General features: G+C 74.2%; 48 protein-coding genes, 1 tRNA gene and 1 pseudogene (1 of these 50 running past the window's edge). 15 read left to right on the forward strand and 35 right to left on the reverse strand.

The annotated features are described in order from the left end of the window. Positions 1–732, forward strand: partial view of an SDR family NAD(P)-dependent oxidoreductase gene (locus ACZ4MO_RS08570; RefSeq protein ID WP_175008503.1) — the 3' portion only. Its footprint begins 33 nt before the window's first position; 732 of the gene's 765 nt are visible here — the last part of the coding sequence; its start codon lies beyond the left edge, outside the window; its stop codon occupies positions 730–732. A 52-nt stretch (positions 733–784) separates the two neighbouring features. Here the strand turns inward: ACZ4MO_RS08570 and glsA are convergent, their stop codons facing one another. The 10 genes from glsA to ACZ4MO_RS08620 all read right to left on the reverse strand — a co-directional run bounded on the left by glsA (position 785) and on the right by ACZ4MO_RS08620 (position 8,253). Further along, a complete protein-coding gene (gene glsA / locus ACZ4MO_RS08575) occupies positions 785–1,777 on the reverse strand; it encodes a glutaminase A (RefSeq protein WP_175008502.1) in 993 nt (330 codons plus the stop codon). A gap of 43 nt (positions 1,778–1,820) precedes the next feature. Then, complete coding sequence (locus tag ACZ4MO_RS08580; protein WP_499278737.1) at positions 1,821–2,645, reverse strand: SCO1664 family protein; 825 nt, start codon at positions 2,643–2,645, stop codon at positions 1,821–1,823. Beyond that, positions 2,642–3,190: a DUF3090 family protein gene (locus ACZ4MO_RS08585; protein WP_175008501.1), complete on the reverse strand. Its 549-nt coding sequence runs from the start codon at positions 3,188–3,190 to the stop codon at positions 2,642–2,644. The genes ACZ4MO_RS08580 and ACZ4MO_RS08585 overlap by 4 nt, the downstream gene beginning before the upstream one ends. Before the next feature lie 68 nt (positions 3,191–3,258). Then, entirely contained in the window at positions 3,259–3,963 is a 705-nt protein-coding gene (locus ACZ4MO_RS08590; RefSeq protein ID WP_175008500.1) for an MSMEG_4193 family putative phosphomutase, read from the reverse strand. A 27-nt stretch (positions 3,964–3,990) separates the two neighbouring features. Next, positions 3,991–4,410: a hypothetical protein gene (locus tag ACZ4MO_RS08595; protein ID WP_175008499.1), complete on the reverse strand. Its 420-nt coding sequence runs from the start codon at positions 4,408–4,410 to the stop codon at positions 3,991–3,993. Between the two features lie 296 nt (positions 4,411–4,706). Beyond that, on the reverse strand, positions 4,707–5,333 hold the full coding sequence (locus ACZ4MO_RS08600) for a DUF305 domain-containing protein (protein ID WP_175008498.1): 627 nt from the start codon (positions 5,331–5,333) through the stop codon (positions 4,707–4,709). Positions 5,334–5,427: 94 nt separating this feature from the next. Continuing rightward, the gene (locus ACZ4MO_RS08605; protein ID WP_175008497.1) at positions 5,428–5,841 is read right to left on the reverse strand and encodes a hypothetical protein; all 414 of its coding nucleotides are present in this window, start codon (positions 5,839–5,841) and stop codon (positions 5,428–5,430) included. 287 nt (positions 5,842–6,128) lie between these two features. Next, positions 6,129–6,202: transfer RNA gene (locus tag ACZ4MO_RS08610), tRNA-Pro, on the reverse strand. Positions 6,203–6,259: 57 nt separating this feature from the next. Next, positions 6,260–7,612, reverse strand: a complete 1,353-nt coding sequence (locus tag ACZ4MO_RS08615) for an MFS transporter (RefSeq protein ID WP_255437112.1) — start codon at positions 7,610–7,612, stop codon at positions 6,260–6,262. Continuing rightward, on the reverse strand, positions 7,609–8,253 hold the full coding sequence (locus ACZ4MO_RS08620; RefSeq protein WP_163187550.1) for a GntR family transcriptional regulator: 645 nt from the start codon (positions 8,251–8,253) through the stop codon (positions 7,609–7,611). Before ACZ4MO_RS08620 ends, ACZ4MO_RS08615 begins: the two co-directional genes overlap by 4 nt. Before the next feature lie 244 nt (positions 8,254–8,497). On the opposite strand from ACZ4MO_RS08620, the gene ACZ4MO_RS08625 reads away from it, so the two are divergent. Next, positions 8,498–9,625 (forward strand): Fic family protein, encoded by a 1,128-nt coding sequence (locus ACZ4MO_RS08625; RefSeq protein ID WP_255437111.1) that lies wholly within the window; start codon positions 8,498–8,500, stop codon positions 9,623–9,625. A 29-nt stretch (positions 9,626–9,654) separates the two neighbouring features. Here ACZ4MO_RS08625 and ACZ4MO_RS08630 read toward each other — a convergent pair whose 3' ends face one another. After that, positions 9,655–10,239 carry a putative immunity protein gene (locus ACZ4MO_RS08630; RefSeq protein WP_175008495.1) on the reverse strand — a complete coding sequence of 195 codons (585 nt, stop codon included), beginning with the start codon at positions 10,237–10,239 and terminating at the stop codon, positions 9,655–9,657. A 124-nt stretch (positions 10,240–10,363) separates the two neighbouring features. Beyond that, entirely contained in the window at positions 10,364–11,200 is an 837-nt protein-coding gene (locus ACZ4MO_RS08635) for an alpha/beta fold hydrolase (protein WP_051028337.1), read from the reverse strand. A 118-nt stretch (positions 11,201–11,318) separates the two neighbouring features. Between ACZ4MO_RS08635 and ACZ4MO_RS08640 the strand changes: the two genes are divergently transcribed. From ACZ4MO_RS08640 to ACZ4MO_RS08650, 3 genes are all read left to right on the forward strand, one after another. After that, positions 11,319–12,914, forward strand: a complete 1,596-nt coding sequence (locus tag ACZ4MO_RS08640) for an MFS transporter (protein ID WP_499278739.1) — start codon at positions 11,319–11,321, stop codon at positions 12,912–12,914. A gap of 172 nt (positions 12,915–13,086) precedes the next feature. Continuing rightward, positions 13,087–13,836: a cohesin domain-containing protein gene (locus ACZ4MO_RS08645; RefSeq protein WP_175008494.1), complete on the forward strand. Its 750-nt coding sequence runs from the start codon at positions 13,087–13,089 to the stop codon at positions 13,834–13,836. A 68-nt stretch (positions 13,837–13,904) separates the two neighbouring features. Continuing rightward, positions 13,905–15,761, forward strand: coding sequence for an amidase family protein (locus tag ACZ4MO_RS08650; protein WP_255437110.1), 1,857 nt, complete (start codon positions 13,905–13,907; stop codon positions 15,759–15,761). Between the two features lie 92 nt (positions 15,762–15,853). Here the strand turns inward: ACZ4MO_RS08650 and ACZ4MO_RS08655 are convergent, their stop codons facing one another. The 13 genes and pseudogenes from ACZ4MO_RS08655 to ACZ4MO_RS08715 all read right to left on the reverse strand — a co-directional run bounded on the left by ACZ4MO_RS08655 (position 15,854) and on the right by ACZ4MO_RS08715 (position 27,647). Continuing rightward, entirely contained in the window at positions 15,854–16,921 is a 1,068-nt protein-coding gene (locus ACZ4MO_RS08655) for a hypothetical protein (RefSeq protein ID WP_175008492.1), read from the reverse strand. Next, positions 16,918–18,444 (reverse strand): ribosome biogenesis GTPase Der, encoded by a 1,527-nt coding sequence (gene der, locus ACZ4MO_RS08660; RefSeq protein ID WP_186810401.1) that lies wholly within the window; start codon positions 18,442–18,444, stop codon positions 16,918–16,920. Before der ends, ACZ4MO_RS08655 begins: the two co-directional genes overlap by 4 nt. Positions 18,445–18,528: 84 nt before the next feature. After that, a complete protein-coding gene (locus ACZ4MO_RS08665; RefSeq protein WP_175008490.1) occupies positions 18,529–18,900 on the reverse strand; it encodes a DUF1801 domain-containing protein in 372 nt (123 codons plus the stop codon). 69 nt (positions 18,901–18,969) lie between these two features. Next, the gene (locus tag ACZ4MO_RS08670) at positions 18,970–19,908 is read right to left on the reverse strand and encodes an EamA family transporter (protein WP_175008489.1); all 939 of its coding nucleotides are present in this window, start codon (positions 19,906–19,908) and stop codon (positions 18,970–18,972) included. Beyond that, positions 19,905–20,579, reverse strand: a complete 675-nt coding sequence (locus tag ACZ4MO_RS08675; RefSeq protein ID WP_255437109.1) for a lysophospholipid acyltransferase family protein — start codon at positions 20,577–20,579, stop codon at positions 19,905–19,907. The genes ACZ4MO_RS08670 and ACZ4MO_RS08675 overlap by 4 nt, the downstream gene beginning before the upstream one ends. Before the next feature lie 26 nt (positions 20,580–20,605). Next, a complete protein-coding gene (gene cmk, locus ACZ4MO_RS08680) occupies positions 20,606–21,352 on the reverse strand; it encodes a (d)CMP kinase (RefSeq protein ID WP_175008488.1) in 747 nt (248 codons plus the stop codon). Beyond that, positions 21,349–21,711: a chorismate mutase gene (gene aroH, locus ACZ4MO_RS08685; protein WP_175008487.1), complete on the reverse strand. Its 363-nt coding sequence runs from the start codon at positions 21,709–21,711 to the stop codon at positions 21,349–21,351. The genes cmk and aroH overlap by 4 nt, the downstream gene beginning before the upstream one ends. 78 nt (positions 21,712–21,789) lie before the next feature. Then, complete coding sequence (locus ACZ4MO_RS08690) at positions 21,790–22,557, reverse strand: pseudouridine synthase (RefSeq protein WP_074807264.1); 768 nt, start codon at positions 22,555–22,557, stop codon at positions 21,790–21,792. 446 nt (positions 22,558–23,003) lie between these two features. Next, positions 23,004–23,561 (reverse strand): annotated as a pseudogene (scpB, locus tag ACZ4MO_RS08695) (SMC-Scp complex subunit ScpB); the annotation flags it as partial. Between the two features lie 47 nt (positions 23,562–23,608). Continuing rightward, positions 23,609–24,538 carry a segregation/condensation protein A gene (locus ACZ4MO_RS08700; protein ID WP_175008485.1) on the reverse strand — a complete coding sequence of 310 codons (930 nt, stop codon included), beginning with the start codon at positions 24,536–24,538 and terminating at the stop codon, positions 23,609–23,611. After that, on the reverse strand, positions 24,522–25,514 hold the full coding sequence (locus ACZ4MO_RS08705) for an AAA family ATPase (protein ID WP_175008484.1): 993 nt from the start codon (positions 25,512–25,514) through the stop codon (positions 24,522–24,524). Before ACZ4MO_RS08705 ends, ACZ4MO_RS08700 begins: the two co-directional genes overlap by 17 nt. 120 nt (positions 25,515–25,634) lie before the next feature. After that, positions 25,635–26,588 (reverse strand): site-specific tyrosine recombinase XerD, encoded by a 954-nt coding sequence (gene xerD / locus ACZ4MO_RS08710; protein ID WP_175008483.1) that lies wholly within the window; start codon positions 26,586–26,588, stop codon positions 25,635–25,637. Positions 26,589–26,618: 30 nt separating this feature from the next. After that, positions 26,619–27,647: a heme o synthase gene (locus ACZ4MO_RS08715; RefSeq protein ID WP_255437107.1), complete on the reverse strand. Its 1,029-nt coding sequence runs from the start codon at positions 27,645–27,647 to the stop codon at positions 26,619–26,621. A 362-nt stretch (positions 27,648–28,009) separates the two neighbouring features. Between ACZ4MO_RS08715 and tkt the strand changes: the two genes are divergently transcribed. The 6 genes from tkt (at position 28,010) to ACZ4MO_RS08745 (ending at position 35,612) form a co-directional block, all read left to right on the forward strand. Then, on the forward strand, positions 28,010–30,163 hold the full coding sequence (gene tkt, locus ACZ4MO_RS08720) for a transketolase (RefSeq protein ID WP_499278745.1): 2,154 nt from the start codon (positions 28,010–28,012) through the stop codon (positions 30,161–30,163). 122 nt (positions 30,164–30,285) lie between these two features. Then, complete coding sequence (tal, locus tag ACZ4MO_RS08725; protein ID WP_209829217.1) at positions 30,286–31,425, forward strand: transaldolase; 1,140 nt, start codon at positions 30,286–30,288, stop codon at positions 31,423–31,425. Positions 31,426–31,569: 144 nt separating this feature from the next. Beyond that, complete coding sequence (gene zwf, locus ACZ4MO_RS08730; protein WP_175008480.1) at positions 31,570–33,111, forward strand: glucose-6-phosphate dehydrogenase; 1,542 nt, start codon at positions 31,570–31,572, stop codon at positions 33,109–33,111. 103 nt (positions 33,112–33,214) lie between these two features. Further along, positions 33,215–34,132, forward strand: coding sequence for a glucose-6-phosphate dehydrogenase assembly protein OpcA (opcA, locus tag ACZ4MO_RS08735; protein ID WP_175008479.1), 918 nt, complete (start codon positions 33,215–33,217; stop codon positions 34,130–34,132). Then, complete coding sequence (pgl, locus tag ACZ4MO_RS08740) at positions 34,129–34,923, forward strand: 6-phosphogluconolactonase (RefSeq protein WP_175008478.1); 795 nt, start codon at positions 34,129–34,131, stop codon at positions 34,921–34,923. Before opcA ends, pgl begins: the two co-directional genes overlap by 4 nt. Further along, positions 34,920–35,612: a class I SAM-dependent methyltransferase gene (locus ACZ4MO_RS08745; RefSeq protein ID WP_175008673.1), complete on the forward strand. Its 693-nt coding sequence runs from the start codon at positions 34,920–34,922 to the stop codon at positions 35,610–35,612. The genes pgl and ACZ4MO_RS08745 overlap by 4 nt, the downstream gene beginning before the upstream one ends. Positions 35,613–35,640: 28 nt before the next feature. On the opposite strand, the gene ACZ4MO_RS08750 is transcribed toward ACZ4MO_RS08745, so the two are convergent. The 9 genes from ACZ4MO_RS08750 to uvrC all read right to left on the reverse strand — a co-directional run bounded on the left by ACZ4MO_RS08750 (position 35,641) and on the right by uvrC (position 45,435). After that, positions 35,641–35,988: an RNA polymerase-binding protein RbpA gene (locus tag ACZ4MO_RS08750; RefSeq protein WP_021481809.1), complete on the reverse strand. Its 348-nt coding sequence runs from the start codon at positions 35,986–35,988 to the stop codon at positions 35,641–35,643. A 130-nt stretch (positions 35,989–36,118) separates the two neighbouring features. Continuing rightward, entirely contained in the window at positions 36,119–36,352 is a 234-nt protein-coding gene (secG, locus tag ACZ4MO_RS08755; protein WP_228074342.1) for a preprotein translocase subunit SecG, read from the reverse strand. 217 nt (positions 36,353–36,569) lie between these two features. Beyond that, positions 36,570–37,343 carry a triose-phosphate isomerase gene (gene tpiA / locus ACZ4MO_RS08760; protein WP_206154120.1) on the reverse strand — a complete coding sequence of 258 codons (774 nt, stop codon included), beginning with the start codon at positions 37,341–37,343 and terminating at the stop codon, positions 36,570–36,572. A 96-nt stretch (positions 37,344–37,439) separates the two neighbouring features. Then, the gene (locus ACZ4MO_RS08765) at positions 37,440–38,639 is read right to left on the reverse strand and encodes a phosphoglycerate kinase (protein WP_175008477.1); all 1,200 of its coding nucleotides are present in this window, start codon (positions 38,637–38,639) and stop codon (positions 37,440–37,442) included. Between the two features lie 157 nt (positions 38,640–38,796). Further along, positions 38,797–39,801 carry a type I glyceraldehyde-3-phosphate dehydrogenase gene (gene gap, locus ACZ4MO_RS08770; protein ID WP_061267764.1) on the reverse strand — a complete coding sequence of 335 codons (1,005 nt, stop codon included), beginning with the start codon at positions 39,799–39,801 and terminating at the stop codon, positions 38,797–38,799. A 363-nt stretch (positions 39,802–40,164) separates the two neighbouring features. Next, positions 40,165–41,145: a DNA-binding protein WhiA gene (gene whiA / locus ACZ4MO_RS08775; protein ID WP_034655142.1), complete on the reverse strand. Its 981-nt coding sequence runs from the start codon at positions 41,143–41,145 to the stop codon at positions 40,165–40,167. Between the two features lie 138 nt (positions 41,146–41,283). Further along, positions 41,284–42,249 carry a gluconeogenesis factor YvcK family protein gene (locus ACZ4MO_RS08780; RefSeq protein WP_209829219.1) on the reverse strand — a complete coding sequence of 322 codons (966 nt, stop codon included), beginning with the start codon at positions 42,247–42,249 and terminating at the stop codon, positions 41,284–41,286. Between the two features lie 8 nt (positions 42,250–42,257). After that, a complete protein-coding gene (gene rapZ, locus ACZ4MO_RS08785; RefSeq protein ID WP_175008475.1) occupies positions 42,258–43,244 on the reverse strand; it encodes an RNase adapter RapZ in 987 nt (328 codons plus the stop codon). Positions 43,245–43,263: 19 nt separating this feature from the next. Continuing rightward, positions 43,264–45,435 carry an excinuclease ABC subunit UvrC gene (gene uvrC / locus ACZ4MO_RS08790; protein ID WP_175008474.1) on the reverse strand — a complete coding sequence of 724 codons (2,172 nt, stop codon included), beginning with the start codon at positions 45,433–45,435 and terminating at the stop codon, positions 43,264–43,266. Between the two features lie 119 nt (positions 45,436–45,554). On the opposite strand from uvrC, the gene ACZ4MO_RS08795 reads away from it, so the two are divergent. Continuing rightward, positions 45,555–46,040: an OsmC family protein gene (locus tag ACZ4MO_RS08795; protein WP_175008473.1), complete on the forward strand. Its 486-nt coding sequence runs from the start codon at positions 45,555–45,557 to the stop codon at positions 46,038–46,040. 115 nt (positions 46,041–46,155) lie between these two features. On the opposite strand, the gene uvrA is transcribed toward ACZ4MO_RS08795, so the two are convergent. Next, on the reverse strand, positions 46,156–49,149 hold the full coding sequence (uvrA, locus tag ACZ4MO_RS08800) for an excinuclease ABC subunit UvrA (protein ID WP_175008472.1): 2,994 nt from the start codon (positions 49,147–49,149) through the stop codon (positions 46,156–46,158). Between the two features lie 37 nt (positions 49,150–49,186). Here uvrA and ACZ4MO_RS08805 point away from each other — a divergent pair, with 37 nt between their 5' ends. The 3 genes from ACZ4MO_RS08805 (at position 49,187) to ACZ4MO_RS08815 (ending at position 50,421) form a co-directional block, all read left to right on the forward strand. Beyond that, a complete protein-coding gene (locus ACZ4MO_RS08805) occupies positions 49,187–49,327 on the forward strand; it encodes a hypothetical protein (protein WP_186810400.1) in 141 nt (46 codons plus the stop codon). After that, positions 49,324–50,031, forward strand: coding sequence for an MBL fold metallo-hydrolase (locus ACZ4MO_RS08810; protein ID WP_175008471.1), 708 nt, complete (start codon positions 49,324–49,326; stop codon positions 50,029–50,031). Before ACZ4MO_RS08805 ends, ACZ4MO_RS08810 begins: the two co-directional genes overlap by 4 nt. 90 nt (positions 50,032–50,121) lie before the next feature. Further along, complete coding sequence (locus ACZ4MO_RS08815; RefSeq protein WP_175008470.1) at positions 50,122–50,421, forward strand: YciI family protein; 300 nt, start codon at positions 50,122–50,124, stop codon at positions 50,419–50,421. The last annotated feature ends 146 nt before the right edge of the window (positions 50,422–50,567 follow it).

Raw genomic sequence — 50,567 nt, forward strand, 5'->3', positions numbered from 1 at the left:
GGCGCGACGAGCGGCATCGGGCTCGCGCTCGCCGTCGCGCTCCACGAGCAGGGCAGCACCGTCGTCGTCGGCGGGCGCCGCGCCGAGCTCCTGGAGCGGATCGCCGCCGAGCACCCCGGCCTCGACACCGTGCGCATCGACACCACCGACCCCGAGAGCATCGCCACCGCGGCGAAGGAGGTGCTCGACCGTCACCCCGAGCTCGACACCCTCGTCACCATGGCCGGCATCATGCGCACCGAGGACTGGCACCACCCCGAGGGCTTCCTCGACACCGCCGAGGAGACGATCACGACCAACGTGCTCGGGCCGATCCGGCTCGTCGGCGCGTTCGTCGAGCACCTGCAGACCCGGCCGCGCGCGACGATCGTCACCGTGTCGTCCGGGCTGGCGTTCGCGCCGCTCGCGGCCACGCCGACGTACGACGCGTCGAAGGCCGCGATCCACATGCTCAGCGAGGCGCTGCGGCTCCAGCTCGCCGACACGAGCGTCGACGTCGTCGAGCTCGTCCCGCCGTCGGTGGCGACCGACCTCATGCCGCGTCAGCGCGAGAGCGCGATCGCCATGCCGCTCGACGAGTTCGTCACCGAGGTCGTCGACCTGCTGCGCACGCAGCCCGACGCGCACGAGATCCTCGTCGAGCGCGTGAAGCTCCTCCGGTTCGGCGAGGCGCGCGGCGACTACGACGACGTCGTGCGGACCCTCAACGCGTCTGACCCGCACGGTCGCTGAGCGGGCTCGTCCGTGGCGGCGCAGGACGGAGAGGACGGCGCGGGAGCCCGGCTCAGGGGGTTGTGCCTGCGGGTCGGGACGCGAAGAGGTCGAGCCCGAGAGCGCGCGACAGGAGCGCGCCCGCGCGGCGACCGCGCACCGAGTTCCCCGCGTCGTCGAGCCGCGGGGAGAACGCCGCCACCGCGCCCTTTCCCGGCGACATCATGACGATGCCTCCGGAGATGCCGCTCTTGGCCGGCACCCCGACCTCGAAGAGCCACTCGCCCGACCTCTCGTACATCCCCGTCGAAGCCACCACGCTGAGCGCGTCCCGAGCCATGCCCGCCTCGACCACGCGCTCGCCGGTCGACGGGTTGACACCGCCGTTGGTGAGCGTGGCGCCCATCATGGCGAGGTCGTGGGCGTCGACGCGCAGCGCGCACTGCCGGGTGTAGAGGTCGACGACGGCCGCCGCGTCACCGTGCAGGCGCCCGTGGCTCGCGAGCAGCGAGGCGAGCCCTTCGTTGTGCTGGCTCGTCCGGGACTCGGACCGGTAGACCTCCTCGTCGACGTCGAGGGCGCGCCCGGCGAACCGCGACAGACCGTGCACGAGGAAGTCCCACCGGGCGTCGTCCGTGTCACCGGGAACCAGACCCGTCGTCGCGAGCGCGCCCGCGTTGACCATCGGGTTCATCGGGTGCCCCTCGCCGTGCTCGATGGCCAGGACCGAGTCGAACGGCACGCCCGTGTTGTCGACGCCCACGCGCTCCAGGACGGCGTCGTGCCCGATCTCCTGGCAGACGAGCGCGTACACGAACGCCTTCGAGATCGACTGGATCGAGAACCGGTGGCGCACGTCGCCGCGCGCGTGCTCCGTCCCCGCCGTGTCGGTGAAGACCACAGCGAACAGGTCCGGCTCCGCGCCCGCGAGCGCGGGCACGTCCTCGATGACCGCCCCCTCGTCGAGGTCGCGGAAGCGTTCGTACGCGTCGTCGAGCGCGGCCTCGACGACGTCGTGCCCGGGCAGAGAACCGGTGGAGATCCACGGGTCGGGGTGATGGCTCATCCCTCGTGACGCTACCCGCGGCCTGCGCGGCTCGCCCAGGAGGTCAGAACAGCGGCCACGGCACGGCGGGCATGTCGCCCTCCGGTGCGGGGAACCGTGCCGTGCGCAGCAACCGGTCGCAGCGCTCCGCGAGGGCGGCCACCTCGTCGGGCGCGAGGAGCTCGCGCAGGCGGTGGGCGAGGTCACCGTCGAGGCCCGCACGCACGCGCTCGACCCCGGCGAGCTCGTCGTCGGCGAGCGGCTCGCCGAGCCAGCCCCAGAGCACCGTGCGGAGCTTGGGCTCGACGTGGAACGTGACGCCGTGGTCGACGCCGGCGCGCCGCCCGTCCGCCAGCGGCAGCACGTGCCCGCCCTTGCGGTCGGCGTTGTTCACGACGGCGTCGAGCACGGCCATGCGTCGCAGCGTCGGCGAGTCCTCGTGCACGACGCTGACCGGGCGGTCCTCCTCGTCGACGCCCTCCAGCACCGTCCGGACCCCGTCGCGCGGGACCTCGTCGGTGGGCACGACGTCGACGGGCGACTGCGTCGAGTCCACGTCCTGCCAGAGCTGCACCATGCCCGGACCGAGCGGCCCGTCGCGCAGCCACGTGCGCGGCACGACCCCCCAGCCGAACGCCTCCGACACGAGGTACGCGGCGACCTCGCGACCCGCGAGCGTGCCGTCCGGGAAGTCCCACAGCGGCTTCTCCCCTGCCACCGGCTTGTACACGACCGAGAGGTCGCCCAGGCGGGCGAGGAACGTCGCGTTCGACGCGGTCCGGATACGCCCGACGACGTCGAGCGGCATCTCGGTCAGGGCGGCGTCGGGCGGGGTGCCGGCAGGGTCGAGACCGGACGGCGCGGCGGCGTCGTCGCGCGGGGTCGTCACGCCTCGTCGGGCAGCGCGCACACGTGCCCGTCGGGGTCGACCGGCCGGCCGCACCGCGGGCACAGGGGGCGCCCCGCGCTCACGACGGCACGGGTGCGCTGCGCGAACGCACGTGCCGTCCCCACGGGCATCTTGACGAGGAGCGACTCCGCGGGCTCCGGCTCGTCCGCCTCGGGGTCGAGGTCGTCGTCGTCCACGAGCGGGAACGCCTCGACGATGACCTGCGCCGTCCGAGGGTCCCACGCGAGGCGCATCGCGCCCGTGCGGAACTCCTCCTCGACCGGGAGGTCCAGGGGGTCGTCGTCGACGAGCTCGGCCGGGACGTCGGCGGGGACGCTGTACCGGTTGTCGGGCTCCTCCATGAGCTCGTCCAGCAGGCGCTGGATCGTGTCCGCCAGGACGGCGGACTGCTCCTTCTCGAGCGCGACGCTCGTCGTCCGGGTGCCTTCGCGCGCCTGCAGGTAGAACGTGCGGGAGCCGGGCAACCCGACGGTCCCCACGACGACGCGGTCCGGCCAGTCGTACTCGTGGACGAGAGTGGGCATGCCCTCACTCTACGAGCGCACGGCCCGTCCGCACGGGACGGCCACGGGTCGGACGCCGGACGCTCCGGCTACCGCGCGCCGTCGGCCTGGCCCGGCCCGGCCCCACCGCCGACGGGCGCGTCCCCCGCGGGCGCCGCGCCGCGCAGCCAGGAGAGGTCGCCCGCGTCGGTGTTCACCGCCACGACCTCCGGGCGGCGCGGCCCGTACCGGACGACGGAGATCGACGCCGGGCCGACGACGATGCGCTGGAAGAGGTCCAGGTGCACCCCCAGCGCGTCGGCGAGCACGGACTTGATGACGTCGCCGTGCGAGACCGCCGCCCACACCGCGTCCGCACCGTGACGGGCGGCGACCTGCGCGTCGTGGCGACGGACCGCCTCGACGCACCGGGCCTGCATCGCGGCCAGCGACTCGCCGCCCGGGAAGACGGCCGCCGACGGCTGCGTCTGCACGACCGACCACAGCGGCTCCTGGGCGAGGTCCTTGAGCGCACGACCCTGCCACTGCCCGTAGTCGCACTCGGTGATCCCGTGCTCGGTCACCGTCTCCAGGTCGTCCGCCTGGTGGTCGAGCACGGCTTGCGCGGTCTGCCGGCACCGCTCCAGCGGGCTGGTGACGACCCGCGCGAGCGGGACGCCCGCGACGCGCTCGGCCGCCCGGGCCGCCTGGTCGCGCCCGACCGCGTCGAGCGCGACGCCGTCGGCGCGCCCGGCGAGGATGCCGCTCGCGTTCGCGGTGGTGCGGCCATGACGGACGAGCAGGACGGTCGGCATGCCCCGAGCGTAGGTGACCGCCGGCTCTCAGCTCGCGGCGGTGGCGTCCGCTGACGCCGTGTCCTGGGTCTGGATGACCCGCGGGACGAGCCGGTCGGGCAGGGGCGCCATGCCCGGTCCGCCCGCGCGGATCCAGCAGTGCAGGGCGTCGGTGAGCTCGTCGCCCGCGAGCTGCTCGAACCAGGTAGGACCGGCGGCACGGGCGGCGGGCACCGGCCTGACCACGACGACGTCCCCGCGCTCGCACTCGTCGAGGCAGTCCACGACGGTCAGGCGCGCGTCCCCGGTCTCGGCGATCCGGCGCAGCCGGTCGAGCTGCCCACCCGGACGGGTGTCGGTCGCGACCAGCGTCTCCCCCGCGCAGAGCCCGCACGCGGTGATGCCGGGGACCGTGCGCGCGGGGCGCGGACGCCGTTCCCGGTCGTCGGTGGGGGTCGTCGCCGTCACGCGTCGACGCCCTGCTGACGAACGTGGCGACGAGCCTGGTGCCGAGCCGTCGTCGGCCCGCGCTCGCCGCACTGCCCCGGGGAGGTCATGCGTGCCCTTCTTCCTCTCGTGACGTGGCGAGCCGGTCGCTCGCAAGCGATACCCCGCAAGGGTATATCGGCCCTCCACGGTCAGCCCACCCGGTGACCCGCCTCGTGAGAGCAGGGGTGAGCACGGTGTCGGGTCCTTCGGCCTGGGCCCGCGGGGCGCGCGCACGTCAGACGCGTGCGACAGCGCGCACGCCCCGCGGGGCGGGATCAGCTCGAGGCGAGCAGGTCTTCCATGGTGGAGATCTCGGCCTGCTGGGTCTCGACGATCTCCTGCGCCATCGCGACCGCGTCCGCGTTCTCGCCCTCGTCGACCTGGGTCTGCGCCATCTCGACGGCACCCTCGTGGTGGACGATCATCTGCTCGAGGAACAGCTGCCCCGCCTCCGCGCCCTGCGCGGCGTCCAGGGCCTGCATGTCCTCCTCGCTCATCATCCCGTCCATGGACCCGTGGCCCATGGCCTCGTGGTCCATGCCGCCGGGCTCCTCCATCGGAGAGCCCCACTCCTCCAGCCACGTGGTCAGCTGCTCGATCTCGGGCCCCTGGGCGTCCTTGATCTGGTTCGCCAGGTCCGTGATCTCCGGCTCGACACCGTCCTTGGTCAGGATGACGTCGGACATCTCGATCGCCTGCTCGTGGTGGGGAATCATCATCTGGGCGAACATCACGTCCTGGTCGTTGAACGTGGCGCCCTCCGCCGCGCCGTCCTGCTCCTCGGCACCGGTCGTGGCGGACGGGGCCGCCCCGCTCCCGGGCTCGTCGTCGTTCGAGCACGCCGCGAGGCTCGCGACGGTCGCCAGCACGATCGCCGGAACCAGCACTCTCGTGAACTTCATGGGGACAGACCTCTCGTCTCGGTACTCAGGAACCACACGCGCCCCGGTGCGGGGCGTATCGGTCGACGCAGGGCGCGTCGACGGCGTGCGGTTCCTACGTCCGAGAGATGCCGAGAAGGTGCAGCGACGGCGCGAGGCCGACGAAGGGCCGAGCGCGCCCTCGTTCGACGAGGCGCAACCAGACGGGGGTGAGGCGTGCCAGGAGGCCGCGCCCGGGGCGCACGAGGGCGAGCAGCACGACCAGCACCATGAGGCACATGGCCGACGCCATCTCGTGCCCGCCGCAGTCGAGGCAGCCACCCTGCTCGTGGTGCCCGGGGCCGTCGTCGGCCGCCGGTGCACCCGCGGGGTGGCTCGTCTCGGCGATGACCGCCGCAGGTCCGACGTGGGCCGTCGACGAACCACTCATCGCGTGCAGCGTCACGACGCCGAGAAGCAGCGCAGCGATCAGCAGAGCACCCGAAAGCCCTCGCCGGCGCCCGGCGAGCAGCGAACGGAGTGCGGCCATGAGGTGCATGTCGCCGCCACCCTAGCAAGCGACCATCGGGTCGGGACTGCCCCAAGATCGGTTGACTCCTGATCGGCGGGGACTGTGCTCTTCACCGGAAGGATGTCGCTCGTGCCAGCCCCATCCCGCTGAATTCCGCCGAGACGTGGTCGTCGCAGCCAGTCAGTGCGGCTCGATTGCGTAGATCGACAAGGGTGAGGCCGCCTGGTTGCTAGACGACAAAGCAGAAGCAGTCGCCGAAAGCAAAAAACAGGCCAGAGGAGTATTCCTCTGGCCTGTTTCTCTTGTCGGGCTGACAGGATTTGAACCTGCGACCCCCTGACCCCCAGTCAGGTGCGCTACCAAGCTGCGCCACAGCCCGTGGCTGGATCACCGAGCCAGATCCGACCGGATCGGACCCCGTGAAGCCTCGGATACTCTACCCCATCCGTGACGCCTCCAGAGCACCGTTTGCCCCGGTCGGGGCTGTGCGGTCGGTCTCGCCGGAGGTCGCCGCGGCGTCCCGCTCCCCCGTCGGCAGGTGCGCGCGCCACGCGGTCGCGACGATCACCAGGCAGACCGCGGCGATGACCAGACCACCGAGGAACATCTGCGCGTACGTCCACCGCACGGACAGCGCGGCGAGCGCCACGGGCACGCAGAACCCGATGTAGGTGAGCGAGTAGTAGACGGCCGTCAGACCGGCGAGATCGTCGGGCGTCGCGATGCGCTGGACCTCGCTGAGCCCCGCGACGAGCGCGAGCCCGTAGCCGGCCCCGAGCACCATCGCGGCGACGAGCGCCGTCGGGAGGTCGAGCCGCGCCGAGGCGTAGGCGCCGGAGCCCATGCCGACGACGACGATGGACATGGCGACGACGGACGCCCGCGCGCTGTGCCGGGTGTCGATGAGGCGGCCGAGCACCTGGATGCCCACCCCGCAGCCGAGGCCGAGCACGGTCATGAGCCCGGAGAACGCGATGGGCGCGCTGCCCGCGCTGGCGGACACCAGGCCCGGCAGGACGGCGTAGGCGCTGCCGGCGCACCCGAACACCCAGGGCGCCACGGGCACGACGACGCGCAGGAACCGCCGGTGCGCGACCGCCGGCACGCGCAGGTCGTCGCGCAGCCGGCCCTGGGCCCCGCCGTCGGGCACGACGCGCGTCTCCGGGACGCCGAGCAGCCAGACGCCGGTCGCGACCGCGAGCGCCGCGTGCAGCAGGTAGGCGGTGTGCGTGGGCCAGGGCGCCCACTGGGCGAGCACCGCCGCGACGCCGGCGCCGACGAGAAATCCCAGCGTGAGGGCGAGGCCCGCGCGTCGGGCGCCGGAGCCGCCGTCGGGCACGCCGGACGCGCGGGCGGCCGCGTCGCTGAGCTCCTTGACCCAGGTGGTGCCGACGGCCATGACGAGGCCCAGCGCGACGCCGCACAGGACGCGGCCCGTCGCGAGCAGCGCGGCGGAGGACTCCCCCGCCGCGAGCACGAGCGACCCGGCCAGCGCGATCGGCGGGGCGGGCAGGAGCAGCGGGCGGCGCCCGTACCGGTCGGAGAGCGGTCCGCCGAGCAGGAGCGCGGGGACGATCCCGAGCACGTAGGCGGCGAGCAGCGCGTCGACGGTCACCGCGGAGAAGTGCCCGACCTCCCGGTACATGACCAGCAGGGGCGTGAACTCGTTGCCGCCCCACGCGACGGCGAGCATCACCGCCGCGACGGCGAGCCACGCCCGCGGCCCGACGGCGGCGCTCGCCCCCGGCGCGGAGGCCTCGCTCGTGGGGCTCGAGGCAGCCGCGCTCACAGGCCGGCCCTCGCGTCCTCGAGGTGGCGCTGGACGCGGCGCTTGTAGGTGCGGGTGTCGCGCACCTCGAGCGCGTCGACGAGCGCACGGTGCCCGGCGACGAACGTCGTCGCACGGCCCGGGTCCCACCGGACGCTGTGCGCGACCATCCGCTGCTGGCGCTCGCGCAGGCTGACGAAGAACGTGGTGAGCAGCGCGTTGCCCCCGGCCGCGACGATCTCCTGGTGGAACCGCGCGTCGAGCGTCGCGTACTCCGCGACGTCCCCGTCGGCGACGGCGGCCTCCTGGGCCGTGACGAGGTCGCGCAGGAGCGCGACGAGGGTGGCGAGCTCGGTGTCGGGCAGGCGGACGACGGACTGGGCGGCGTGCGTCTCGACGAGCAGGCGCGCGTCGAGGACGTCGTCGGCCTCGCCGGGCGCGACCGGCACGACGAGCGCGCCGCGCTTCGGGTAGAGCCGCAGCAGGCCCTCGGCCTCCAGGCGCAGGAACGCCTCCCGGACCGGCGTGCGGCTCACGCCGAGCTGTTCGGCGATCTCGCCCTCGCTCGTCATGGACCCGCCGGGCAGGCTCCCGTCGAGGACGCGGGACTTCACGTGCCGGTACGCCTGCTCCGTGGCAGAAGCGCTGGTGGTGCGTGGCATAGATACATGATGCATCTATCGTGTGCACGACATCGACCGCAACCGCTCTCCGGGGCCGTGCGGTTCGACACACCGAGCGCGGAACCCTCAAGTGATAGTTGACGCCGCCCGTTACTTACAGTTTCGCCGAAACTGTAAGTAAGGTGACGTCATGGAAGCAGTTCAGGTGCTCGCTGTCCCAGCGGTAGCTCACGTGAGCCACTACTGGACAGCAGAGAACGACGGCCTTTCGACGCGTGCGCAGGTGGCGGCTGGCTCGGGACCCTACGAGTCCACCATCCCGACCGCCATCGCCGACTACTCCCCCGTACTGACGCCGCAGCAGTCCGCCGACGCCGAGGAAGCAGCCGCCGCTCTCGCACGCTTCGACTCGTACGCCAGCGCAACGCTCGGGCCGGACAACCCCACCCTGGGTCCGATGTCCTCGATCCTGCTGCGCACCGAGTCCGCTTCCTCGTCGCAGATCGAGAACCTCACGGTCGGCGCCAAGCAGCTCGCGCTCGCCGAGATCGACCAGACGACGAGCACCAACGCACGCACCGTCGTCGCGAACGTCCGGGCCATGCAAGCCGCCATCGACCTCGCCGACCGGCTCGACGAGGCCTCGATCCTCACGATGCACCGCGAGCTCCTCGGCGGGCAGCCCGGATGGGAGGAGCACGCGGGGCGCTACCGAGGCACTCTGGTCTGGGTCGGCTCGTCGAGCATCAGCCCGAGAGGCGCGACCCACGTCGGGCCCCAGCCAGAGCTCGTCCCTGGAGCGATGGCGGACCTCATGGCCTTCGTCCGCCGGGAGGACCTTCCCGTCCTCGTCCAGACCGCCGTCGCGCACGCGCAGCTCGAGACGATCCACCCGTTCACGGACGGCAACGGCCGCACCGGCCGGGCCCTCGTGCACGCCATGCTGCGCTCGAAGGGCCTCACGCGGAACACCATCGCCCCGGTCTCCGCGGGCCTCCTCATCGACACCGAGGCCTACTTCGACGCGCTCACCGCGTTCCGCGCCGGTGACGCCTGGCCGATCGTCGAGCAGCTCTCCCGCGCGAGCCGGTTCGCCGCGACGGCCGGAGCGCGGCTCGTCGACGACCTCGCGGGCCAGGTCGCCACAGCGCGGGAACAGCTTTCCGGGCTGCGGCCCCAGGCCTCCGCCTGGAGCGTCGTGCCGCACCTCGTGGCCCATCCGGTGATCAACGCGGCGTTCCTCCGCGACCACCTCGGGTTCAGTGACGTCACCGCCCAGCGAGCGCTGAGCCAGCTCGCCGATGCGGGTGTCCTCCGCGAGCGCAGCGGCCTCCGGCGCAACCGGGTCTGGCAGCACGAGGGGATCCTCGCCGTCCTGGACCTGTTCGCCCAGCGGATCCGGCGCAGCTGACGACGCCTGGAGGTCCCGGCGGGTGCCGACTACGTCCACTCGTCCGGTACGACGCCCTCCGACGGCCCCGTGCCGTCCCGCAGCGCCGCGTCGAGCCGTCGGACCAGCTCGCCGACGCGACCGCCGCCGCCCGGCGCGGGCGGGTAGCGACGCAGCACGGCGACGACCTCGGGCGTCGCGAGCGCCCGCGCGGTGTCGAGCCACCCGCTCGCGACGCTCTCGCCGGACCCGTCCACGCCCGCGGCGAGCGCGGCGGCGTGCGCCGCGTGGGCGGCGGAGCCGAGGACGTGCTTGACCTGGTGGGCGTCGGCGATCGGGTGCAGGTACGCGGCGCCGGCCGCCGCCATCGCGGCCCGGGCGGCCTCGGCGGCGGCGGGGTCGCCCGCCTCCTTCGCCGCGCGCAGGGCCGCCCAGGCGGTGTCGCGCAGCGCCTTGCCGCGCGCGCCACCGAAGGCGAACGCGCGGGCCGCGTCGACCGCCTCGCGGGGGCGTGCGTCGTCGGGCCGGACCGCCTCGACGAGCTCCAGGGCCGGCTCCGCGCACCGGGCCGCGTACCCCGTGACCGCCCGCAGATCCTCGATGCTCACCTCGACCGCAGCCGCCGTCGTCGTCACCGCTCGCTCCTCGCTCTCGCGCGCTCCCGTCCGCGCCAGGACGCGGAACGCCCTACGAGCACCGTACCGAGCCGGGCACCCTCACGTCCCGACCCACGACCCGGCCCGCGGCGCACACGACGGCTCACACGACCGGCCCGGCGCCCCGCGCGACCTGGAGCACCCGCGCGACGCCGGGCTCGTCGGGGTCGTCGGTGATGTCGCGCCCGTCGAGCCAGCACCCGACGACGTGCGCGAGCTCGCCGGGGTGGCTGAAGTTCATGGCGTGCGGGGCGCCCTCGATCGCGGCGACGGTCACGTGCGGGGGCGCGAGCGCACCGACCTCGCGCACGCGCCACGGCGGCGGCATGAGCGGGTCGCGCGTGCCGAGGACGGCGAGCGTCGGCACGGGGACGCGCAGCACGCGTTCGAGCGAGGGGAACCGGGCGAGCTCGGCGAAGAGCTGGAGCGCGTTGACCGGCCCGAAGCGCACGTAGTCGGGCACCGCGACGCGCGCCATGCGCGGGCTCTCGCGCACGGCGTCGCGCGCGAGCTGGGTGAGCGCGCGCCCGAACGGCTGGTTGTGCACGCCGCCCGCGGGCGACGCGAGCACGACGCCGGCGACGCGGTCGGGGGCGGCGTGCGCGACCTCGAGGCTGACGGGGCCGCCCATGGAGTTGCCCAGCAGGACCACACGGTCGAGCCCGAGCGCGTCGAGCGTCGACAGGAGCGCCCACGCGAGGGCGGGGATGCCGAGCGGGTGGCCCCACTCTTCGCTGCGCCCGTACCCGGGCAGGTCCGGCACGACGGCGGTCGCGCGGTGGGCGAGACGCTCGGCCGTCGGGAGGAGGTAGGTGCCGGAGATGGCGAAGCCGTGCACGTGCACGATCGGCACGGCGCCCGCGACCTCGGGGCCGGAGCGCACGAAGACCTCGCGGCCCTCGACGGTGACGTGGCGCGACGTCCACCCCTCTGCGGCCATGCCGCGATCCTCCCAGCGCACCGTGCCGACCTCGGCCGCGCGGGTGGCGGAGCACCCGCGACGGGTGAGGCGCCGGGAGGACCCGGGCGGCGAGCATGGACGCCGGACGGGGGTCGACGTGGAGCAGAGCACGGGTCGCACCGAGGGTCGGCCGACGGCGGCCGACCGGCGCCTCGCGCTGCTCCTGGCCGCCGCGATGTTCGTGCTCGTGGTCGACACGTCGTTCATGAACGTGTCGATCTCCGCCGTCGTGCGCGACCTGGGCACGACCGTGAGCGGCGTCCAGACGGCGATCGCGCTCGAGGCGCTCGTGTCGGCGTCGTTCATCCTCGTGGGCAGCAAGGTCGGCGACCTCGTGGGCCGGCGGCGCGCGTACGTCGTCGGGCTGCTCGCGTACGGGGCGGGCGCGGTGGCGATGACGCTCGCGCAGAGCCTCGTGGCGGTCGTGATCTTCTGGTCGGTGATCGGCGGGCTCGGGGCCGCGCTGCTGCTGCCGGCGATGCAGTCGCTCGTGCACGGCAACTTCGAGGGCTCCGCGCGCAAGGCGGTCTACGCGCTCGTGGGCGCGGCGGCGTCGATCGCGGCGGCGGTGGGGCCGCTGCTCGGGGGCGTCATCACGACGACGCTGTCGTGGCGCGTGGCGTTCGGGCTCGAGGCCGTGGTGATCGTCGTCGTCCTCGTGGGCGTGCGCCTCGTGCGCGACGTCCCGTACACGGGCGACCGCGCGGTGGACGTCGTCGGGACGGTCCTGTCCGTCGTCGGGATGGGCGGCGTGGTGCTGGGCGTGCTCGTGTGGCAGGAGGGCGGGGAGGCGGTCGGGGCCCTCGTCCTCGTCGGCGCGCTGGGTCTCGTAGGCCTCGCGTGGTGGCTCGTGCGCCGCGCGCGGGCCGGGCGGACGACGCTCGTCGACCCCGGGCTGTTCCGCTCGCCCGCGTTCCGGGTCGGGGTGTCGCAGCAGCTCCTGCAGCAGGTCGCGCTCGGCGGGGCGATGATCGCGCTGCCGATCTTCCTGCAGATGGCGCTCGGGTACGACGCGCTGCTCGCGGGCCTCTCGCTCGCCCCGCTGTCGCTGACGATGTTCGCCGCCGCCCTCGTCGCGGGCAAGCGCCCTGGCCGACGACGCCCGGCGACCCGTGTGCTCGCCGGCTTCCTCCTGCTCGTCGTGGGCATGGTGGCGCTCGTCGTCGTGGTGCCGAGGGCGTCGTCGGGCTGGTGGCTCGCGCTGCCGCTCGTCGTGGCGGGCGCCGGGCTGGGGCTCCTGGTCTCCCAGCTCAACGCGTACACGCTGTCCCCCGTGCCCGAGGAGCGCGCGAGCGAGGCCGCGGGCGTGAGCTCGGCCGCGGGGTCGTTCGGCCTCTCGCTCGGCCTCGCCGTCGCAGGCGCGGTCATGCTCGCGTCGCTCGCGGCGGGGTTCACGGCGCGGGCCGAGGCGAGCGACGTGCTGCCCCCGGACGACAAGGAGCAGGTCGCCCGGGTGCTCGAGGACGACGCCGAGATCATGAGCGACGCCCAGCTCCTCGAGCTCCTCGCCGACGAGCCGCCCGCGGTGCGCGCCGAGGTCGTGGCCATCAACGACGACGTGCGCGCGCGGGCGCTGCAGGTCGCGCTCCTCGTGCCGCTCGTCGCGGGGCTCCTCGGCGTCGTCGCGGCGCTGCGCATGCGCCGCCTGCCGGACCCCGAGACACGTGAGGACGAGCCGCCGGTCCTCGGCTGACCTGCGTCGTCGGGATCGTGACCGGACCGATACCCGGTTCGTTGCTCGTGCTAACCGTCGCGAAACGCCGGGGAAACAGCGGCTTGTGAGCATCGCTGACGGCAGGGGGCCCCACCACACGACCGCCGGTCGCGCCGTACCTCCGCGCGCCCGGAGGAAGGACCGCTCGCCCATGACCCGTCCCGTCCCCCGCAGACGGCTCCGCGCCCGCGCCGCCCTCGTCGGCGGTCTCGCGGTCGCCGCGGCGGCCCTCGCCGCCCCCGCGCACGCCGCACCGTCCGTCACCCAGGTCTCCCTCACGGCGCCCGCGTCGGTCGAGGTCGGCGCGGAGATCACCGTCACGGTCGCCGCGACCGGCGCCGGCGACCTCTACGCCTACGACCTCGCCGTCGCCTACGACCCCGACCTCGTCGAGCTCGTGGACGGTTCCGTCGTCACCCCGGACGGCGGCTTCGCCGACGCGACCGACGACGCGGCCGGGACGGTCGCCGTCACGCACACGCGGCTCGGTACCTCCCCCGGCCTCGAGGGCGACGTCACCCTCGCGACCCTGACGTTCACCGCCGTGTCCGACGGCGCGGCCGCCTTCGCCGTCCCGACCGCCACGCTCGTCGGCGCCGACGCCGAGACGGCCACGCTCACCGACGCCGCGAGCGCCACGACGACCGTCACCGCGGTCGACGTCCCGCCCACGCAGGAGCCGACGGACGGGCCCACCACGCCGCCGGTCGACGACGGCGGCACCACACCCCCCGGGGACGACGGCGCGTCCGACTCGTCGTCGTCCCCGTCCGGGTCCACCTCGGGCGGCGCGCTCGCGTCGACCGGGGCGAGCGTCGCCTGGTTCGCCGGGGCCGCGCTCCTCGCGGTCGCCGTCGGCACGGGCATCCTGCTCGCGCGGCGTCGGGCGGCCACGCGATGACCGGCCCGCTGCCCCGCCCCGACCTCTCGCCCGCGCACCGCGCGCCCGTCCCCTCGAAGGAGCCGTCCGTGACCACGACCCACCGGCGCGCCGCCACCGGCGGGCTCGCCGCCCTGACGATCGGCGGCCTCGTCCTCGGCGTCACGACGGCGCCCGCCGCGACCGGCGCGCCCGCCACGGAGACCGCGCCGCTCCTCGCCCCCTACTGGACCGAGCTCGATCTCACGGGCGACCAGCAGGTCACGACCGACGACCTCGCGGTCGTCGCCGCGGCGCTCGGCGCGACGTCGGCGGACGCGGTCTGGGACGACGTCGCGCCCGCCGACACGGACGGCGACGGCACGATCACGGTGACCGACCTCGCCGCCGTCTCGCAGCGCATGGTCTACGACGACGGCCCGTTCGAGCTCGTCGAGGCGTCCGTGCTCGACATGCAGGCCGCGATGAACGCGGGCACGACGACGTCGGTCGCGATCACCCAGGAGTACCTCGACCGGATCGCGGCGTACGACACGACGCTCGTCGACACGGGCGCGGGCGGGCGGCCGCTGCACTCGATCATCAGCACGAGCGACGTCGCGCTGGAGGCCGCCGCGCGCGCCGACGCGGTCCGCGGAACGGACGGCATGACGAGCCTGCTGCTCGGCGTGCCCGTCACGGTGAAGGACAACTACGACACGACGGACATGCCCACCACGGGCGGCTGCGGCTGCTGGGACGACAACCGGACGACGACCGACGCGACGATGGTCGAGGGCCTGCGCGCCGACGGCGCGGTGATCCTCGCGAAGGCCAGCCTGGACGAGTTCGCGTTCGGGTTCGCGTCGGAGTTCTCGTCCTTCCAGGGCGCCGGGACGAGCACGCTCGTCGCGAGCCCGTACGTGACGAGCCGCACGGCCGGCGGGTCCAGCGGCGGCACGGGGGCGGCCGTCGCGGCGAACCTCGCCGGGCTCGGCCTCGGCACGGACACGGGCGGATCGATCCGCGTCCCGTCGTCGTACAACCAGCTCGTCGGCGTGCGCCCGACGGTCGGTCTCGCGAGCCGCGACGGCATCATCCCGCTCGCGCTGAGCCAGGACACGGGCGGCCCGATGGCGCGGAGCGTCCTCGACGCGGCGGTCGCGCTCGACGCCGTCGCCGGGGTCGACGCCGCCGACCCGGTGACGTCGCGCCAGGAGGGCGAGGTCCCGGCGTCGTACACGCAGTACCTCGACGAGGGCGCGCTCGACGGCGCCCGCATCGGCTACGTGCCGTCGATGCTCGGCTCCAACGCGGCGACCCTGCGCCTGTGGGCCCAGACCCGCGCGACGCTCGAGTCGCTCGGCGCGACCGTCGTCGAGGTCACGCCGCCCACCACGTGGTCGCCGGTCCTGCCGAACGGTTTCGCGAGCGTCCTCTCCGAGGGGTCGGGCTCGACGAACGAGTTCAAGCACGACCTCGACGCGTACGTCGCGACCCACCTCGCCCCGCAGGTCGAGGCCCGCACGCTCCAGGGGATCGTCGACTCGGGCCGCTACGTGCCGTCCCGCCGCAGCACGTACGTCTCGCGCGACGCGGTCACCGAGGAGACGTACCAGGCGTGGGCGGGCCCCGAGGGGTCGCACACGAAGGTCCTCGCCGAGGGCAAGGTGCTCGTCACGACGATGCTCGACGACGGCGACCTCGACGCGCTCGTCTACCCGAGCGCCAACCCGTACGGGACGATCGGGACCAACCTGCGGCTCAGCCCGAACACCGGGCTGCCCGCCGTGACCGTCCCGGTCGGCCAGGCGGTCGCGACCGACGGCACCGTCACCGGCGGCGGCGTCAACCTCGAGCTGCTCGGCCGCGACTTCGACGAGGGCCCGCTGCTCGGCCTCGCGTACGCGCTCGAGCAGGCCACGCAGGCCCGCACCTCCCCCGCGCTCTACGGCCCGCTCGGCTGAGCGGCCCACCACCGCCGACGGCGGCCGTCCCCTCCCGGGGGGGCGGCCGCCGTCGTGCGTCGGGAGAGGTCGCCCACCACGGCGACGACGCGTCAGCGTCGCGGTGTCCGACGGCGCTCGTCGTCGCCACCGAGGGCGGCGCCGAGCGCCGCGAGCACGAGCAGATCCACCACGAGCCCGGCGACGCCGACCCACTGCAGCGCGCGGAACACGAGGAGCTGCGTGAGCAGGAGCGAGACGAGCACGCCGCGCCGGACCCAGACGGCGCCGGCGCGGCGGTCCTCGGGGTGTCCGCGACGGGACGCCACCACGCCGACGACGACGCACGCGACCGTCGCGGCGACGCCCGCGACGATGCCGACCCCGACCCAGGCGGGCACGTCGACGTCGCCGACGAGCACGCGCAGCCCCGCGAGCAGCGAGCCGAGCGCCGTCCCGAGCACGAGCACGACCACCACGACGGCGGCCCAGCGGCGCTGGAGCGTCTGCGCGAACCAGGCCGACGAGCGCCGCACGAGCGCGCGCACCGGGTCGGGCACGTCGACGTCGTCGCGCGGCACGGCCTCGACGAGCGCCGCGACCTCGTCGGCCGTCGGCTCGCCCCGGCCCAGGGCGACGAGCGCACGGGCCTCGTCGCGCGCGTCGTCGGTGAACCCGCCGGCGACGCCCGCGACGGCGCGGTCGGTCGCGACCGCGAGGTACTCGGCCGGGTGGTGGCGCCGCCAGCCGTGCAGCGCCTCGACGACGAGGACGAGCACGACGACCGTCGCGTAGATGAGCGCCGCCGTCGGCTCGTAGAAGTAGTCGTTGTCCGCGGTGACGAACTTGCCGATCTCGTCGACGAACAGCCCGAACCCGATGCCGCCCACGAACGCGCCGAGCGAGCGCGGCGCCGGGCCGACGAAGGACAGCAGGATCACGAGGGCGAGCGCCATGCCGAGCCCGCCCCACAGCACGTGCGCGACGTGCAGGTCTCCCCCGCCGACCTGCGGGTACCCCGACGCCGCGAGGAAGAACCGCGTCACGAGCACCGTCGCGACGGCGACCACGAGGAACGTCACGACGTGCCGCACGGCCGCGGTGTCGCGGGCCGCGCCCAGGCGCAGGGCGCGGCCCCGCCGGGACGTCCCGGCGGAGGCGCGCCCCGAGCCCGCGCTCACCGCTTGCGCTTCTCCCGCACGCGGACGCTGATCTCGATGGGCGAGCCCTCGAACCCGAACGTCTCGCGCAGGCGGCGCTCGATGAACCGGCGGTAGCCCGCCTCGAGGAACCCGGTCGCGAAGACGACGAACCGCGGCGGGCGCGTGGAGGCCTGCGTCGCGAAGAGGATGCGGGGCTGCTTGCCGCCGCGCAGCGGGTGCGGGTGGGCGGCCACGAGCTCGCCGAGGAACGCGTTGAGGCGGCCCGTCGGGATGCGCGTGTCCCAGGAGTCGAGCGCGCGCTCCATCGCCGGGGCGAGACGGTCGGTGTGCCAGCCGGTGCGGGCCGACACGTTGACGCGCGGCGCCCACTGCACCTGCACGAGGTCCTTCTCGATCTCGCGCTCGAGGTACGGGCGACGGTCGTCGTCCATGAGGTCCCACTTGTTGTACGCGATGACGAGCGCGCGGCCCGCGTCCACGACCTGGGAGATGACGCGCGTGTCCTGCTCGGTGAGCGGCACCGACGCGTCCACGAGCACGACGGCGAGCTCCGCCTTCTCGATCGCGGCCTGCGTGCGCAGCGACGCGTAGAAGTCGGCGCCCTTCGTCTGGTGCACGCGGCGACGGATGCCGGCGGTGTCGACGAGGACGTACGGGACGTCCTTGATGGTCACGAGCTCGTCGACCGGGTCGCGCGTCGTGCCCGCGATCTCGTCGACGACGACGCGGTCGGCGCCCGCGAGCTTGTTGAGCAGCGAGGACTTGCCGACGTTCGGGCGCCCGACGAGTGCGACGCGGCGCGGCCCGGTCGGGCGCACCTCGCCGTGCTCGGACTCGGTCGGGAGCGCCGCCATCGCGGCGTCCAGCAGGTCGCCCGTCCCGCGGCCGTGCAGCGCGGACACGGGGTGCGGCTCGCCGAGGCCGAGGCTCCAGAGGTAGGCGGCGTCCGCCTCGCCCGACTGCCCGTCGACCTTGTTGGCGCACAGCACGACCGGCTTGCCCGACTCGCGCAGGAGGCGCACGACGCGCTCGTCCGTCGCGGTGGCGCCGACCGTCGCGTCCACGACGAAGAGCACCGCGTCGGCGAGGGCGATGGCGACCTCGGCCTGCTCGGCGACCTTGGACTCGATGCCCGCGACGTCGACCTCCCAGCCGCCGGTGTCGACGAGCGTGAACCGGCGCCCGGCCCAGTCGGCCGGGTAGCTCACGCGGTCGCGCGTGACGCCCGGCTTGTCCTCGACGACGGCCTCGCGACGGCCGAGGATGCGGTTGACGAGGGTCGACTTGCCGACGTTCGGACGCCCGACCACGGCGAGCACGGGCAGGGGCGACTCGGGCTCCGCGCCGTCGAGGGCGTCCTCGTCGGCGTCGAGCAGCGCGAGGTCGGCGTCCTCGAGCTCGTAGTCGTCGAGCCCGGCGCGCAGCGCGCGCTCGCGCGCCTCGTCGTCCGCGGAGTCCGCGTGCGCCAGGGGCTCCTCGGCCTGCCCGACGGCGTCGGTCGGTCCAGGCGTGCCGGGCTGGGCGGGGTCGGGTGTGGTCATGAGGTCCATTCTCCCAGGCCGCGGGCCAGGCTCCGAACCAGGCCGCGGGCGCGTCGTGCGGGTGGCCGTCCGGGACGCACGGCGTCAGCCCGCGGAACCGTCCCGGCGGGCGGCCAGCCGCGCGACGACGGCCCGCACGACGTCGTCGGGCACGGGCTCCGCGAGCGGGAACCGCAGCGTGCCCTTGCCGTCCTGGTAGCGCGCGATGCGCCGCGCGAGCGCGTCGTCGACCTCGGGGACGGGATAGAGCGAGACGTGGTGCGCCCAGCCCGCGAGGTAGACGACGTACCGGCCGTCGCGCGTGAAGGTCGGGATGCCGTAGCTGATCCGCTCGCCCAGGCCAGGCACCGTGTCGTGCACCACGGCGCGCAGGTGCGCGACGACGTCGCGCGCGTCCGGGGCGAGCGTCGCGAGGTACTCGTCGACGGTCGTGGGCTTGCCGGGCGGCTCGGCCATGCGTGCTCCCTCCCCCGCGGGCAGCGCCTGCCCGGTCCCGCGACGGGGCGCCGGCGCCTGAGCGCGAACCTACCGCGCGGTGGTCGTGCCCGCGAGGCGCACGAGGACGACCCCGGCGACGACGAGCACGCCGCCCGCGGCCTGCACGAGTCCCGGCACCTCGCCGAGCAGGAGCCACGCGATGACCACGGTGAACAGCACCTCCGACAGCCCGACGAACGACGCGAGGCGCTCGCCCATGCGGACGGTCGCGGCGACCCCGGACACGTACGCGAACGCCGTCGCGACGAGCACGACGACCGCGAGCGGGACGTACCAGGGCGCGGTCGAGCCGAGGAGCGTGACGTCGACGAGCGGGGCGGCGAACGGCAGCACGCCCGCGAGCGCCGCCGCGCCGAGCGCGAGCGCCCCGACGCCGAGCCCGCTCGCGGCGAGCGCGACGGGAGGCAGGCGCGTCGGGCGCGCGGACAGCACGAAGTAGGCGCCCAGCCCGCCCGCCGCGCCGAGCGCGAACAGGACGCCGAGGAGGTCGGGGCGAGCGCCGCCCGGGTCGACGACGAGCACGAGGCCGAGGACAGCGACGGCGCAGCCCGCGAGCGTGAGCCGTGGCGGCACGTGCCGCGTGCGGGCCCAGGCGAGGCCGACGAGCAGGACGGGCGCGAGGTACTCGATGAGGAGCGCGATCCCGACGGGCATGCGCGCGACCGCCGCGAAGTAGCACAGCTGGGTCCCCGCGACGGCGACGAGGCCGAACCCGAGGACCAGCCGCCACTCCTCGCGCAGGAGCCGGTGGCTGCCGCGCAGGGCGACCGCCGCGACCGGGGCGAGGACGAGCGCCGAGCACAGGGCGCGCGCGAAGACGGCGGCGCCGGGCGTCCAGCCCGCCTCGAGGAGCGGCTTGACGAACGGGCCGCTCGCGCCGAACGCGAGGGCCGACGCGAGCCCGACGAGCAGACCGGTGCCCGGGCGGTCGCCCACCACGTGCGCCACCGGGCGGTCCGTCCTCATGGGGTCGGCCGGTCCCCGCGCGGGTCGTCCAGCGGCAGCGCCACACCGGTCAGCGCGACCGTGTCGGCGACCAGCTCGGCGAGCGCGGTGCGGATGCGCTCGTTCGCGTCCTCGAGCGCCTGCTTGCCGCTCACCCCGGGCACGCGCTCGACGGCGAGCGGCGCGCCGAAGCGGACGACGAGCCGACGCCGCAGCCCGGGGAGCCGGTTGACGCCCTCGCCCGCGCGGCGCGTACCGAGCACGGCCACGGGCACCACGTGCGCGTGGCCGTTGAGCGCGAGCCACGCGGCCCCGGCGCGCGCCGACGTCGCGTCGCCGCGCCCCCGGGCGCCCTCGGGGAAGACGCCGACCGCCCCGCCGCGCCGGAGCACGCCGAGCCCGGCCGCGAGCGCCGGGCGTCCGCCGGTGCGGTCCACGGGGATCTGCCCGGCGGCACGCAGCACCCAGCCGACCGGCCCGGTGAACATCTCCTCCTTGACGAGGACGTGCAGCGGGCGCGGCGCGACACCGAGGACGAGCGGCCCGTCGACGACGCCGGTGTGGTTCGCGGCGAGCACGACCGGGCCGTCCGTCGGGACGTGCTCCGCCCCGATGACGTCGGTCGCCCACACGACCCGGGCGAGGAAGCGGCCCACCCAGCGCGACCAGGCCGGCCCGGCGGGTGACGGCACGCCGTCTCCCGGACCGCGCACCCGGCTCACGAGCCCTGGCGCGGACCGACCACCCGCCCGGTGACCTGCTCGACCACGGAGAGGACCGCGTCGATCGTCTGCTCGAGGTCGAGCTCCGACGAGTCGACGGTCACGACGCCGTCGGCCGCGACCTGGAACTGCGAGACCGTCGCGTCGTCGCGGTCGCGCCGCAGCACCTGGTCCTTCGTCGCCTCGACGGCGGCCGCGTCGGCCGTCCCGTGCACGTCGAGCGAGCGCCGCGCGAGGCGGGCCTCCTCGCTCGCGGTGAGGAGCACGCGCACGTCGGCGTCAGGGGCGACGACCGTCGTGATGTCCCGGCCCTCCGCGACGACGCCGCGCCCGCCCGCGAAGCCGTCGGGCGTGCGCTCGACCTCGATGACCGCGCGCTGGAGGCGCCGCAGCTCGGCGCGCACCGCGAGGTTCGTCGCGACGGCGCTGACGGCCGTGGAGATCGCGGTCGAGCGGATCGCCTCCCCGACGTCCGTCCCGTCCACGTGGACCGTCGGCCCGGACGGGTCGAGACCCATGACGAGCGGCATGACGCGCACGGCGTGCGCGACGGCCTCCTGGTCGGCGAGGTCCTCGCCGCGGTGGAGGCACCACCAGGTGGCGGCGCGGTACATCGCGCCCGTGTCGAGGTACGCGAGGCCGAGGCGGCGCGCGACGCCCTTGGACACGCTCGACTTGCCGGACCCCGAGGGTCCGTCGATCGCGACCGTCAGCGCGCCGTCTCCCGGCGTCCCCGTGCTCACTGGGCCAGGTCCTTGCGCAGCGCCGTCGCCCCGTGCAGGTACACGTGCTGCACCGCCGCACGGTCCACGTCGAGCTCCGCGTGCGCCATGAGGCGCACCACGCGCGGGAGCGCGCCGGGCACCGCGATCTCCGTCGCGCACATGAGCGGCACGTCGCCGAGGCCCATCTCGCGCGCCGCGGCGGCCGGGAAGTCGGCCACCAGGTCGGGCGTGCACGTGAAGAGGATCGAGATGAGCGCGCGCGTGTCGACGGCGTTCGCGTCGAGCACCTCCTGCACGAGCTCGCGCGTGCGCTCGAACAGGTGCTCGCGCTCGTCGACGTCGAGCTGGGTCGCGCCCCGGATCGCCCGGACCGGCATGGATGGTGCTCCTTCGTGCGGGACGGCCCGCCTCGCGGCGGTCCGTCGGGGTGGTGGTGCGGGACGCGCGGACCGGGCCTAGAGCCCGACGCCCGCCATGAGCGTGCCGAGCTCGGTGCGACCGAGCACGCGCGTCGTGCCGGGGCGCAGGTTGCCGAGCGCGATCGGGCCGATGCGTGTGCGCACGAGGCGCGTTACGGGGTAACCGACCTCCTCGAACATGCGTCGCACGACGCGGTTGCGCCCCGAGTGCAGCACGACCTCGATCATCGTCTGGTCCGCGACCTGGTCGACGACGCGGTACGCGTCCGCCCGCACGACGCCGTCCTCGAGCTCGATCCCGTGCAGGAACTTGTTCGCGACGTTCCCCGCGACCTTGCCGCGCACCGTGACGAGGTAGGTCTTGGCGACCTCGTGCGAGGGGTGCGCGAGGTGGTTCGCGAGCTCGCCGTCGTTCGTGAGGAGCAGCAGGCCCTCGCTGTCCGCGTCGAGGCGGCCCACGTGGAACAGGCGCTCCGGCCGGTCGGCGACGAGCTCCGCGATGGACGGGCGCCCGTCCGGGTCGTGCATGGTCGACACGACGCCGCGCGGCTTGTTGAGGGCGAGGGTCACGCGCGAGGAGTCGAGCTGCAGGCGCATCCCGTCCACGTGCACGACGGCGCGGGCCGGGTCGACCCGCACGCCCAGCTCGGTGACGCGCACGCCGTCGACCTCGACGCGGCCCTGCGCGATGAGGTCCTCGCACGCGCGGCGCGACCCCAGCCCGGCCGACGCCAGCACCTTCTGCAGGCGCACGCCGTCCTCGACGTGCACGTCGCGCTGGGGCTCGGTGGGCTGCCCGCGCACGGGACGGCGCGGCCGGCCGGCCGCCTGGCCGGTGCGGGGCGCCGCCGTACCGCGACCCGGCGCAGGTCGACCCCGACCGGCAGCCGCGTCGCGGCCCGTGGACGAGCCCTGCGGGGACGAGCCGCCGCGCCGGGGCGCGCCGCCCGAGCGTGCGCCGTCGCCACTCCGCGGGCCGCCGCGACGCGCGTCGCCGCTCCCGCCGCGGCGTGCGTCGCCCGCCCCGTCGCGGGGCGTGCGCCCGCGCCCTGCGTCGTCGGAGCGGCGTCCGTCCTTCGAGCTCATGCGTGTCCTTCGTCCGTCGGTCCGTGCGTGACGTCGCGCGTCACGCCGGGTGTCGTGGCGGTCGGCGCCGGTGCGCCGTCCGCGTCGTCAGCCGCGGCGCCGGGAGCGTCCGTCGGCGCCGCGACCCCCGTCGGCCGCGCGGGAGCGCGCAGGTCGGCGAGCCCGTCGAGGCCCTCGAGGTCGTCCATGTCCGGCAGGTGCGGCGCGAGCGGGGGGAGCTCGTCGAGCGACGTGAAGCCCATCCGCTCGAGGAAGTACCCCGTGGTGCCGAAGAGGCCGGCGCCGGTGTGCGGGTCCTGGCCGACCTCGGCCACGAGCCCGCGCGCCACGAGCGTGCGCACCACGCCGTCCACGTTGACCCCTCGCACCGCCGACACCTGGCCGCGGCTGACCGGTTGACGGTACGCGATCACGGCCAGAGTCTCCAACGCCGCCTGCGTGAGCCGGGCCGTCTGGCCGCCCTGCACGAACCGGCCCACGAACTCGGCGTGCGCGGGCGCCGAGTAGACGCGCCACCCGCCGCCCGCCGCGCGCAGCTCGAACCCGCGCGGGCGCCCGCCGTCGTCGCCCCGGTACTCGGCGGCGAGCTCGTGCAGCGCGTCGAGCACCTCGTCGACCGGGACCGCGAGCGCCGTCGCGAGCTCGACCGGGGGTATCGGCTCGTCGGCGACCATGAGCACGGCCTCGAGCGCGGACGGCAGGCCGCCCGGGAGGTCGTGCACGGCGGGCGGGCGGGCGTCGTCCGGGGTCGGGCCGTCGTCGGGCAGCGTCACGCGGGGACCTCCTGGTCGGTGGCGGCGAGGGCGTCCGCCAGGTCGGGCTCGTCGCCCTCGTCGAACTCGCTGCCGACGCCGACGAGCGGCGGCTCGGCCGCGTCGTCGTCGCCCGACCACCGCACGGTGAGCTCGCCGAGCGGCGTCACCTGGTCGAACGCGACGAGCGCCTGACGGAACAGCTCGAGCAGCGCGAGGAACCGCGCGACGACCACGGCGGTCTCCCCCGCGTCGGCCACGAGGGCGCGGAACGTCGTCGTGCCGTGGCTGCGCACGCGCTCGACGACGATCCCGGCCTGCTCGCGCACGCTCACGGCGGGGGCGTGCAGGTGGTCGAGCGAGACGCCGGGCGGCGGCGCCTTGGGCGCGAGCGCGCGGGCCGCGAGCACGGCGAGCTGGTCCGGTCCCATGGTCCACACGAGCTCGGGCAGCAGCGCGGCGAGGTGCGGCTCGAGCTGCACGACGCGCGGGAACCGGCGCCCCGCGCTCTCGAACCGCTCGGCGAGCAGCCCCGACACGTCCTTGTACGCGCGGTACTGCAGCAGCCGCGCGAAGAGCAGGTCCCGCGCCTCCAGCAGCGCCAGGTCCTCGTCGTCCTCGACGCTGCCCGTCGGCAGCAGCCGGGCCGCCTTGAGGTCGAGCAGCGTCGCGGCGACGACGAGGAACTCGCTCGCGGTCCCGAGGTCCCAGCCGGGGTGGTCCTCCCCCGCGGCCCGCGCGACCGCGGCGGCACGCTCGGCCGTGCGGATGTACGCGATGAAGTCGTCCGTCACGCGCGCGAGCGCGACCTCGGTGATGTCGAGCTTGTGCTTCGTGATGAGCGACAGCAGCAGGTCGAAGGGCCCGCTGAAGTTGTCGAGCCGGACCTCGAACCCGGTCCGTGCGGGCGGCTCGGTCGGTGGCGGCGGCTCAGGCGGCGTCGCCACGGGCGACCAGCTCCCGGGCGAGCTGCCGGTACGCGACCGCGCCCGGGTGGTTCGGCGCGTAGACGGTGATGGGCTCCGCCGCGACGGACGCGTCCGGGAACTTCACGGTGCGCCCGATCACGGTGTGGAGCAGCTTGTCGCCGAACGCCTCGTGCACGCGCGCCACGACCTCGCGCGAGTGCAGCGTCCGCGAGTCGAACATCGTGGCGAGGATGCCGTCGACGTCGAGGCGCGGGTTGAGCCGGTCGCGCACCTTCTCGATCGTCTCGACGAGCAGGGCGACGCCGCGCAGCGCGAAGAACTCGCACTCGAGCGGGATGAGGACGCCGTGCGCGGCGGTGAGCGCGTTCACGGTCAGCAGCCCGAGCGACGGCTGGCAGTCGACGAGGATCACGTCGTAGTCGTCCACGACGGGGCGCAGCACGCGCGACAGGACGGACTCGCGCGCGACCTCGCCCACGAGCTGCACCTCGGCGGCCGAGAGGTCGATGTTCGCGGGCAGCAGGTCGAGGTTCTCGACGTCGGTGCTCACGAGCACGTCGTGGATGTCCGCGCCACGCTCCATGAGCAGGTTGTAGACCGTGCGGTCGAGCTCGTGCGGGTTGACGCCCAGGCCGACGGACGCGGCGCCCTGCGGGTCGAAGTCGACGAGCAGGACCTTGCGCCCGTACTCGGCGAGCGCGGCGCCCAGGTTGATGGTCGTCGTCGTCTTGCCGACGCCGCCCTTCTGGTTGCACATCGCGATGATCCGGCCCGGGCCGTGCGCGGCGAGCGGGGCCGGGACGGGGAACTCCGGCAGGGTGCGGCCGACGACGTCGACACGCGGCTCGGTGCCGGCGGTCCGATCCGCGGGGCGGTCGACGGCGGGGGCCGCGTCCCCCTCGGCGGAGGTCGGCGGGGCGACCGGACGGACGGCGTCGCCGTGCGAGCCGTGCGCGCCGCGCGTCTCGGGCTGGGTCTCGGCCTGGCTGCTCACGTCCGCCACGGTATCGCAGGACCTCCCCGCGGCCGGTGCGCACGCGCCCGCGCGCCGCGTTCCGGGACGGCACGCCGCAGGGCACGCCGCAGCGGTGGTGCCGCCGTCCCGGCGCGCCCGTCAGCCCAGCGCGCGGGGGTGCGCGGCCGCGTAGACCTCGCGCAGCGTGTCGGGCGTCACGAGCGTGTAGATCTGGGTCGTGGTGACCGACGCGTGGCCCAGCAGCTCCTGCACGACGCGCACGTCCGCGCCGCCGGCGAGCAGGTGGGTCGCGAACGAGTGCCGCAGCGTGTGGGGCGAGATGCGCTCGGGGTGCTCGATCCCGGCGCGCTCGGCCGCGGTGCGCAGCACGGCCCACGCGCTCTGCCGGGACAGGCGCGCGCCGCGCGTGTTGAGGAACACCGCGGGCGTCCCCCGCCCGTTCGCGGCGAGCGCGGCGCGCCCGCGCACGAGGTAGGCGTCGAGGGCGCGTCGCGCGAACGACCCGACGGGCACCACGCGCTCCTTGCCGCCCTTGCCCAGCAGGCGCACGGCGCCGCTGTCGAGGTCCAAGTCGTCGACGTCGAGGCTCACCGCCTCGGTGATGCGCGCGCCGGTCGAGTACACGAGCTCCAGGAGCGCGCGGTCGCGCAGGGGGCCCGGACCGTCCCCGGCCCCGGAGGCCTCGAGGATGCGCGCGACCTCGTCGGTCGAGATGGCCTTCGGCAGCCGCCTGCCCTGGGCGGGCGGGCGCACGTCGGCCGACGCGTCGGCGTCGGCGAGGCCCTCCGCCGCGCAGAACCGGTGCCAGCCGCGCACCGCCGCGACCGACCGGGCGGTCGAGGACGCCGACAGGGGCGCGCCGCCGTCGGCCCCGGTGCGCAGCGCCGTGACGTAGTCCGCGACGTCGTCCGCCTCGACGTCGCGCACGGCGTGGTTGCCGCGCGACGCGAGGAACGCGACGTAGCGCGCGAGGTCGCGGCGGTAGGCCGCGACCGTGTTGGCGGACAGCCCGCGCTCGACGGCGAGGTGCGCCAGGTACTCGCGCGCGGCGCGGTCCAGCGCCTCGGGCACGTGGGCCTCGCCGGGGCTCATGGCGTCACTGCCCTGCCGGGACGGCCGGGCTCACAGCGGGAGGAAGACGTCGACCGCCACCGCGACGAAGAGCAGGGTCAGGTACGTGATGGACGCGTGGAAGACCTTCATCTCCCCCACCTTGCCGCCCTTGCCGTCGGCCTTGTCGCGCGCCCGGCGCAGCATCGTCACGCACGACGACAGGAACCACGCGCCCAGGGCCGTGGCGACGACGCCGTACACCCAGGTCATGCCGGCGAGCGGCCACAGCGCGAGGGACGAGGCGACCATCGCGACGCCGTAGAGGATCATCTCGCGCGCGACCCTGCTGTCGTCCGCGACGACGGGGAGCATCGGGACGCCCGCGTTCGCGTAGTCCCGCTTGAACTTCATCGACAGCGGCCAGTAGTGCGGCGGGGTCCAGAAGAAGATGACGAGGAACAACGCGAGCGCCGCCCAGCTCAGCGAGCCCGTGACCGCCGACCAGCCGATGAGCACCGGCATGCAGCCCGCGATGCCGCCCCACACGATGTTCTGCGGAGTACGGCGCTTGAGGATCATCGTGTAGCCGACGACGTAGATCGCGATCGCCGCGAACGTCAGCCACGCCGAGACGACGTTGACCAGCAGCGCGAACCAGACCAGCGACACCACGCCGAGGACGGTCGCGAAGACGAGCGCCGCGCGCGGGGAGATCTCGCCCGTGACGAGCGGGCGCCGCTTGGTGCGGTTCATGACCTCGTCGATGTCGCGGTCGAGGTAGCAGTTGTAGACGTTCGCGGACGCCGCGGCGAGCGTGCCGCCGACGAGCGTCGCGAGGATGAGGCCCAGGCCGGGCAGCCCGCCCTGCGCCAGGAACATCGTCGGCACCGTCGTGACGAGGAGGAGCTCGATGATGCGCGGCTTGGTGAGGGCGACGTAGGCGCCAACCCGCTCGCGCAGCGCGCGGGTCGCGCTGGCGACCTCGGCCGTCGGGGCGACGGAGGTCGCGGGGGCCGTCGGGGAGGACGGCTGCTGGGTCGACGCGGCGCTCGACGGGCTTCCGGTCCCGTCGATCGGTGCCTGGCTCGTGGTGTGCACGCGCTTCGGTGTTCCGTTCTGAGGTGGGGGGCGAGCTGGGACGGACCGCCGGTCGTCCTCGCTCATCGTACGTCCCCGCCTGCGCGGGGGCCGACCGGACGGGCCGGGCGATTGTGTGACATCCGACCGAAATCCAGCACGTGGGCACCGCCCGGCCGGGAACGGCGCGCGCGTATAGGCTGGTGCCCGCGACCGTCCCGCGTCGGACCGCCCGCCACGGACGTGGCCTCCGGGCCGGGCGACGGGCACCGGGCCGCCCCGCCCCCTGAGGCGTGAGGCCGGGAAATGTTCAACGGTTGCTTCGAGTTGTCGCGAGGATCCGGGGCGCGCGCTCCGGACGGGAATGAGGTTCGGTGAACGCGTTGTCCCCTGCTCACACGCCCCTGGACTGGACGGACCTGGACGACCGGGCCGTCAAGACGATCAAGGCGCTCGCCGCCGACGCCGTGGAGAAGGTGGGCAACGGCCACCCGGGCACCGCGATCTCGCTGGCCCCCGCCGCGTACCTGCTGTTCCAGAAGGTCATGCGCCACGACCCGTCCGACGACCACTGGGTCGGTCGTGACCGGTTCGTGCTCTCCGCGGGCCACTCGTCGCTGACGATCTACCTCCAGCTCTTCCTCGCCGGGTACGGCCTGGAGATGGAGGACATCGAGGCGCTGCGCACGTGGGGCTCCAAGACCCCCGGCCACCCCGAGTACAAGCACACCCGGGGCGTCGAGATCACGACCGGCCCGCTCGGCCAGGGCCTCGCGTCGTCGGTCGGCATGGCGTTCGCGGCACGCCGCGAGCGCGGCCTGCTCGACCCGTCGACCACGCCGGGCGAGTCGCCGTTCGACCACCACGTCTACGTCATCGCCTCCGACGGCGACCTGCAGGAGGGCGTGACGAGCGAGGCCTCCTCGCTCGCGGGCCACCAGCAGCTCGGCAACCTCGTCGTGATCTGGGACGACAACAAGATCTCGATCGAGGACGACACGGACATCGCGTTCACCGAGGACGTGCTCGCGCGGTACGCGGCGTACGGCTGGCACACCCAGCGCGTCGACTGGACCAACGGGGGCACCGGCTACACGGAGGACGTCGACGCGCTGCACGCCGCGATCGAGGCCGCCAAGGCCGAGACGGGCAAGCCGTCGATCATCGCGCTGCGCACGATCATCGGGTACCCGTCGCCCACGAAGCAGAACACGGGCGGCATCCACGGCTCCGCCATGGGCGCCGACGAGATCAAGGGCCTCAAGGTCGAGCTCGGCCTCGACCCCGAGGCGAGCTTCGCGATCGACGACGAGGTGCTCGCGTACACGCGCGCCGTCGGCGAGCGCCAGGCCGACGCCCGCGCCGCCTGGGACCGGGCGTTCGAGGCCTGGAAGACGGCGAACCCGTCCGGCGCGGAGCTGCTCGACCGCCTCTCGCGCCGCCAGCTCCCGGCGGGCTGGGAGGACTCCCTCCCGACGTTCGAGGCGGGCAAGGCCGTCGCGACGCGCTCCGCGTCCGGCAAGGTCCTCACCGCGCTCAAGGACGTCCTGCCCGAGCTGTGGGGCGGCTCCGCCGACCTCGCGGGCTCGAACAACACGACGATGGACGGCGAGCCGTCGTTCGTGCCGCCCGAGCACGCGACGAAGAAGTTCCCGGGCCACGAGTACGGCCGCACGCTGCACTTCGGCATCCGCGAGCACGCGATGGGCGCGATCCTCAACGGCATCGTCCTGCACGGTGGCACGCGCGCCTACGGCGGCACGTTCCTCCAGTTCAGCGACTACATGCGTCCCGCCGTCCGGCTCGCCGCCCTCATGGAGATCCCGACGACGTTCGTGTGGACGCACGACTCGATCGGCCTCGGCGAGGACGGCCCGACGCACCAGCCCGTCGAGCACCTCGCGGCGCTGCGCGCGATCCCGGGCCTCGACGTCGTGCGGCCGGCCGACGCGAACGAGACCGCGTGGGCGTGGCGCACCGTGCTCGAGAACACCGAGCGCCCGGCGGGCCTCATCCTCACGCGCCAGAACGTGCCGACGTTCCCGCGCGGGACCGACGGCTACGCCGACGCGTCCGGCACGGCGCGCGGCGGCTACGTGCTGCTCGACACCGAGGGCACGCCCGACGTCATCCTCATCGGCACCGGCTCCGAGGTGCAGCTCGCCGTCGAGGCGCGCGAGATCCTCGCCGCCGAGGGCGTGCAGGCGCGCGTCGTGTCGCTGCCGAGCCGCGAGTGGTTCGACGGCCAGGACGACGCCTACCGCGAGTCAGTCCTGCCGTCCACGGTCCGTGCGCGCGTCTCGGTCGAGGCGGGCGTCGCGCAGGGCTGGCGCGAGCTCGTCGGCGACGCCGGCCGCTCCGTGAGCCTCGAGCACTACGGCGCGTCCGCGGACTACCAGGTGCTGTACCGCGAGTTCGGCATCACGTCCGAGGCCGTCGCGACGGCGGCGCGCGAGTCGATCGCCGCGGCGCGCGGCGACGACGCGCCGGGCGCCGAGCCCACCCCCTCGGAGGGCGGCACTGGCGACCTGCGCTGACCCTTCGTAGATTCCGAGGTGGGGCCGCGCACGCGGCCCCACCTCGGGACGCCCCGGGACGACCGCCACGAGCGGCGCCCCGGGTGCACGCCCGCGGCGAGAGCACCACGAGAGGAAGTCCGATGACGCAGCCCACCACCGTCCCCGGCCCCATCGAGCAGCTCACGGGAGCGGGCGTGTCGATCTGGCTCGACGACCTCTCCCGAGAACGGCTGCGCACCGGCAACCTCGCCGAGCTCGTGGCGACGCGCGGCGTCGTCGGCGTGACCACGAACCCCACGATCTTCGCGTCGGCGCTCGCGCAGGGCGACGCCTACGACGCCCAGCTCGCCGACCTCGCGGCCGCGGGCACCGACGACGCGGCCGTGGAGGCCGCCGTCGAGCGCATCACCACGGACGACGTGCGCACCGCCGCCGACCTCCTGCGGCCCGTCTACGACGCCACCGACGGCGTCGACGGGCGCGTCTCGATCGAGGTCGACCCGCGCCTCGCCCACGACGCCGACGCGACGGTCGTCACGGCGGAGCGCCTGTGGCGCACGATCGACCGCCCGAACGTCTACATCAAGATCCCGGCGACCGTCGCGGGCCTTGACGCGATCACGCGCACGCTCGCGCAGGGCATCAGCGTCAACGTGACCCTCATCTTCTCCCTCGCGCGCTACCGCGCCGTCATGGAGGCGTTCGCGATCGGGCTGGAGCAGGCGCGCGCCGACGGCGTCGACCTCGCGCCCGTGGGCTCGGTCGCCTCGTTCTTCGTCTCGCGCGTGGACACCGCCGTGGACGCCGCGCTCGAGAAGGTCGGGACGCCCGAGGCGCTCGACCTGCGCGGGCAGACGGCCGTGGCGAACGCGCGCCTCGCGTTCGAGGCCTACGAGGAGTTCCGCCAGACGGACCGCTGGCGCTCGCTCGCCGCGTCCGGCGCGCAGCCGCAGCGCCCGCTGTGGGCCTCGACGGGCGTGAAGAACCCCGAGTACCGCGACACGATGTACGTCGACGAGCTCGTGACGGACGGCGTCGTGAACACGATGCCCGAGGCGACGCTCCAGGCGTTCGCGGACCACGGCGTCGTGACGGGCGACACGATCACCGGCACGGCGTCCGCGTCGAGGCGCACGATCGAGACCGTCGAGTCGTTCGGCGTCTCCCTCGTCGAGGTCACCGACCGCCTCGAGGCCGAGGGCGTGCGCAAGTTCGAGGACAGCTGGACCGAGCTCCTCGCCACGACGCGCGACAACCTGCGCCGCCTCGCCTCCTCCTGACCGCGGGCGCGCGGCCGTCGTCTCGCCCGCGCGTCCGACCTGCGGGAACGACGGCGCACCCCGTGGCGACGCCCCTATGATCCGCAGACGCCCCAGACCTTCTGCAGTCCTCCGACCCCTCCCCGAACGGAACGGTGCCACCAGGTGAGACCGGCCAAGATCACGCCAGAGCACAACCCTCTGCGCGACCCCCTCGACCTGCGCCTGCCCCGGATCGCGGGCCCGTGCGGGCTCGTCATCTTCGGCGTCACGGGCGACCTCGCCCGCAAGAAGCTCATGCCCGCGGTCTACGACCTCGCCAACCGCGGCCTGCTGCCGCCGGGCTTCGCGCTCACGGGCTTCGCGCGCCGCGACTGGGAGGACCAGGACTTCGCGCAGGTCGTGCACGACGCCGTCAAGGAGCACGCGCGCACGCCGTTCCGCGAGGCGACGTGGCGCCAGCTCTCCGAGGGCATCCGGTTCGTCCAGGGCTCGTTCGACGACGACGAGGCGTTCGAGCGCCTGCGCGAGACGGTCGAGACGCTCGACGCCGAGCGCGGCACGGGCGGCAACCACGCGTTCTACCTGTCGGTCCCGCCGAGCGCGTTCCCCGTCGTGTGCCGCCAGCTCGCCGAGTCGGGGCTGTCCCGCTCGGCGGAGGAGGCGTGGCGCCGCGTGGTCATCGAGAAGCCCTTCGGCCACGACCTCGCGAGCGCGCGCGAGCTCGACGCCGTCGTGTCGGAGGTCTTCCCGCCCGACTCGGTCTTCCGCATCGACCACTACCTCGGCAAGGAGACGGTCCAGAACCTCCTCGCCCTGCGCTTCGCGAACCAGATGTTCGAGCCCATCTGGAACGCGAACTACGTCGACCACGTGCAGATCACGATGGCCGAGGACATCGGCATCGGAGGCCGCGCGGGCTACTACGACGGCATCGGCGCCGCGCGCGACGTCATCCAGAACCACCTCCTCCAGCTCCTCGCGCTCGTCGCGATGGAGGAGCCGGTGTCGTTCGACGCGCCCTCCCTGCGGGCCGAGAAGATCAAGGCGCTCTCCGCCGTGCGGCTGCCGCGCGAGCTGTCCCGGCACACGGCCCGCGGCCAGTACGCCGCCGGCTGGCAGGGCGGCGAGGAGGTCATCGGCTTCCTCGAGGAGGACGGCATCCCCGACTCCTCCACCACGGAGACGTACGCGGCGATCCGCGTCGACATCGACAACCGCCGCTGGGCGGGCGTCCCGTTCTACCTGCGCACGGGCAAGCGCCTCGGGCGTCGCGTGACCGAGGTCGCGGTCGTGTTCAAGAAGGCACCGCACCTGCCGTTCGAGAGCTCGCAGGCGTCGGACCTCGGGAACAACGCGCTCGTGATCCGCGTCCAGCCGGACGAGGGCGTGACGATGCGCTTCGGCGCCAAGGTCCCGGGCACCGCGATGGAGGTCCGCGACGTGACGATGGACTTCGGCTACGGGCACGCGTTCACCGAGTCGTCGCCGGAGGCGTACGAGCGCCTCATCCTCGACGTCCTGCTCGGCGACCCGCCGCTGTTCCCCACGCGCGAGGAGGTCGAGCTCTCCTGGAAGATCCTCGACCCGATCACCGCGCACTGGGCGGCGAAGGGCAAGCCCGAGCAGTACCGGTCGGGCACGTGGGGCCCGGAGTCCGCCGACGCGATGCTCGCGCGTGACGGCCGCGCGTGGCGGCGCCCGTGACCGCCCCGGCGCCCGCCGAGCGGGCCGCGCGCACCCGAGAGACCCCCCGACCCCGTCGTGCGCCGGTACGCGGCACGACCCTCCGACCGGCGAGGACCCCGCGATGATCATCGACCTGCCCGACACGACGACGAACGCGGTGAACAAGCGCCTCGTGCGCCTGCGCGACGAGGGCGGCGCGATCGCGCTCGGGCGCGTCCTCACGCTCGTCGTCATCGCGCGCGAGTCCGACGTCGAGACGTCGATCGAGGCGGCGAACGACGCGAGCCGCGAGCACCCGTGCCGCGTCATCGTCGTCGCCCCGTCCGGGCGCAGCGCGACGCCGCACCTCGACGCGCAGATCCGCGTCGGCGGCGACGCCGGCGCGTCCGAGGTCGTCGTGCTCCGCACCGCCGGGCCGCTGCTCGAGCACGCGGACACGCTCGTCATGCCGCTCCTGCTGCCCGACGCACCCATCGTCGTCTGGTGGCCGGGTCAGCCGCCGGCGTCCCCGGACGACGACCCGGTCGGCGCCATGGCGCAGCGGCGCATCACCGACTCGATCACGGCGAAGGACCCCGAGGCCACGCTCGCGCAGCTCGCGCAGACGTACGGTCCGGGCGACTCCGACCTCGCGTGGGCCCGCGTGACGCTGTGGCGCGGCCTCATCGCCGCGGCGCTCGACCAGCCGCCCTACGAGCCGGTGACGAGCGTCGTCATCGAGGGCCAGGCGAAGCACACGTCGCTCGACCTCCTCGCCGCGTGGCTGGGCTCGCGCCTGCGCTGCCCGGCGCAGGTGGTGCGACGGCGCGGCGCGGAGGCGATCACGCGCGTGACGCTCGAGCGCAAGAGCGGGCCGATCGTCCTCGACCGCCCCGACGGCCGGACGGTGACGATCAGCCAGCCGGGCAAGCCCGACCGCCGCGTCGCGCTGCCCATCCGGACGCTCAGCGAGGCCCTCATCGAGGAGCTGCGCCGCCTCGACCCCGACGAGATCTACGGCGAGGTGCTCACCAAGGGGCTGCAGAAGGTGGGCGCGTGACCGCCGCCCGGCCGGACGCCCCGGCGCGCCTCGTCGTCGTGCACCCCGACGCCGCCGTGCTCGCCGAGGCCGTGGCGTCGCGCCTCGTGACGCGGCTGCTCGACGTGCAGTCGGTCCGCCGCCCCGTGCACGTCGTGCTGACGGGCGGGACCGTCGGGATCGCGAGCCTGGCGGCGCTCGCGCGCCACCCCGCGCGCGACGCCGTCGACTGGTCGGGCGTGCACGTCTGGTGGGGCGACGAGCGCTTCCTCGCGTCCGGCGACGGCGAGCGCAACGAGACGCAGGCGCGCGAGGCGCTCCTCGACCACCTGCCGCACCTCCCGCCCGAGAACGTGCACCCGATGCCGGCGGCCGACGCGGCGGCGACCCCCGAGGAGTCGGCGACCGCGTACGCGGCGACGCTCGCGGAGCACGCGCCGGACGGCCGGCACGTCCCGGCCTTCGACGTCCTGCTGCTCGGCATGGGTCCCGACGGCCACGTCGCGTCGCTCTTCCCCGGCCACCCCGGGCTCGACGTCACGGGCACCCCGACGGCGGGCGTCCACGGCTCCCCCAAGCCGCCGCCCGAGCGGGTCACGCTGACGTTCGAGGCGATCGCCCAGGCCCGTCAGGTGTGGGTCGTGGCGGCGGGCGCCGAGAAGGCCCCGGCGGTGGCGTCGGCCCTGTCAGGCGCGTCGGCGCACGAGACCCCAGCCGCCGCGGTCGCGGGCACGGAGGCGACGCTGTGGCTCGTCGACGTCGCCGCGGCCGGTACCGGGACCCCGACGGCCTCGGACGCGAGCCGCGCATGACGACGGGCGGCAAGCGCACGACGGACCCCGCGGTCACGTGGGACGCCGTCGACACGTACTTCGCGCCCCTCGTGGCCGAGGACGACGTGCTCGCCGCCGCGTCGGCGCGCGCCCGGGACGCCGGGCTCCCGGAGATCCAGGTCTCCCCCGCGCAGGGCCGGCTGCTGCAGCTCCTCGCGCTCACGTCGGGCGCGCGACGCATCCTCGAGATCGGCACCCTGGGCGGCTACTCGACGATCTGGCTCGCCCGCGCCCTGCCGTCCGACGGCACGCTCGTCACGTGCGAGATCGACCCGGCCCACGCCGCCGTCGCACGCGAGTCGGTGTCGGCGGCCGGGCTGTCGGACGTCGTCGACGTCGTCGTCGGCCCGGCCGCGGACACGCTGCGAGGGCTCGTCGCGGGCGGCGCCGCGCCGTTCGACCTCGTGTTCGTCGACGCGGACAAGCCGTCGAACCCGGTCTACCTCGACCTGGCACTGCAGCTCTCGCGCCCCGGCACGCTCGTCGTCGTGGACAACACCGTCCGCGGCGGGGCCGTCGCGGACGCGACGAGCACCGACCCGAACGTGCTCGGCGTGCGGGAGATGGCGGACCGCGTCGTCGCGGACCCGCGCCTCGACGCCACCGCCGTGCAGACCGTCGGGTCCAAGGGGTACGACGGCTTCGTGCTGGCGCGCGTGCGCGCCTGAGCCGCTCTCCGTACCGGCCCGACCGGGGTCAGCGGCCGCGACGGGCGCGCAGCGCGGCGAGCGCCTCGTCGAGGATCGCGACGCCGTCCTCGTCGCTGCGCCGCTCCTTCACGTACGCGAGGTGCGTCTTGTAGGGCTCGTTGCGCGACGGCGTCGGCGGGTGCTCCTGGTCCTGACCGGCCGGGAACCCGCACCGCGGGCAGTCCCAGGTCTCCGGGGCCTCGATGCCCGCCTCCGAGGAGAAGCTGGGTCGCGTCTCGTGGCCGTTGGCGCACCAGTACGACACCCAGAACCGCGGCGCGATCTCGCCGCGCTCGGACTCCCCGAGCGGTCCCGCCCCGACGCGCGACCCTCGGATCGCGTTACCACCTGCCACGTGCTCTCTCCCCCGTCCGTGCCGCCGTCGGCACTCGTTCCTGCCCGGACCGCGCGACCGTGCGCGGCTTGCCCCCTGCCGACTGCGGACTCTCCTGCCGTCCCGACGACGCCCTGGTGGGCGCGTGCGGTCAGACGACCTTCTGGAGGAGACCCAGGAGCACGATGACGACGGCCCAGACGAGGGCGAACGCCACGGTGATGCGGTTGAGGTTGCGCTCGGCGACGCCGGAGCTGCCCACGGAGCTCGAGATCCCGCCGCCGAACATGTCGGAGAGGCCGCCGCCCTTCCCCTTGTGCATGAGCACGAGCAGGGTGAGGAAGGCGCTGGTCAGCACCAGCAGGATCTGGAGGATGATGCGCAGCACGTCCACGAGTACGTCCTTGAGGCTCAGGGCCGGCCCGACCGATGTCGGGACCGACCGCACGGTTGTCGTGCACGGGCGTGACCCGCGGCACAGGGGACAAGAGTAGGCGACGCGGGGCCGCTGCGGCCAACCCCGTCCGCCGTCGTCCCGGGACGGCGGCCGACGGCCCCGGGACGCGGTCCCGGGGCCGTCGGTGCGAGGTACGGCGCGGAGGTCAGGCGCCGGTCGCGTGCGACTGGTAGCGCGCGATCTTCGCGAACTCCTCGGGGTCGAGGCTCGCGCCACCCACGAGCGCGCCGTCCACATCCGGCTGCGCCATGATCGCGGCGACGTTCGACGACTTGACCGAGCCGCCGTACAGGATGCGCGTCGCGTTCGCGAGGTCCGCGTCGTAGAGGTCGCCGAGGGCGCCGCGGATCGCACCGCAGACCTCCTGGGCGTCCTCGGGCGTCGCGACCTCGCCCGTCCCGATGGCCCACACGGGCTCGTACGCGATGACGAGCGTCGCCAGCTGAGGGGCCGGGATGCCCGCGAGCGCGCCCTCGACCTGCGCGAGCGTGTAGGCGATCTGCTCGCCGGCCTTGCGCACGTCCAGGCCCTCGCCCACGCACAGGATCGGGGCGATGCCCTGACCCACGGCGGCGACGATCTTCTCGTTCACCAGGGCGTCGGTCTCGCCGTGGTACTGGCGGCGCTCCGAGTGCCCGATGGCGACGTAGCTCACGCCGAGCTTGGCCAGCATCGACGCCGAGATCTCGCCCGTGTACGCGCCCTCGGCGTGCGCCGAGACGTCCTGCGCGCCGTACTTGAGCTCGAGCTTGTCCGCGTCCACGAGCGTCTGCACCGACCGGAGGTCGGTGAAGGGCGGCAGCACGGCGACCTCGACGGCCGCGTAGTCGTGCTTCGCGTCCTTCAGGGTCCACGCGAGCTTCTGCACGGTGTGGGTCGCCTGGTGGTGGTCCAGGTTCATCTTCCAGTTGCCCGCCATGAGCGGGGTGCGGGTGTTCGCCACGGGTCCTTCTTCTCTCTGTGGGGCCCGCGCCGCCCACGGGGAGCGGGCGGCGCGGAGGGGTACGGGGGGCGGTCAGCCCTCGAGGACGGAGATCCCCGGGAGGTCCTTGCCCTCGAGGAACTCGAGGCTCGCGCCGCCACCGGTCGAGATGTGGCTGAAGCCCGCCTCGTCGAAGCCGAGGATGCGGACCGCGGCGGCCGAGTCGCCGCCGCCGACGATGGTGAACGCACCGTTCGCCGTCGCGTCGACCAGGGCCTGGGCCACGGCGCGCGTGCCGCCCGAGAACGCCTCGAACTCGAACACGCCCGCGGGGCCGTTCCAGACGACGGTCTTCGCGTCGACGATCTTGCTCGCGAAGAGCTTCGCCGAGTCGGGGCCGATGTCGAGGCCGATCTTGTCGGCCGGGATCGCGTCCGCGGCGACGACCTCGTGCGGCGAGTCCGCGGCGAACGCGTCCGCCACGACGATGTCCGTCGGCAGGACGATCTCGACGCCGTTCTTCTCCGCGTCCGCGAGGTAGCCCTTGACCGTGTCGATCTGGTCCTCCTCGAGGAGGGACTTGCCGACGCCGTAGCCCTTCGCCGCGAGGAAGGTGAACACCATGCCGCCGCCGATGAGCAGGCGGTCCGCCTTGGTGAGCAGGTTCGCGATGACGCCCAGCTTGTCGGAGACCTTCGAGCCGCCGAGCACGACCGCGTAGGGGCGCTGCGGGTCCTCGGTCGCCTTGCGCAGGGAGTCGACCTCCTTGAGGACGAGCTCGCCCACCGCGGAGGGGAGCACCTGCGCCACGTCGTAGACCGACGCCTGCTTGCGGTGCACGACGCCGAAGCCGTCGGAGACGAAGACGTCCGCGAGCTGCGCGAGGTCGCGAGCGAGCGCCTGGCGCTCCGCGTCGTCCTTCGACGTCTCGCGCGGGTCGAACCGGATGTTCTCGAGCAGCGCGACCTCGCCGTCGCCGAGCGCGGCGACCGTCTCGCGCGCCGAGTCGCCGACGACGTCCTGCGCCAGGTGCACCGGCACGCCGAGCAGCTCGCCCAGGCGGGCCGCGACGGGCGCGAGGGAGTACTTCGGGTCCGGCTCGCCCTTGGGGCGGCCGAGGTGCGCGGTGACGATCACCTTCGCGCCCGCTTCCGTCAGCTTCTTCAGCGTCGGGAGCGCGGCGCGGATGCGCCCGTCGTCCGTGATGGTCGTCCCGTCGAGCGGGACGTTGAAGTCGGAGCGGACGAGGACGCGCTTGCCGCGCAGGTCGCCCAGGGAGTCGATGGTCTTCATGCGGTCTCCTACGGTTCTGTCGCCGTCGTGCGGGACGCCGGCCGGCAACCGGCCCGGCCCGCACATGAGGACGTCCGCGTGCGCGTCACCGGGCGGTGCCGGGACGCGCACGCGGACGCATGGTGCTACGCAGGGCTGTGCTGCGTCAGCAGATGGCTCAGAGCTTCTCGCCGACCAGGGCGGTCAGCGCGACGAGGCTGTTCGAGTAGCCCCACTCGTTGTCGTACCAGGAGACGACCTTGACCTGGTCGCCGATCACCTTCGTGAGCTTCGAGTCGAAGATGCTCTGGTGCGGGTTGGTGACGATGTCGCTCGACACGATCTCGTCGTCGACGTACTCGAGGATGCCCTTGAGCGGGCCGTCCGCCGCCGCCTTGAGCGCGGCGTTGACCTCGTCCACCGTGACCTCGCGCGAGGCGGTGAAGGTGAGGTCCGTCGCCGAGCCGGTGATGACCGGGACGCGCAGCGCGTAGCCGTCCAGCTTGCCCTTGAGCTCGGGCAGGACGAGCGACACGGCCTTGGCCGCACCCGTCGAGGTCGGGACGATGTTCTGCGCGGCGGCGCGGGCACGACGCAGGTCGCGGTGCGGGCCGTCCTGCAGGTTCTGGTCACCCGTGTAGGCGTGGATCGTGGTCATGAGACCACGCTCGATGCCGATCGAGTCGTTGAGCGCCTTGGCCAGCGGGGCGAGGCAGTTCGTGGTGCACGACGCGTTCGAGATGATGTGGTGCGCGGCCGGGTCGTACTGGTCCGAGTTCACGCCCATGACGAACGTGGCGTCCTCGTTCTTGGCCGGGGCCGAGATGATGACCTTCTTGGCGCCGGCGTCGATGTGCGCCTTCGCCTTGGTCGCGTCGGTGAAGAAGCCGGTCGACTCGATGACGATGTCGGCGCCGAGCTCGCCCCAGGGGAGGTTCGCCGGGTCGCGCTCCGCGAGCGCACGGATCTTCTTGCCGTCGACGATGATGTTGTCGTCGTCGAAGTCCACGCTCAGCGGGAAACGGCCGAGGACCGTGTCGTACTTGAGCAGGTGCGCGAGCGTCTTGTTGTCCGTGAGGTCGTTCACGCCGACGATCTCGATGTCGGCGCCCGACTCGACGATGGCGCGGTAGAAGTTCCGTCCGATACGACCGAAGCCGTTGATACCGACGCGGATGGTCACAATGCCCTCCTCAGGGCGCGCCGGTTGTCCCGACGCACACGGTTGATGCCGAACGATCACGTACGCCGTCGTACGCAGGTGGTGATCGCGCCCGTGCCCCGCTGCCCGGATCCCGGCACAGCACCCTCCGTGCTCGTGGACCGTCACGGCGACAGCCGGGACCACCCACGCCCACGAGGGGTGTCAGCGAAGGAGCACGTCGTTGTCACCTGACACTGACGAGCCTATACCAACACCACTCCGTCATGTGACCTGAATCCCATGCTTCGGGACCATCGTCCCGCCGGTGCGTGACGTCCAGGGGGCGGGCGCCGCCGCGCCCGGCTCACGGGCGCACGGGGTTCGGACGACCGCCCGCGCTCGTCAGAGGTCGAGCAGCTCGGGGCTGAGCCCCGCCTCGGTGTCCGGGATGCCGAGCTCGGCCGCGCGCTTGTCGGCCGTGGACAGCAGGCGGCGGATGCGCCCCGCGACCGCGTCCTTGGTGAGCGGCGGGTCGGCGAGCTGGCCCAGCTCCTCGAGCGACGCCTGCTTGTGCGCGAGACGCAGCTCGCCCGCCTCGCGGAGGTGCTCCGGCAGGTCGGGGCCCAGGATCTCGAAAGCCCGCTCGACCCGGGCGCCCGCGGCGACGGCGGCGCGCGCCGAGCGGCGCAGGTTGGCGTCGTCGAAGTTGGCGAGCCGGTTCGCCGTGCCGCGCACCTCACGACGCGCACGACGCTCCTCCCACACGAGGACCGCCTCGTGCGCGCCGAGGCGCGTGAGCAGCGCGCTGATCGCGTCGCCGTCGCGGATCACCACGCGGTCGATACCGCGGACCTCCCGCGACTTCGCCGACACCCCGAGGCGGCGGGCGGCGCCGACGAGCGCGAGGGCGGCCTCCGGGCCCGGGCACGTGATCTCGAGCGCCGACGAGCGCCCGGGCTCCGTGAGCGACCCGTGGGCGAGGAAGGCACCGCGCCACGCGGCCTCGGCCTCCTCCACGCCGCCGGAGACGACCTGCGGGGGCAGCCCGCGCACGGGCCGGCCGCGCTGGTCGAGGAGGCCGGTCTGACGGGCCAGGGACTCGCCGTCGCGCACGACCCGCACGACGTACCGGCTGCTCTTGCGCAGGCCCCCGGCGGACACCACGATCAGCTCGCTCGTGTGGCCGTAGACGTCCGCGATGGTCTCCCGGAGACGACGAGCGGCGATGGCGGTGTCGAGCTCGGCCTCGATGACCACACGACCCGAGATGAGGTGCAGGCCGCCGGAGAAGCGGAGCATCGCGGACACCTCCGCCTTGCGGCACGAGGTCTTGTCCACCCGCAGTCGTGCCAGCTCGTCCTTCACCTGTGCCGTGAGCGCCATGCGGGACATCCTGCCACCGATGGGAGCGTGTCGCGGCGGCGTCCCGGAGCGCGGGGGCGTACCCCGCGGTGTCCGGCGAGCAGCCGGACCAGGCCCCTCGCGCACGCGCCCGCGAGGGGCGCAGGAGGCTTCGACGGCTCAGCGGGCGGGCGAGCCGACGTCGCCGAGGACGTCGTCGAACACGTCCCGGTAGGCGGCCGCGAGGCGCAGCGCGTCGTGCCGCGGCGTGCCGTCGCCGCGGCGGACCTGCCGCAGCAGGAGCCGGGCACCCATGCGCGCCGCGGCCTCCGCGAGCTGCTCGGTGTCCTCGACCGCGGACGGGTCGGCCACGACGGCGTCGATGCGCAGCCCCGGCGCGTGCTTGTGCAGCACCTCCAGGTGCTCCGTCGCGGTGAGCCCGAACGTCTCCCCCGTCTCGCTCGACAGGTTGAGCGTGACGCACCGCCGTGCCGGGGTCTCGTGCAGGGCGCGCGCGAGCTCGGGCACGAGCAGGTGCGGCATCACCGACGAGAACCACGACCCGGGCCCGAGCACGACCCAGTCCGCCTCCTCCACGGCCCGCACCGCCTCCGGGCACGCCGGCGGGTCCGCGGGCACGAGCCGGAGCTGCTCGATGCGGTCGTGGGTGACCGCGACGCGGCTCTGCCCGACGACCGTCTCGAGCCGGCCTTCCGACCAGACGTCCGCCTCGATCCGGAGCGGCACCGCCGCCATGGGCAGCACCCGGCCCCGGGCCCCGAGGAGCTTGCCCACCCAGTCGAGACCGGCCACCGGGTCGTCGAGCAGCTCCCACAGCGCGACGATGAGCAGGTTGCCCACCGCGTGGTTGTCGAGGTCCCCCTCGGACGTGAAGCGGTGCTGCAGGAGCGCGCTCCAGGTGCGACCCCACTCCGAGTCGTCGCACAGGGCCGCGAGCGCCATGCGCAGGTCTCCCGGCGGCAGGACGCCGAGCTCCTCGCGCAGGCGCCCCGAGGAGCCGCCGTCGTCGGCGACGGTGACGACCGCGGTGAGGCGGTCGGACATGAGCCGCAGCGCCGACAGGCTCGCGGAGAGCCCGTGGCCGCCGCCCAGGGCGACGACGGCGGGGTTGCGCAGGCTGACCACGGTGCCCGTCACTCCTTGCCGAGGTCGCGGGCCGTGACGATGACGCGCTGCCCCTGCGCGCGCAGGCGCGCGGCGATCGCCTCGCTGATCGCGACGGACCGGTGCTTGCCGCCCGTGCAGCCGACGGCGATGGTCACGTAGCGCTTCTCCTCCCCCAGGTAGCCGGCCAGCACAGGCTCGAGGGCGTTCACGTACCGGTCGACGAACTCGAGGGCGCCGGGCCGTCCGAGCACGTAGTCGCGCACGGGCGCGTCGCGGCCCGTGAGGTGGCGCAGCTCGGTGATCCAGTAGGGGTTCGCGAGGAACCGCACGTCGACCACGTGGTCCGCGTCGAGCGGCAGCCCGTACTTGAACCCGAAGGAGACCACGTTGATGCGCAGCGTCTCGGGGGTGCCGTCGGCGACGGCGGCGCGCACCTCGCGCGCGAGGTCGTGCACGGTGAGCTCGGACGTGTCGATGACGACGTCGGACCGCTCCTCGAGGCTCGCGAGGAGACGCCGCTCCTCGGCGAGACCGTCGAGGATGCGCCCCTCGCCCTGCAGCGGGTGCGGGCGGCGCACCTGCTCGTAGCGGCGCACGAGCACCTCGTCCGACGCGTCGAGGAACAGGATGCGGTAGAAGACGCCGCTCTGGCGGAGGTGGTCGAGCACCTCGACGAGGTCGGTGAAGAACTCGCGCCCGCGCACGTCGACGACCGCCGCGATGCGCTCGAGCGTCGAGCCGGACCGGGTCATGAGGTCCACGAGCGGGACGATCATGCGCGGCGGCAGGTTGTCGACGACGTACCAGTCCAGGTCCTCCAGCACGGCGGCGGCCCGGGTGCGGCCGGCGCCCGACATGCCCGTGATGATGAGCACCTCCGCCTCGCTCGGCTCGGGCGCGTGGGTCGCGGCCTCGATCGCGGGGATACCGCTGGGGACGGTGGTCGGGGAGGGCTCCGGCAGGCGGGCGGGCTGGCCCTGCGGGCTGAGGTCCGGGGTCGGCTCCGAGGTCATGCCCCCAGCATGCCAGCCGTCACGCGTGGGCCGCGGCCTCGTCCTGCGCCGGAGTGTCCCGCGAGGTCCGGTCGGGGTCCTGGGGCAGCACGGACGGGGCGTCGTCGGGCGACGGCGTCGGGGCGCCGCCGTCCGGGGCGCCTCCCCCGAGCGCCGCGACGACCGCCTGCGCGGTCCGCTCGCCCATGCCGCGGACGCTCGCGATCTCCTCGACGCTCGCCCCGCGCAGCCGCTTGAGGGAGCCGAAGTGCTTGAGGAGCGCGGTGCGCCGCGCCGGGCCGAGGCCGGGGACGTCGTCGAGCGCCGAGGCCGTCATGCCCTTGCTGCGCTGCCTGCGGTGCTGGGCGATCGCGAAGCGGTGCGCCTCGTCGCGGACGCGCTGGAGCAGGTACAGGCCCTCGGAGGAGCGCTGCAGGATCACGGGGTACTCCTCCCCCGGCACCCAGACCTCCTCGAGCCGCTTGGCGAGGCCGCACAGCGCGACGTCGTCGATGCCGAGGTCCGCGAGGGCCCGCGCCGCGGCCGCGACCTGCGGCGGCCCGCCGTCGACGACGACGAGGTTCGGCGGGTACGCGAAGCGCGCGCGCCGGTCCACGGGCGCGTCCGGGTCCACCTCGCCGCTGCGCGGCACGTAGCCCGCCGCCTCCGCGGCGCGCTCCGCCCGCCCGGCCGCGGCGTCGGAGCCGTCGGCGACGTCGTCCGCCTCGAGGTCCAGCTCGACCTCGCCCGAGCGGGAGCGGTCGGACAGGTAGCGCTTGAAGCGGCGCGAGATCACCTCGTACATCGCGGCCGTGTCGTCGGCGGCGCCGTCGCCGTCCGGCCCGCGGACCGTGAAGTGCCGGTACTCGCTCTTGCGCGCGAGCCCGTCCTCGAAGACCACCATCGACGCGACCTGGTACGTGCCCTGGTTGTGCGAGACGTCGTAGCACTCGATCCGCAGCGGCGCCGTCTCGAGCTCGAGCGCCTCCTGGATCTCGCGCAGCGCCTGGCTGCGGGTCGTCAGGTCGCCCGCACGCCGCGTGCGGTGCAGCGCGAGCGCGTGCTCCGCGTTGGCGCGCACCGTCGCGGCGAGCTCCTTCTTGTCCCCGCGCTGCGGCACGCGGACGTCGACCCGCGCGCCCCGCAGCCCGGAGAGCCACGTGGTGACCTGGTCCGTGTCCGGCGGCAGGACGGGCACGAGGACCTCGCGCGGGACGGCGTCGCGCGCGAGGTCGCGCCCGGCGCGCGTGCCGACGTCCGCCGCGACGGCCTCCTCCGCCGCGCCGTACACCTGCTGCAGCAGGTGCTCGACGAGCTCGGCGTCCGTGACGTCCTCGACCTTCTCGACGATCCAGCCGCGCTGGCCGCGGATGCGACCACCGCGCACGTGGAACACCTGGACGGCCGCCTCGAGCTCGTCGCCCACGAGCGCGAACACGTCGGCGTCGGTACCGTCGCCGAGCACGACCGCGTTCTTCTCCGTGGCCCGCTGGAGAGCGGCGATGTCGTCGCGCAGCCGCGCCGCGGCCTCGTACTCCATGGCGGCGGCGGCCTCGTTCATCTTGCGCTCCAGCCGGCGCACGAACCGCTGGGTGTCACCCGCCATGAAGTCGCAGAAGTCCTCGGCCAGCGCCTTGTGGTCCTCGGGCGTGATGCGCCCGACGCACGGCGCCGAGCACTTGTCGATGTACCCGAGCAGGCACGGGCGGCCCGTCTGGTGGGCGCGCTTGAAGACGCCCGCCGAGCACGTGCGCACCGGGAACACCCGCAGCAGGAGGTCGAGCGTCTCGCGGATCGCCCACGCGTGCCCGTACGGCCCGAAGTACCGCGTGCCGGGCCGCTTCGCGCCGCGCATCACCTGCGCGCGCGGGAACTCCTCGCCCATCGTCACCGCGAGGTACGGGTAGGACTTGTCGTCGCGGTACTTGACGTTAAACCGCGGGTCGAACTCCTTGATCCACGTGTACTCGAGGGCGAGCGCCTCGACCTCGGTCCCGACGACCGTCCACTCGACCGACGCCGCCGTCGTGACCATCGTCTGGGTGCGGTGGTGCAGGTTCGCGACGTCCTGGAAGTAGTTCGACAGACGCGCGCGCAGGTTCTTGGCCTTGCCGACGTAGATCACGCGACCGTACTCGTCGCGGAACCGGTAGACGCCCGGCGAGGTGGGGATCTCCCCCGGCGCAGGGCGGTACGTCGCGGGATCTGCCATGTTCTCCAGCCTAGGTCAGGCCACCGACGCCGGTGGCTCGGGGGTGGGGATGCTCGGGGACGCGGCGACGAGGCGACGACGCCGTGTGACGCGCGTCACCGGCCGTTAGGGTGGCGGCCATGAGCGCACAGCACGGATACGCCGCGACGACCCGCTGGACCGGCGCGGGCGACCGCGGGACCGCGTCCTACACCGCCTACAGCCGCGACCACGAGGTGCTCCTGGACGGGCGCCCGTCGCTGCCCGGCTCCGCGGACCCGGCGTTCCGCGGCGACCCGACCCGGTACAGCCCCGAGGAGCTGTTCCTGGCGAGCCTGTCGCAGTGCCACATGCTGTGGTTCCTCCACCTCGCGGCCGCGGCGGGCGTCGTCGTGCGCGAGTACGTCGACGACGCGACCGGCACCATGCGCGTGGAGTCCGGCGGCGAGGGCCAGTTCACGGACGTCACGCTGCACCCCCGCGTGGTGGTCGACGACGGACCGGGCACGGACGAGGCGGCGATGGCGACCCTCCACCAGCGCGCGCACGACCACTGCTTCATCGCGCGCTCGGTGAACTTCCGGGTGCTCGTCGAGCCGGCACCCGCCCGGCGCGCCGTCGCCTGACACGGAGAGCACAGCACCGAGCCCGCGAGGAGCACCGAGGAAACTCGGGGACGCTCCGAGCACGCCGCGCGGGTGCGGGCCTGCTCGGTCCCGCACCCGCGCCGCCGCTTCCTCGTTAGGCCGCGGACGCCTTGCGGCGCCCTGCCTTCGGCTTCTCCTCGGTCGCCCGACGCGCCGCCGCGGACCGGCCCTTCGTCCCCTTGCCCGCCTTCGCCGCCGGGGCCGACGCCTCGGAGGTCGTCGGCGCGGGCCCGACCGGCACGGGGTCGTTCCCGTCGAGGATCTCCGCGAGGAAGCGCCCGGTGTGGCTCGCCTCGACGCGCGCGACCTGCTCGGGAGTGCCCTGCGCGACGACCTTGCCGCCGCCGGAGCCGCCCTCGGGGCCCATGTCGACGACCCAGTCCGCGCTCTTGATGACGTCGAGGTTGTGCTCGATGACGAGGACGCTGTTGCCCTTGTCGACCAGCGACTGGAGCACGCCGAGCAGCTTGCGGATGTCCTCGAAGTGCAGGCCCGTCGTCGGCTCGTCGAGCACGTAGATCGTGCGACCCGTCGAGCGCTTCTGCAGCTCGCTCGCGAGCTTGACGCGCTGCGCCTCGCCGCCCGACAGCGTCGGGGCGGGCTGCCCGAGCCGGACGTAGCCCAAGCCGACCTCGACGAGCGTCTTGAGGTGCCGCGAGATCGCGGGCACGGCGGCGAAGAACTCGGCTGCCTCCTCGATCGGCATGTCGAGGACGTCCGCGACGGTCTTCCCCTTGAAGTGGACCTCGAGCGTCTCGCGGTTGTAGCGCGCGCCGTGGCACACCTCGCACGGCACGTAGACGTCCGGGAGGAAGTTCATCTCGATCTTCAGCGTGCCGTCGCCCGAGCACGCCTCGCAGCGGCCACCCTTGACGTTGAACGAGAACCGGCCCGGCGTGTACCCCCGCACCTTGGCCTCGGTCGTCTCCGCGAACAGCTTGCGCACGTGGTCCCACACGCCGGTGTACGTCGCGGGGTTGGACCGGGGCGTGCGCCCGATGGGGCCCTGGTCCACGTGCACGACCTTGTCGAGGTGCTCGAGACCGGTGACACGCGTGTGCCGGCCCGCGACCTGGCGGGCCCCGTTGAGCTCGTTGGCCAGCACGGTGTAGAGGATCGAGTTCACGAGCGTCGACTTGCCGGAGCCCGAGACGCCCGTGACCGCGGTGAACGTCCCGAGCGGGAAGCTCACGTCGATGCCCGTGAGGTTGTGCTCGCGCGCGCCGACCACCTTGATCTGGCGACCCGGGTCGGTCGGGCGCCGCTGCGCCGGCAGCGGGATGCTGCGGCGCCCCGACAGGTACGCGCCCGTGACGGACTCCGGCGCCTCGAGCAGGCCCGCGTAGTCGCCCGAGTGCACGACGCGCCCGCCGTGCTCCCCCGCACCCGGGCCGATGTCGACGACCCAGTCCGCGGTGCGGATCGTGTCCTCGTCGTGCTCGACGACGATGAGCGTGTTCCCGAGGTCGCGCAGGCGCGTGAGCGTCTCGATGAGCCGCCGGTTGTCGCGCTGGTGCAGACCGATGCTCGGCTCGTCGAGCACGTAGAGCACGCCGACCAGGCCGGAGCCGATCTGCGTCGCGAGCCGGATACGCTGCGCCTCGCCGCCGGAGAGCGTCGCGGCCGGCCGCTCGAGCGAGAGGTAGTCGAGGCCGACGTCGAGCAGGAAGCCGAGCCGCGCGTCGATCTCCTTGAGAACCTCGGTCGCGATGGCACGCTCGCGCGAGCCGAGCTCGAGCGACCCGAGGAACGCCGCGGCCTCGCGCAGGGGGAGCCGGCACACGTCCCAGATGGACCTGCCACCGACCTTGACCGCGAGCACCTCCGGCTTGAGGCGGGCCCCCTCGCACACGGGGCACGGGACCTCGCGCATGAAGGCCTCGTACTTCTCCTTCGACCAGTCCGACTCGGTCTCGGTGTGCCGACGCTCGAGGAACGTGATGACGCCCTCGAACCCCGTCGAGTACTGCCGCTCACGGCCCCAGCGGTTCTTGTACCGCACGTGGACCTGGTGGTTCTGGCCGTGGAGCACGGCCTTCTTCGCCCGCTCCGGCAGCGCGCGCCACGGCGTGTCCATGGAGAACCCGAGGTCGTCCGCGAGCGCCGTGAGCACCCGCTCGAAGTACTCCGACGAGATCTGCGCCCACGGCGCGACCGCGCCCTCCCGCAACGACTTCTCGACGTCCGGGACGACGAGGTCCGGGTCCACCTCGAGACGGAACCCGATGCCCGTGCACTCCGGGCACGCGCCGTACGGCGCGTTGAAGGAGAACGTGCGCGGCTCGATCTCGTCGAGCGCGAGCTCGTGGTCGTTCGGGCACGCGCGCTTCTCCGAGAAACGGCGCTCGCGGGCCGGGTCGTCCGCGTCCGCGTCGACGAGCTCGACGACGACGAGCCCGCCCGCGAGCCCGAGGGCCGTCTCGACGGAGTCGGTGAGCCGGCGCTGGACGCCCTCGCGCGCGACGAGACGGTCGACGACCACCTCGATGTCGTGCTTGAGCTTCTTCTCGAGCGCCGGGACGTCCGTGAGGGTGCGCACCTCGCCGTCGACTCGGGCGCGGGCGAAGCCCTTGGTCTGGAGCTCCTTGAAGAGCTCGGAGTACTCACCCTTGCGGCCGCGCACGACCGGGGCGAGGACCTGGTAGCGCGTGCCCTCGGGCAGCTCGAGGAGACGATCGACGATCTGCTGCGGGGTCTGCGCGGTGACGCGCTCGCCGCACACCGGGCAGTGCTGCGTCCCGGCGCGCGAGAACAGCAGGCGCAGGTAGTCGTAGACCTCGGTGATGGTGCCGACGGTCGAGCGCGGGTTGCGGTTCGTGGACTTCTGGTCGATCGAGACCGCGGGCGACAAGCCCTCGATGAAGTCGACGTCCGGCTTGTCCATCTGGCCGAGGAACTGGCGCGCGTACGCGGACAGCGACTCGACGTACCGGCGCTGCCCCTCCGCGAAGATGGTGTCGAAGGCGAGCGACGACTTGCCCGAGCCGGAGAGCCCCGTGAAGACGATGAGCTTGTCGCGCGGGAGGTCGAGGTCGACGTTGCGCAGGTTGTGCTCGCGGGCACCGGAGATGACGAGGCGATTGCTCACCGCAGCATCGTACGGCCGACCACCGACACTCGCACAGGTGTTCGACGTCACCTTCGCACCGTACGCGGCGAATGCTCACGAGCAGGGCACGCACGGGCTCGTCGCCGTGACCCGCGTCACCGCGGTGCCGGGTCTCGGCACCCTGTCCGTGGCGGCGGGCGGCACACTGGGCGCATGACGTACACCGGACAGGTCGCCGTGGGCGGCCCGCACGACCTGCGACGCCTGGACGAGGTCGAGATCCGCAAGCTCGCCGTCGGGCCGCTCGCCAACGACGTCTATCTCCTCACGTGCCGGCGCACCGGGGCCCAGCTGCTCGTGGACGCCGCCGACGCGGCCGACGACGTACTCGCCCTCGTGCGGGACGGCTCGCCGTCGGGGCGGCTCGACGGCGTCGTCACGACGCACCGGCACGCCGACCACCTCCGGGCGCTGGCGGAGGTCGTCGCCGTCACGGGCGCGTGGTCGGCCGCCGGTCAGGCCGACGCGGACGCGGTCGCCGCGGCGTCCGGCGTCCCGGTCGCCCGGGTCCTGCGGCACGGTGACGTCCTGCGGGTCGGCGCGCTCGACCTCGAGGTCGTCGCGCTGCGCGGGCACACGCCGGGCTCCGTCGCGCTCGCCTACCGCGAGCCGGACGACGCCACCGGGCCCGGGGCCGTGGCCGGCCGGGTGCACCTGTTCACCGGGGACTCGCTGTTCCCCGGCGGCGTGGGGAACACCGACCGGGACCCGGCGCGGTTCGCGAGCCTGCTGTCGGACGTCGTCGCGCGCGTCTTCGACCGGTTCGACGACGCCACGTGGGTCTACCCTGGTCACGGCGCCGACACGACGCTCGGTGCCGAGCGGCCGCACCTCGCCGAGTGGCGCGAGCGGGGCTGGTAGCGCGGGGCTCGTAGCGGGCGGCAGGGAGCGGGCGCGGCCGAGGCGCGGACCCGACCGCGCGACGTCGGGACGGCCTGGTTCACTGACTCCATGCCGATCCACGCCGTCACCTACGTGTACGCCGACCGCCCCGCCGAGCTCGACGCCCTGCGACCCGAGCACCGCGCGTTCCTCCGCGCCCTGCACGAGCGCCGCACGCTCCTCGCCTCCGGCCCCCTCCCCGCCCACGAGGACGCACCCGCCGGAGCGCTGCTCGTCCTCGACGGCGAGACGCCCGACGACGTCGCCACGGTCCTCGACGAGGACCCCTTCGCACGCGCAGGGCTCGTCGCGGAGCGCACGGTCCGCCCGTGGTCACCGGTGATCGGCGACTGGGCGGACCGCGTCTGAGCCAGGGCGTGCGCTCGCTGCCCTCGCCCCTGGCCGGGTACCGCCGCTAGCTGTACTGACCAGGAGCGTTATTGACGTAGCGAGAGACCTCCGTGTCGAGTGGGAGCTGTCTAGGAACCCGGCTCGTGCCAACGGAGGTCTCTCGT

Source organism: Sphaerisporangium cinnabarinum (genome assembly GCF_055567015.1).

Bases quoted from the DNA above. Each gene is read 5' to 3' on its own strand.
- glsA (WP_175008502.1), bottom strand. From the start codon at position 1,777: ATGAGCCATCACCCCGACCCGTGGATCTCCACCGGTTCTCTGCCCGGG.
- ACZ4MO_RS08585 (WP_175008501.1), bottom strand. From the start codon at position 3,190: ATGCCCACTCTCGTCCACGAGTACGACTGGCCGGACCGCGTCGTCGTG.
- ACZ4MO_RS08590 (WP_175008500.1), bottom strand. From the start codon at position 3,963: ATGCCGACCGTCCTGCTCGTCCGTCATGGCCGCACCACCGCGAACGCG.
- ACZ4MO_RS08600 (WP_175008498.1), bottom strand. From the start codon at position 5,333: ATGAAGTTCACGAGAGTGCTGGTTCCGGCGATCGTGCTGGCGACCGTC.
- ACZ4MO_RS08605 (WP_175008497.1), bottom strand. From the start codon at position 5,841: ATGGCCGCACTCCGTTCGCTGCTCGCCGGGCGCCGGCGAGGGCTTTCG.
- ACZ4MO_RS08620 (WP_163187550.1), bottom strand. From the start codon at position 8,253: ATGCCACGCACCACCAGCGCTTCTGCCACGGAGCAGGCGTACCGGCAC.
- ACZ4MO_RS08635 (WP_051028337.1), bottom strand. From the start codon at position 11,200: ATGGCCGCAGAGGGGTGGACGTCGCGCCACGTCACCGTCGAGGGCCGC.
- ACZ4MO_RS08645 (WP_175008494.1), top strand. From the start codon at position 13,087: ATGACCCGTCCCGTCCCCCGCAGACGGCTCCGCGCCCGCGCCGCCCTC.
- der (WP_186810401.1), bottom strand. From the start codon at position 18,444: ATGACCACACCCGACCCCGCCCAGCCCGGCACGCCTGGACCGACCGAC.
- ACZ4MO_RS08665 (WP_175008490.1), bottom strand. From the start codon at position 18,900: ATGGCCGAGCCGCCCGGCAAGCCCACGACCGTCGACGAGTACCTCGCG.
- ACZ4MO_RS08670 (WP_175008489.1), bottom strand. From the start codon at position 19,908: ATGAGGACGGACCGCCCGGTGGCGCACGTGGTGGGCGACCGCCCGGGC.
- aroH (WP_175008487.1), bottom strand. From the start codon at position 21,711: ATGCCGGTCCGGGCGATCCGGGGCGCGACCCAGCTCGACGTCGACGAG.
- xerD (WP_175008483.1), bottom strand. From the start codon at position 26,588: ATGAGCCCCGGCGAGGCCCACGTGCCCGAGGCGCTGGACCGCGCCGCG.
- tal (WP_209829217.1), top strand. From the start codon at position 30,286: ATGACGCAGCCCACCACCGTCCCCGGCCCCATCGAGCAGCTCACGGGA.
- opcA (WP_175008479.1), top strand. From the start codon at position 33,215: ATGATCATCGACCTGCCCGACACGACGACGAACGCGGTGAACAAGCGC.
- ACZ4MO_RS08745 (WP_175008673.1), top strand. From the start codon at position 34,920: ATGACGACGGGCGGCAAGCGCACGACGGACCCCGCGGTCACGTGGGAC.
- tpiA (WP_206154120.1), bottom strand. From the start codon at position 37,343: ATGGCGGGCAACTGGAAGATGAACCTGGACCACCACCAGGCGACCCAC.
- ACZ4MO_RS08765 (WP_175008477.1), bottom strand. From the start codon at position 38,639: ATGAAGACCATCGACTCCCTGGGCGACCTGCGCGGCAAGCGCGTCCTC.
- whiA (WP_034655142.1), bottom strand. From the start codon at position 41,145: ATGGCGCTCACGGCACAGGTGAAGGACGAGCTGGCACGACTGCGGGTG.
- rapZ (WP_175008475.1), bottom strand. From the start codon at position 43,244: ATGACCTCGGAGCCGACCCCGGACCTCAGCCCGCAGGGCCAGCCCGCC.
- uvrC (WP_175008474.1), bottom strand. From the start codon at position 45,435: ATGGCAGATCCCGCGACGTACCGCCCTGCGCCGGGGGAGATCCCCACC.
- ACZ4MO_RS08795 (WP_175008473.1), top strand. From the start codon at position 45,555: ATGAGCGCACAGCACGGATACGCCGCGACGACCCGCTGGACCGGCGCG.
- ACZ4MO_RS08810 (WP_175008471.1), top strand. From the start codon at position 49,324: ATGACGTACACCGGACAGGTCGCCGTGGGCGGCCCGCACGACCTGCGA.
- ACZ4MO_RS08815 (WP_175008470.1), top strand. From the start codon at position 50,122: ATGCCGATCCACGCCGTCACCTACGTGTACGCCGACCGCCCCGCCGAG.